General features: G+C 42.1%; 43 protein-coding genes and 6 pseudogenes. 26 read left to right on the top strand and 23 right to left on the bottom strand.

Annotated elements, in window-relative coordinates:
- Nucleotides 1-31: 31 nt before the first annotated feature.
- The 4 genes and pseudogenes from ACLFKQ_RS13150 to ACLFKQ_RS13135 all read right to left on the bottom strand — a co-directional run bounded on the left by ACLFKQ_RS13150 (nt 32) and on the right by ACLFKQ_RS13135 (nt 7628).
- A complete protein-coding gene (locus ACLFKQ_RS13150) occupies nt 32-1300 on the bottom strand; it encodes an O-antigen ligase family protein (RefSeq protein ID WP_449000232.1) in 1269 nt (422 codons plus the stop codon).
- Between the two features lie 83 nt (nt 1301-1383).
- Nucleotides 1384-2842, bottom strand: a pseudogene (tnpC, locus tag ACLFKQ_RS13145) (IS66 family transposase).
- Nucleotides 2843-3685: 843 nt separating this feature from the next.
- Nucleotides 3686-5362, bottom strand: coding sequence for an alkaline phosphatase family protein (locus ACLFKQ_RS13140; protein ID WP_449000231.1), 1677 nt, complete (start codon nt 5360-5362; stop codon nt 3686-3688).
- A gap of 52 nt (nt 5363-5414) precedes the next feature.
- Nucleotides 5415-7628 carry a GumC family protein gene (locus ACLFKQ_RS13135; RefSeq protein ID WP_449000230.1) on the bottom strand — a complete coding sequence of 738 codons (2214 nt, stop codon included), beginning with the start codon at nt 7626-7628 and terminating at the stop codon, nt 5415-5417.
- Nucleotides 7629-8183: 555 nt separating this feature from the next.
- Between ACLFKQ_RS13135 and ACLFKQ_RS13130 the strand changes: the two genes are divergently transcribed.
- Nucleotides 8184-8624 (top strand): hypothetical protein, encoded by a 441-nt coding sequence (locus ACLFKQ_RS13130; protein WP_449000229.1) that lies wholly within the window; start codon nt 8184-8186, stop codon nt 8622-8624.
- A 181-nt stretch (nt 8625-8805) separates the two neighbouring features.
- Here ACLFKQ_RS13130 and ACLFKQ_RS13125 read toward each other — a convergent pair whose 3' ends face one another.
- The 3 genes from ACLFKQ_RS13125 to ACLFKQ_RS13115 form a co-directional block, all read right to left on the bottom strand.
- Nucleotides 8806-9192, bottom strand: a complete 387-nt coding sequence (locus tag ACLFKQ_RS13125) for a hypothetical protein (RefSeq protein WP_449000228.1) — start codon at nt 9190-9192, stop codon at nt 8806-8808.
- 205 nt (nt 9193-9397) lie between these two features.
- The gene (locus ACLFKQ_RS13120) at nt 9398-10489 is read right to left on the bottom strand and encodes a class I SAM-dependent methyltransferase (RefSeq protein WP_449000227.1); all 1092 of its coding nucleotides are present in this window, start codon (nt 10487-10489) and stop codon (nt 9398-9400) included.
- Nucleotides 10490-10751: 262 nt separating this feature from the next.
- Entirely contained in the window at nt 10752-12389 is a 1638-nt protein-coding gene (locus ACLFKQ_RS13115; RefSeq protein WP_449000226.1) for a mechanosensitive ion channel family protein, read from the bottom strand.
- A 175-nt stretch (nt 12390-12564) separates the two neighbouring features.
- Here ACLFKQ_RS13115 and ACLFKQ_RS13110 point away from each other — a divergent pair, with 175 nt between their 5' ends.
- From ACLFKQ_RS13110 to ACLFKQ_RS13095, 4 genes are all read left to right on the top strand, one after another.
- A complete protein-coding gene (locus ACLFKQ_RS13110) occupies nt 12565-12906 on the top strand; it encodes a DUF6825 family protein (RefSeq protein WP_449000225.1) in 342 nt (113 codons plus the stop codon).
- A 298-nt stretch (nt 12907-13204) separates the two neighbouring features.
- Nucleotides 13205-15001 (top strand): ABC1 kinase family protein, encoded by a 1797-nt coding sequence (locus tag ACLFKQ_RS13105; protein ID WP_449000224.1) that lies wholly within the window; start codon nt 13205-13207, stop codon nt 14999-15001.
- A 45-nt stretch (nt 15002-15046) separates the two neighbouring features.
- Complete coding sequence (locus tag ACLFKQ_RS13100) at nt 15047-15772, top strand: Stp1/IreP family PP2C-type Ser/Thr phosphatase (RefSeq protein WP_449000223.1); 726 nt, start codon at nt 15047-15049, stop codon at nt 15770-15772.
- A gap of 47 nt (nt 15773-15819) precedes the next feature.
- The gene (locus ACLFKQ_RS13095; RefSeq protein ID WP_449000222.1) at nt 15820-16995 is read left to right on the top strand and encodes a M20 family metallopeptidase; all 1176 of its coding nucleotides are present in this window, start codon (nt 15820-15822) and stop codon (nt 16993-16995) included.
- Between the two features lie 28 nt (nt 16996-17023).
- Here ACLFKQ_RS13095 and ACLFKQ_RS13090 read toward each other — a convergent pair whose 3' ends face one another.
- Nucleotides 17024-17761, bottom strand: a complete 738-nt coding sequence (locus tag ACLFKQ_RS13090; RefSeq protein ID WP_449000221.1) for a succinate dehydrogenase/fumarate reductase iron-sulfur subunit — start codon at nt 17759-17761, stop codon at nt 17024-17026.
- A gap of 485 nt (nt 17762-18246) precedes the next feature.
- On the opposite strand from ACLFKQ_RS13090, the gene acs reads away from it, so the two are divergent.
- Nucleotides 18247-20214, top strand: a complete 1968-nt coding sequence (acs, locus tag ACLFKQ_RS13085; protein ID WP_449000220.1) for an acetate--CoA ligase — start codon at nt 18247-18249, stop codon at nt 20212-20214.
- A gap of 94 nt (nt 20215-20308) precedes the next feature.
- On the opposite strand, the gene ACLFKQ_RS13080 is transcribed toward acs, so the two are convergent.
- Both ACLFKQ_RS13080 and ACLFKQ_RS13075 read right to left on the bottom strand, forming a co-directional pair.
- A complete protein-coding gene (locus ACLFKQ_RS13080; RefSeq protein ID WP_449000219.1) occupies nt 20309-21349 on the bottom strand; it encodes a glycoside hydrolase family 10 protein in 1041 nt (346 codons plus the stop codon).
- Nucleotides 21350-21406: 57 nt separating this feature from the next.
- Nucleotides 21407-23617 (bottom strand): Na-K-Cl cotransporter, encoded by a 2211-nt coding sequence (locus ACLFKQ_RS13075; protein ID WP_449000218.1) that lies wholly within the window; start codon nt 23615-23617, stop codon nt 21407-21409.
- A gap of 336 nt (nt 23618-23953) precedes the next feature.
- On the opposite strand from ACLFKQ_RS13075, the gene purB reads away from it, so the two are divergent.
- From purB to ACLFKQ_RS13045, 6 genes are all read left to right on the top strand, one after another.
- Complete coding sequence (purB, locus tag ACLFKQ_RS13070) at nt 23954-25249, top strand: adenylosuccinate lyase (protein ID WP_449000217.1); 1296 nt, start codon at nt 23954-23956, stop codon at nt 25247-25249.
- Nucleotides 25250-25526: 277 nt separating this feature from the next.
- The gene (locus tag ACLFKQ_RS13065) at nt 25527-25721 is read left to right on the top strand and encodes a heavy-metal-associated domain-containing protein (RefSeq protein ID WP_449000216.1); all 195 of its coding nucleotides are present in this window, start codon (nt 25527-25529) and stop codon (nt 25719-25721) included.
- An 81-nt stretch (nt 25722-25802) separates the two neighbouring features.
- Nucleotides 25803-28085: a heavy metal translocating P-type ATPase gene (locus tag ACLFKQ_RS13060; protein WP_449000215.1), complete on the top strand. Its 2283-nt coding sequence runs from the start codon at nt 25803-25805 to the stop codon at nt 28083-28085.
- Between the two features lie 21 nt (nt 28086-28106).
- Complete coding sequence (locus ACLFKQ_RS13055) at nt 28107-28631, top strand: cupredoxin domain-containing protein (protein WP_449000214.1); 525 nt, start codon at nt 28107-28109, stop codon at nt 28629-28631.
- 75 nt (nt 28632-28706) lie between these two features.
- The gene (locus tag ACLFKQ_RS13050; RefSeq protein WP_449000213.1) at nt 28707-29327 is read left to right on the top strand and encodes a class I SAM-dependent methyltransferase; all 621 of its coding nucleotides are present in this window, start codon (nt 28707-28709) and stop codon (nt 29325-29327) included.
- A gap of 12 nt (nt 29328-29339) precedes the next feature.
- The gene (locus ACLFKQ_RS13045; protein WP_449000212.1) at nt 29340-30080 is read left to right on the top strand and encodes a Mut7-C RNAse domain-containing protein; all 741 of its coding nucleotides are present in this window, start codon (nt 29340-29342) and stop codon (nt 30078-30080) included.
- On the opposite strand, the gene ACLFKQ_RS13040 is transcribed toward ACLFKQ_RS13045, so the two are convergent.
- Nucleotides 30057-30566: a hypothetical protein gene (locus ACLFKQ_RS13040; protein WP_449000211.1), complete on the bottom strand. Its 510-nt coding sequence runs from the start codon at nt 30564-30566 to the stop codon at nt 30057-30059. The two genes, ACLFKQ_RS13045 and ACLFKQ_RS13040, sit on opposite strands and share 24 nt — an antisense overlap.
- Nucleotides 30567-30849: 283 nt before the next feature.
- Between ACLFKQ_RS13040 and ACLFKQ_RS13035 the strand changes: the two genes are divergently transcribed.
- From ACLFKQ_RS13035 to ACLFKQ_RS13010, 6 genes and pseudogenes are all read left to right on the top strand, one after another.
- Nucleotides 30850-32412, top strand: a complete 1563-nt coding sequence (locus tag ACLFKQ_RS13035; RefSeq protein WP_449000210.1) for a hydantoinase B/oxoprolinase family protein — start codon at nt 30850-30852, stop codon at nt 32410-32412.
- A gap of 98 nt (nt 32413-32510) precedes the next feature.
- Nucleotides 32511-32684, top strand: a pseudogene (locus ACLFKQ_RS13030) (DUF4277 domain-containing protein); the annotation flags it as partial.
- Nucleotides 32685-32762: 78 nt separating this feature from the next.
- Nucleotides 32763-33221: pseudogene (locus ACLFKQ_RS13025) on the top strand (helix-turn-helix domain-containing protein); the annotation flags it as partial.
- A 15-nt stretch (nt 33222-33236) separates the two neighbouring features.
- Complete coding sequence (locus ACLFKQ_RS13020) at nt 33237-33467, top strand: transposase (RefSeq protein WP_449000353.1); 231 nt, start codon at nt 33237-33239, stop codon at nt 33465-33467.
- A gap of 168 nt (nt 33468-33635) precedes the next feature.
- Nucleotides 33636-35492: an ATP-binding protein gene (locus ACLFKQ_RS13015; RefSeq protein WP_449000209.1), complete on the top strand. Its 1857-nt coding sequence runs from the start codon at nt 33636-33638 to the stop codon at nt 35490-35492.
- On the top strand, nt 35485-36141 hold the full coding sequence (locus ACLFKQ_RS13010; protein ID WP_449000208.1) for a response regulator: 657 nt from the start codon (nt 35485-35487) through the stop codon (nt 36139-36141). Before ACLFKQ_RS13015 ends, ACLFKQ_RS13010 begins: the two co-directional genes overlap by 8 nt.
- 134 nt (nt 36142-36275) lie before the next feature.
- Here the strand turns inward: ACLFKQ_RS13010 and ACLFKQ_RS13005 are convergent, their stop codons facing one another.
- Complete coding sequence (locus ACLFKQ_RS13005; RefSeq protein WP_449000207.1) at nt 36276-36803, bottom strand: hypothetical protein; 528 nt, start codon at nt 36801-36803, stop codon at nt 36276-36278.
- A 210-nt stretch (nt 36804-37013) separates the two neighbouring features.
- Nucleotides 37014-37856: pseudogene (locus ACLFKQ_RS13000) on the bottom strand (cation:proton antiporter domain-containing protein); the annotation flags it as partial.
- Nucleotides 37857-38203: 347 nt separating this feature from the next.
- On the opposite strand from ACLFKQ_RS13000, the gene ACLFKQ_RS12995 reads away from it, so the two are divergent.
- From ACLFKQ_RS12995 to ACLFKQ_RS12985, 3 genes are all read left to right on the top strand, one after another.
- On the top strand, nt 38204-38611 hold the full coding sequence (locus ACLFKQ_RS12995; protein WP_449000206.1) for an NAD-binding protein: 408 nt from the start codon (nt 38204-38206) through the stop codon (nt 38609-38611).
- A gap of 17 nt (nt 38612-38628) precedes the next feature.
- The gene (locus ACLFKQ_RS12990; RefSeq protein WP_449000205.1) at nt 38629-39288 is read left to right on the top strand and encodes an NAD-binding protein; all 660 of its coding nucleotides are present in this window, start codon (nt 38629-38631) and stop codon (nt 39286-39288) included.
- A 75-nt stretch (nt 39289-39363) separates the two neighbouring features.
- A complete protein-coding gene (locus ACLFKQ_RS12985; protein WP_449000204.1) occupies nt 39364-40866 on the top strand; it encodes a TrkH family potassium uptake protein in 1503 nt (500 codons plus the stop codon).
- A 106-nt stretch (nt 40867-40972) separates the two neighbouring features.
- On the opposite strand, the pseudogene ACLFKQ_RS12980 reads toward ACLFKQ_RS12985, so the two are convergent.
- Nucleotides 40973-41667, bottom strand: a pseudogene (locus ACLFKQ_RS12980) (IS1634 family transposase); the annotation flags it as partial.
- A gap of 98 nt (nt 41668-41765) precedes the next feature.
- Nucleotides 41766-42599 carry a 1,4-dihydroxy-2-naphthoyl-CoA synthase gene (menB, locus tag ACLFKQ_RS12975; RefSeq protein ID WP_449000203.1) on the bottom strand — a complete coding sequence of 278 codons (834 nt, stop codon included), beginning with the start codon at nt 42597-42599 and terminating at the stop codon, nt 41766-41768.
- A gap of 29 nt (nt 42600-42628) precedes the next feature.
- Here menB and ACLFKQ_RS12970 point away from each other — a divergent pair, with 29 nt between their 5' ends.
- Nucleotides 42629-42841 carry a hypothetical protein gene (locus tag ACLFKQ_RS12970; protein WP_449000202.1) on the top strand — a complete coding sequence of 71 codons (213 nt, stop codon included), beginning with the start codon at nt 42629-42631 and terminating at the stop codon, nt 42839-42841.
- Here ACLFKQ_RS12970 and ACLFKQ_RS12965 read toward each other — a convergent pair.
- The 5 genes from ACLFKQ_RS12965 to ACLFKQ_RS12945 form a co-directional block, all read right to left on the bottom strand.
- Nucleotides 42825-44972, bottom strand: a complete 2148-nt coding sequence (locus ACLFKQ_RS12965) for a polyribonucleotide nucleotidyltransferase (protein ID WP_449000201.1) — start codon at nt 44970-44972, stop codon at nt 42825-42827. The two genes, ACLFKQ_RS12970 and ACLFKQ_RS12965, sit on opposite strands and share 17 nt — an antisense overlap.
- A gap of 244 nt (nt 44973-45216) precedes the next feature.
- The gene (locus ACLFKQ_RS12960; RefSeq protein ID WP_449000200.1) at nt 45217-45696 is read right to left on the bottom strand and encodes a nitrate reductase associated protein; all 480 of its coding nucleotides are present in this window, start codon (nt 45694-45696) and stop codon (nt 45217-45219) included.
- Between the two features lie 23 nt (nt 45697-45719).
- The gene (locus ACLFKQ_RS12955) at nt 45720-48011 is read right to left on the bottom strand and encodes a molybdopterin oxidoreductase family protein (protein WP_449000199.1); all 2292 of its coding nucleotides are present in this window, start codon (nt 48009-48011) and stop codon (nt 45720-45722) included.
- 404 nt (nt 48012-48415) lie between these two features.
- The gene (locus ACLFKQ_RS12950; protein ID WP_449000198.1) at nt 48416-49978 is read right to left on the bottom strand and encodes an MFS transporter; all 1563 of its coding nucleotides are present in this window, start codon (nt 49976-49978) and stop codon (nt 48416-48418) included.
- A 425-nt stretch (nt 49979-50403) separates the two neighbouring features.
- Nucleotides 50404-51951, bottom strand: a complete 1548-nt coding sequence (locus ACLFKQ_RS12945) for a ferredoxin--nitrite reductase (protein WP_449000197.1) — start codon at nt 51949-51951, stop codon at nt 50404-50406.
- Between the two features lie 451 nt (nt 51952-52402).
- Between ACLFKQ_RS12945 and ACLFKQ_RS12940 the strand changes: the two are divergent.
- Nucleotides 52403-53278: pseudogene (locus ACLFKQ_RS12940) on the top strand (IS982 family transposase).
- On the opposite strand, the gene ACLFKQ_RS12935 reads toward ACLFKQ_RS12940, so the two are convergent.
- The gene (locus tag ACLFKQ_RS12935) at nt 53238-53432 is read right to left on the bottom strand and encodes a hypothetical protein (protein WP_449000361.1); all 195 of its coding nucleotides are present in this window, start codon (nt 53430-53432) and stop codon (nt 53238-53240) included. The pseudogene ACLFKQ_RS12940 and the gene ACLFKQ_RS12935 sit on opposite strands and share 41 nt — an antisense overlap.
- Nucleotides 53433-53437: 5 nt before the next feature.
- Nucleotides 53438-53827, bottom strand: coding sequence for an alr0857 family protein (locus tag ACLFKQ_RS12930; RefSeq protein WP_449000196.1), 390 nt, complete (start codon nt 53825-53827; stop codon nt 53438-53440).
- Nucleotides 53828-54464: 637 nt separating this feature from the next.
- Here ACLFKQ_RS12930 and ACLFKQ_RS12925 point away from each other — a divergent pair.
- Nucleotides 54465-54800, top strand: a complete 336-nt coding sequence (locus ACLFKQ_RS12925) for a hypothetical protein (protein WP_449000195.1) — start codon at nt 54465-54467, stop codon at nt 54798-54800.
- A gap of 253 nt (nt 54801-55053) precedes the next feature.
- The gene (locus ACLFKQ_RS12920) at nt 55054-55416 is read left to right on the top strand and encodes a HesB/IscA family protein (RefSeq protein WP_449000194.1); all 363 of its coding nucleotides are present in this window, start codon (nt 55054-55056) and stop codon (nt 55414-55416) included.
- Between the two features lie 225 nt (nt 55417-55641).
- Here ACLFKQ_RS12920 and wrbA read toward each other — a convergent pair whose 3' ends face one another.
- Entirely contained in the window at nt 55642-56277 is a 636-nt protein-coding gene (wrbA, locus tag ACLFKQ_RS12915) for an NAD(P)H:quinone oxidoreductase (RefSeq protein ID WP_449000193.1), read from the bottom strand.
- A 337-nt stretch (nt 56278-56614) separates the two neighbouring features.
- Between wrbA and ACLFKQ_RS12910 the strand changes: the two genes are divergently transcribed.
- Nucleotides 56615-57622: a hydroxyacid dehydrogenase gene (locus ACLFKQ_RS12910; RefSeq protein WP_449000192.1), complete on the top strand. Its 1008-nt coding sequence runs from the start codon at nt 56615-56617 to the stop codon at nt 57620-57622.
- Nucleotides 57623-57671 lie beyond the last annotated feature (49 nt).

Genomic DNA, 57671 nt, shown 5'->3' with positions numbered 1-57671 from the left:
GCGGTTGTGTTATATTCAAATGTTTTGAGTATTAGTAAATAGAGTAATTTTTTTCTCTGGCTATGATTAAGGAATAAGATATTGCTGTATAAATAGCCCAAAAAGAATTACTCATAGTAATAATAGTTCCTTCAGTAATATTAGATAGCAAAATATAGGTTAAAAATAGTAGCGGCCAAAATCCTTCTGGACTATTAGTTTTTCGTAATAAAGCTAAAGATTTAAATCCAGTACTAAACAAGCTTACTAAAAATACAGATAATCCGACAAATCCAATTGAAAGACAAATATCTAAAAATCCGTTATGAGCATAAAGTACTTCTACCGTAAGGGCTAGTTGAACATAAGCAGAAGGTCCGTTTAAACCATTCCAAAAAGCTGCAAGTCCATAGCCTAACCAAGGACGTAACTGAATTCGATCCCAGACGAGTTGCCAAATTTCAGTGCGACCAGATAAAGTTGCGTCTTTCCCAAGTGCTATAAAAAAAGAATCAGTTTCGAGAAAAGTCATAAAAAACATAAGTCCAGCAAAACCAATAAAAGTAACGGCCAAACTTGCGGAAATCATTATTTCATATTGCCAGCGAAAAATACGATAACAAAGGCAAAGCAACAACATAATTCCTAAAGTGCCCAAAGCAGTTTTCGAGTTTGACAAAATAATCAGAGCAATAATAATTATTAGTAAAAACCCAAAAATCCATGTATTTTTTCCATTTTTAAAAGCTTTTAATAAAAAAAGAACAGCTCCCGGCACCATTATTGCTCCAAATTGATTTTTGTGAGTAAATATACCTCGTAATGCTCCCTCGTGAACGCCGCCCATGATTCCATAGTGAGGTAAAGCGATCGCAAATAAAACGCTTAAAATTGTCATCAAAACAAAAGTATAAACGAGAATATCGAACTGTTCTTTAATAGTATATCGAGTTGCCAGGTAGAGCCCCAAACCAGTAGTCCCAATAGCATAAACACTAGCTTTAAAAGTTTCTGAGGGTGATACCGACCAAAAATAAGAAATACAAATAATCGCTATCAGTAATAAAATAAGCGGATTTTTGGCTACATAAAAAACGGCTCTTTTCCAACGTAATGCTAATAAAATAAAAGTAATAAAATAAATAAAAAGGGAAATGAGGGCATTAACAAATAGATCGACATCGTTAACATTAATTCCATCTCCTTCGCTAATACCGCCAGTTAAAATTAATGGTGTAATTGCTGCTGATAGATGAATTAGAGAAAAAATAGAAAAAACTAATTCAAATAATTTCAATATTTTTAGATTAATCCCTTTCATAGTAATAAATTAAAAATTTATAGAGCAACAGATGCTACCCGAACGGATTACTCAGCGAAAAATATTACTGTAAATGTAAGGATTCAGGTGCAAGCATGAGGAATAAGAGAAGGATAAGAACAATGTCCAACTGTAGCTTGTAAAGTCTGTTGAAAAAAAGTAATCACCGAACGTCCTTGCAAACGACAAGATTGAATTGCACTCAGCAGGTTGGCTGTATGTTGAAACCGTTCGATGGAACGAGAGCCACCACAAACTTTCCGCTTGGTTACAGCAGTTCTCAAACATCGTTCAGCTAGATTATTGTCGGGGGGTATCTGAGGATGTGTCAGAAAATACCACCATTGCTCCGCCTTATCACGCAGCGAACGTAGCAGTTTTCCAGCTTCATGACCAGCATTCTTGAGCCAAGTCTTAATTGCGCTAGTCACTCGCCTTCGGAAATCCTCTGCCCAATCTCGATAGTGGCTTTCCTGATGGGTCTGTCGCCAAACCCGATGTTGCTTAAATGCCTCATCAATTAGAGACAGAAAGGTGGTAGCAATTTCTTGGTTATCTACCCCTTTAGTCTTTAACAGTTTTTGAAAATGACGACGTAGATGAGCCAAACACTTTTGTTGTCCTGCTACTGAATAGCCGTTGTAGACACTAAAATCGTCGCTAATCAAAACTCCATCATAGAATACTCCTAATACAGCTTCCAATTCTCTGCGTTTTCTAGTATCGCCGGCATGAAACAGGCAGAACTCTGACCCAGCTAAAACCCAGAGCCATTCTTTGACTCCTTTAACTGAGCAGGGGGTTTCGTCACAATGTAGAGGAGGATGCTCTGAATTAATCGACTTTTTCAACCCTTCAACACTGTTGATACTCGCTTGTTGTACTCGTTCGTTCATTGGTGGCAACTAAAGTTCCCCTACTAATTTCTATTGCTCCCAGTTCCCACAACAGTTCTTGCTGTTTAGCATAGGACATATGAGCATAGTTTCCCAGCCAGGAAAGTAACCCCTGTAGTCTGACTCCCAAGTCTTGACCTGGAATCATTGTGGGAGACCGTCGAGCTGCCTCTATTGCTCCACACTTGCCGCATTGACAGTGATGACGTTGGTACTCTACGACTTGTATCGGTTTTGCCACCAACTGGGCTACCTGTTGAGTATCTACTCGTACCCCCTTAGTCTTCCATTGTTGATTTCCACAGTTGGAGCAGATGGTCGGTTTCAATACTTCGTAGCGGTCTACACGCCCAAATCCTTTTCTCGTCTTCCCTTGATGTCCTGGTTGTCCTCCTGGTTTTCTTTTTGTCTCTTTTTTGGCTTCTTCCAACCCTACTTCTGGTTTTCTCTCGCTTTTTTTCAGCAAGTCAGTTGAAGGGGGTTTCGATGAGGTTTGGCTGTCGAGGTTGAGGCTCTGTTCCAGTTGTTCTATTCTTTTTTCTAGCTTCTCAATCAGCTTTTGTTGGGTAGTCACGATTTCTGCCAGTTTCTCATTGGACAACTGGCGCAGTTCTTCGGCTTTGAAGGGGTGATTAGCTTCGCTCATTATTGGCTACTTTAATCTCTTTTTCCTTTTTGTCAACCCTGATACCTGAATCCTTACCTGTAAATGTTGGATTTTTTAAAATTAAATTGAATGTCGGTAATTGGAAACAATAATATTTAACCAGCTATTAACGATAAATAAAGCCTTTTTTCCTCGCTAAGCTGGTATTTTTGATGAATAAGTTAATAAGTTAGAATATGCTTTTTGTTCCAACATGGTAATTAGTTTAAAAACGTTATAAGGATTAATTACTATTTTTTCAGCTGTCGAGCAGTTTTGTGCTTTTAAAATATTGTACGAAACTGATATTATAATATAATAATATTTGTGTTTGTTCAAAATAAAACTAAAATAAAAAATAAATTTTTGACCAAAGCTGGGGCAATTCTGGATTATTTGCGACCGCTTCTCAATGAGCCACAAAATTTTGTGTAATCGAGTGAGACTAATATAAATATTTTGTAGGACTTATGTCCGAAAGTGAGAATTACATATTATCGTATTATACAAACACTACGCTCGTAGTATAATAAAAAACCAGCTTGTTAAAGCTAGTATTCTAAATATAGAGTAAAATATTCTGCTAACTTTAATAAATATTTGTTTGAAATTATAGTCGTCCGATTAAGTTTGTCTCAAGAAAGATTTTATAAGAGTTGTAGTAATGTATCGCTTATAATTTATAGCCTGAAATAACGACCGATATTTCAGGATTCATAGTTTAGTTAAAATTTCAATCGCCAGTTGGATTCAAAATTGTAAATAGACATTTCATCTTTACTTATATAATAGAATACACAGTTTAGACCCGAGCAAATACTTACGCCAAAAATTAACCTACGTTTAAAACGTTAATTGAGAAGCTTTAATCAAAGGCTTGCCATCCATGTATTGGGGAAGAGGTGCACCCATCAATTCTAAAATTGTCGGTGCTAAATCCACAGCTTCGCCGTCTGGCAAATTAAAACCTCGAGGAATTTTGGGACCTTTGACCATAAGAAACCCTTGGCTCTTATGACCGCCTGCTCGACAATGGGTTAAGGGACCAATACGTCCTAAATCGGGACTATCAATAACGTCAGTAATAGGTTCGCTCCATAAGACGACTAAATCCGAATCTGGCAGTTTGAGATCGCTTTGTAATGGGTTATTACGAGTTCTAGCTACAGATTTAACTACGGGTTTTCCCGTTCTACCATCTCGGAGTCGATAGAGAATTTCAATTAATTCCTTACATAGAGCATTGTATTCTGAAGAATCGACAATTCCATCTCTTTCTCTTCCTTTGAGATTAATTCGGATATGTCCGTTAGTAAATGCAGGTAGAGCAAAAGCTTTCATTTTAGCCCAAAGCTGTGAGTACCACATCGAAGGCATCCAACTCATAGTTAGTTCTGGTTCGGTAGAGAAATCCATCAAGCCATATGGTGATAAAAGTCCATGCTTTCTCCCTGTTAACAATCTTTTATGAGTCCAAGTTCTAAATAATTTTTTAATCGGATTGGGTTCGTGTATCTGACTCCATATTTCTCCTGGCCAAGAATTTCTGATGGGCTTAGTTACTATAGGTGCAGGAGGAGTACCGACTTTACCTGAAGTAAGTGCCGCTTTACCAAAACTATAACGGTAAAGGAGTTCTGGTAACACTGCCATGCTCAATAGATCGGTAAAGTTAGCAGCCATACCATGAACGGCAAAGCAGATAACGTTCGCGTCTCGTGGAGCTTCGCGTAAAATTTCACCAATTGCTCGATCTACTTTCCGATAGGTAGCAAGTAAGGGATCGGGTTTAGTGCCATTTTTACTGAGATGGTTATATAGCGGATGGTCTGGCTGGCTGTGATTGTAAAGATCGTGACCGATAGTATGAGTTTCACCAAAAACCATCAAAAATAGATCCCAGGCTTCCCGTTGCAGTAACTCACGGGCGATCGCGGAGTGCCCTTGAATGCTTTGGTCTACTGCTTGTTGGATCCACTCAACATAACTAGGTTGCCACCACAGCCCATTGTCATTATGTAAGACCGGATTTTTTCCGTATTTTTTGATAATTTTAGCAATTAATTCTGGAGGATTAGAATCGCTGACGGTATAGGGATAATGTCCTCCCCAACCCAAAATTTGTGTCCCATGAACTCGTTCGGAAAGAACTGTCACTGGTAGATCGAAAATAGCTACTTTGTAATCATCTCCCAAAGCATAAAAAGGAGGATATTCCCGATAGTCATAACCGCTGTGTACCTCGTCGCAGGCAATTTCGTAATTTTCAGGATTATAATTGACTGTGTCCCAGTACCCAGTTTTATTGGCACGACATCCCGTAGAAAATGTCACCCACAAGGGTTCTGTAGTTGAGTATTCGGTGGGAATGCCGCAGTAGTCAACGGTGTTATTTAAACGAGTGTAGGTTCCTTGTTGACAAATTTGATTGAGATTGGGTAAGTATCCTTCTGACATCCACCGCTCGATTAATCTCGGTTCTGCTGCATCTAAGCCAATAGCTATAACCGGTTGATTCATTTTGGATTATTCTCAGTTCGAATTATTATTAGCTAAGTAGTAAAATCGGGTGTTATGCAGTTACTGTTTTTGAATGACTGCTAGGCTTATCGGCAGAGCTGTCAAAATAGCGCTTACTGTATTTAGCATGATAAGAGTATCGATCGAATTCACTGGATTTAACACCGTTAATTATCATACCTAGAACTTTGTGACTGATATTGGCATTGACTAAAGTTTCTTGAGCTAGCTCGGCACTTTCGTGTTCGACTATTCCCGGACGACTGACAAACAAGATACCATCGGATAATTTGCTTAGAGTGAGTACGTCTGCAGTTACCGGTAATGGAGGAGCATCAATGACAATGGTGTCGTATTCTTGTCGAGCTTTTGCCACTAGTTCGCTCATTTCTACTGAATCTAATAGTGCTAGAGGATTAGGGGCAGTGACTCCGGCAGCTAATATATCAAGTTGCTTCATCGGTCTAGATACTAGTTCTTCAAGAGCAGTTTTATGAGCGAGCGCATCCTTGACACCCAATTTGTTACTAATGTGCCACAGATGATGTTGAGAAGATTTTCTCAGATCGGCATCAATTATTAATACGCGACGACCCAATTGAGCCATAGCGGCTGCTAAATTGGCTGCAACGGTAGATTTACCTTCTCCTGGAACGGAACTAGTCATCAAAATAACTTTTGGCTGCCGCTTGAAATTGAGAAATTTTAAGTTTGCCTGAATCATGCGGTAAATTTCACTGGCAAACGAATCCGGCTCACTGTAAACTACAATTTTATTACGGTCTGCCTGTAAAGTATCTAAAGGGATAATGCCCAAAACTTTATAGGCAAACTTTTGTTTGAGTTCGGGAATTGTCTTAAGAGTGCGATCTTGCATTTCTAAGGCAATTGCTGTCAAATTGGACAGTAACAATCCTGCCAAAACTCCCATTATCATTAGTGCCATTCTTCCAGTCGATCCCTTTTCTGGAACTCTAGCAAGTTCGATAACCTCAGCATTGCCTGTTTGTTGATTGACGAGTAACTGTAGTTCTTGCTGATTAGTTAATAATGTTTCGTAGGTTTTGCGAGCAGTTTCTACTTCTCTAAGCAACTCTTGTTCTCTCTTTTCTAATCTTGGCAATTGTTTTGCTCGATCTAAGTAAGCTTGTTGATAGTCGTATAGAGAAGAAAGTTGGGTTTGTAAACTAAGCTCTTCTATCTTTAAGTTGATGAATTTTTCTAGCTGGTTATCTTTTAATTCGCCACCTTGCAATAAACCCTCAGAAACTTGACTTCCTACATACCGATTGATTAACTGCTCTAGCTGTTGCCGTAGATAGCCTTTTTTCTCTAATAGGCTCTCAATGGTAGGATGATTGTCTTTAAACCGCTGGCGTTCTTGAGCTAGTTGAGTTTCAGTAGTGGTCAACTGTTGGAGAATACTTTGAACTGCGGGAGTACTTCCTAATTGATTAGCAGCGATCGCCTGTTTCAAGTTCAAGCCTAGTTGGCTTTGTAAACTAGAAGCCTGAGCTTGCGTACCCTGTAGCTGAGCTCCAATTGTAGAAATTTGGCGATTGAGAGTACCGAGATCGCTCACCAAATTTCTTTTTTCTTCTTGGAGATCGATGACTTGATTTTTTTCGTAAAATTTTTGCAAACTCGACTCGACGTTTTTAAGTTTGGTTTCAACTTTCGGTATTTGATTATTGATAAAGCTATCGGCATTAACTGTATCGGTTTGATTGCTACGAATTTGCTCTTGAATGTAGGTATCCATCAAAGTATTGACAACTTTAGCAGCTTTATAAGAATCGGGATGCCTGTAAGAAATAGATATTACGTCAGTTCCGTCAACAATGCTTACATCTAAGTCTCGTTTTAAAGCTTCGGGTTTGAGAGGCTGTCCTTCTTCATCCTCTAGTTTGAGCTGGTCGATAGTCTGTTGTAATACTGGCTCAGAAATAATTCTCAATTCTTCAGTACTTAAAGGTGTCTGATTATTTAATAAAGAATTTAATTTCTGCGTTCCCGCTTCTAAACCCGTCAGGGTATCTATAGGATTTTGCTTAAATAATATTTTTCCTTCAGCACTATAGGTTTCTTCTAAGAGAGTACTGAGAAATGCTGTCGCTCCTACTGTTAGTAGAAATGCCCCTAAGGCTGGTAACCAACGTCTTCTAAGTTTTAGTAAATATCTTTCTAGATTAATGTCAAGTGCTTCTCTCTGTTCTCTATTGTCAAGAAGAGCGTATGAAGGTTTATCTGTTCGTATATTAGTCATAATATGTATGTATTCTAAAACCCAACTTTGAATTAATTTGCTCTTACTACGCTTTTAAAAATTTTCCTAGTATTTTCTGGTATAGATTCTTTATAAGCGATAAAACGGTGAGTTATATTAAAGTTTTGGTAAAGTATGGCAATAAAAGGGTAAAAATGTCAAAAAGCCATCGATAACCAGTCATTATTGTCTAGAGGACAGAAAGTAGCTAATTATAATTTTAATACTATAATTGTCGATGAATTATCGAAAGTGAAGCTCGAATTTATCATAAAAATATTTCAGGTAGCTTTTTTTAAGAAAAACCCACGATCTCTGGGATTTTAACTCTAACTAAAAATGAGCAAATAAAATTGCTTAGTATGCTTATTTAATAACGTTATCTTATTAATAAAAAAAGTTGATTACAATAATTACTTATGACTGTCTGCTAACTGGAACAACCAATGAAGCATAAGTGGTTGCTATTTTATATAATATAGTGAGTTTATATATATAAAAAAATAAATTTATTGTATTTTTACCTAATTTTTTTAATTTTTGAGCTTATCTTTCATGAAACTCCCTAAAGCCAAAATTGCAAACACCATTTTTATAACTTTGATTATGCTCATTATAGGAATCAAGAATGGCGATAGTTTTTCAGCACAAAACCAAACCAAATTAGACAATAAAATTCAAAAAACTATTAGAGGTCAATCGGGTGGTACTATTGATAGTAAAGGTTGTGGTTTTATTGCAAATACGCCAAATTACACCTTGAGCATAGCTCAACGAGTCGATTATATGCGGCTTAAAGTGCAAGCTTCAGGAGGACAACCAACGCTTTTAGTATTAGGACCAAAACCTGGAGATCGTTTTTGTATTTTAGGTGAAGCATCAGGATTACAGCCAGAAATTTCTGGAGTCTGGGAAGCAGGTAGATATCAAATTTATGTAGGAGACCGTCTCGGAGAAAATTACCAATTTACTCTAGATATTTCTACTGAAAACTAAATAACTAAAGCTCGGCTTAAGAGATTTTAAAAAATGATTTTGCGCAACAACAATATTTTCAACCAAAGGAACGATAAGTGTTCCAGCTTCCACCTGACTTTTAGGAAACAAATTGTTTCTTTCAGACATAACGAATCAAATTTTGTTGGACGCTCAGGTTAAATAATTAAAAACTTAGAAATTAATTATTTTCTTCTATCTGTTGGGCAGAAATTTCTACTGCCTTGACGTCAATAGTACCTGGGGGTGTAATACGGCTAAAATGGTCTGATTTTACCTGCAAGGCTTCACCGCAACTAGGACATCTAAACTCTGTATTTTTAAATCCAGTAAATTCATAGCTACAGACAGGACATCGATCCTGAACTAGTTTGCGCTTAAGCCACCATCGAAACCCCCAAAAAGCAAGTACTGGTGAGACTAGTAAAAAAGTCAAGAAAATTAAAAATCCATTGACAACCCAGCCCAAACCTACCGAAGCTAATAGAAAAGCAATCAAAATTAAGCTTAACCAGCAACCGAGACCTGAAGTATTGTACTGAAATATTTGATTGAAGCGATCGTTCACGGCTGAAAAATACTCTCTACTATAAAATTGTCCAATTTTTTAGCAATCTTAGCAATCTGTAAATTCTATTTTAACGCGATGCGATCGACTATCTACTTTACCTAGATTTATATCTAATAAAAATTAATAGCTAGAGCCTGTATCAGCAGGCTCTAAGTTCCAAATAACCAATCAATCAGTTGCCATAAATTTTGATATTTTCTCCTCAAGATGCGACGGGTTTACGAGCTATCCAATACTTACTGACAAAATGATTTGTAACGCGAATATTGATAAACCCTGCTCGTTCTAAACGCTTTTGTAGATTGTCCGTGGTGTAGTGTTTGTAATATGGTTCGTGGAAAAGGACAGGGAAATTATCCATCATCACTTGAAAATCTGGAGAATCTGTTGCCTGCATAGAATCACAAATAATCAATGTTCCTCCAGGCTGAATTACGCGAAACGCCTCATTAATAACTCGTTGACGAGCATTGCTTGGCAATTCATGAAATAGGAAAACAGAGGTAACAGTATGAAAGTAATTGTCTAAATAAGGTAATTCTTCAGCATTAGCTCTTAGCAATTGTGGCAGTTCTCCAGGGATTTCCGAGAGTAGCTGGTTGGCTTTTCTCAAGTAGGCAGGAGACAGGTCAACTCCAAAAAGCGCTGTTTTAGGTAAAGCTCCGCGAATCATTCTGAGAGTACGACCGGTACCACAAGCAATATTGAGAATTCTAAGTTGTTGTGGTGAACCGCCAAAATCAGTTAAACTTTCTTTTAAAGGAGAAATAATTCGGCGTCGCATAGCATCAGCCGAGCCGTTAAATAAAATTTCCACCTGGAGATCGTAAAGATTGGCTGATAAATCGCTAAGATAGCCGTCAGTTTGATAGTGAAAATTCTGTAGGTAGTAAGAAGGATATCCTTCTCGATCTATTTCGGCATCGAATTTTTGATATTCTCTATTTCGTAGCCGTTCCCAAATTTTGAACATATCTAACCATACTTCAGGATAGTAACGGAAAAAATCCGACCAAGGATTATCGAACAGCACACTGGTAGGATATATTCCTTGCTGAGCTTCTTGCCAGTCAATTTCTTCTAGTTTATTCAGTCTTTGCTGCAGCTTTTCTAGAACTTGAGGAGAAAGAGGTTGGACTGTATTCAGTCGTTCGGGAACAAAAGTATTAGTCAGGCGATCGCTCACTAGTTTATGAACCAAGCCAAAGACTTTTTTGCTTTCCTGAAAACCTCGATACGCTACTTTGGTTATAGAATTGGGAATAAATTGGTCGATGTTGGGAGTTGATTGCATAAATGTCGGCTGGGTCTAATTTGTAGATAAAATGATTATTCACGGTTAACTTTTTATAAGTAGCTAACCAAAGATAATAAAGTTTTGTTGTGTTTTGTAAATATATGCCTTAAGTATAATCAACTAGAACTTATGGGTGTTAGTTGTTTTAAAATTAAGTTTTTTAAGAAATTAGGGATTAACTGTCAGTCTACCAAAAAATTTTGACGGTTAAACTTGTACAATACGGCATCATCGTTTGATTATGAGCTCTCGAGCTGTATCAAATACTGTTATTATTATCATCAGCTTCGGCATGTTCCAACCAAATTTGACGTTGTGGTATTGGTAAAGAAATACCAGCCTGTTGAAAAGCATTATGAATTCGACGGCGAAACTCGCGGGCTACTTCCCACTGCATGAAAGGATGGGTTTTAATCCAGACGCGAATGACCGCTCCGCGTTCGCCAAAATCATCGACTCCTAGTACTTCAGGAACTTCTAAAATTTTAGTTTGCCAATCTCGATCTTCAAACATTTCTAATGCCACTTTGGTAACTAACTTTAAAGAAAGATCGATATTAGTTTGATAGGCAACTGGTATATTAATATCGGCTCTCGACCATTGACTCGATAAATTGGCAACGGTTTTAATTTCGCTATTGGGAATGGTAATTAATCTACCTTCTGGATCTCTTAGCTGAGTAATTCGCAGATTGAGGTTTTCGACTTGACCGCCAAAATCGCTGATACTGACAATATCGCCGACAGCATACTGATCTTCCAAAATAATAAAAAAGCCATTTAAAGCATCTTTGATTAGGTTTTGAGAAGCAAAAGAAAGTGCTAAACCTAAAATACCCGCACCAGCAAGTAAAGGAGTAACATCGATACCAACGATTGTAATAGCGACTACAATGCCCAAAATTACCCAGAAAGCAGTTATAATTCCTCCGACTAGGCGAGCAATGGTATTAATCCGCAACTGCATACGCTGACGAACATCGCGATTCATCACGTAGTTCTCAGTAAAGCTACGGTTAAACTTGGCAATTAGAGCATAACTCAGTCGAATCGAGACATAGGTTAAGAATCCAACAATCAGAATTCTTAAAGGAATGCGTAACAAGGTGATTGTCCACAATTGAGCCGAGCGAGTGTAGGGAAATAAACCCAAAATTAGCAAAATTCCACCCAGCCAAATTGCTATTTGAAGACATTGAAGCAAACGATGCTGGATTTCTCGTAGATTTAGTTTTTGTTTTTGATTGAGGCGAATCGATAGAGGGGAAAACAAAGAATACGGTTGAGAGGTTAGTTTTTTTTTGGCTTTTTTAGATCTTTTTTCTTGGTTGAATACAGCTAAGCCACTAAGTAAAGTTATAATTGCAATTCCCAGTGCGAGTTTGGCTCTCTCAATTAAAAACGACTTTTGTCTTTCTTGTTTGGCACGTTCGAGTCCAATTTGAATGCGTTCCTCAATTTGCGTGGCTAATTGCTCTACCGATATACCTCTCGCTTCAGCATCTCGATTATACACTGATACTATAGGAATTTGCCGTTCGCCGACGGCTACATTAATAATCTGGTGGTTGTTTTTGGTTTGAGAGGTAACTCTCAAACTGGCATCATCGTTCTCAGAGTAAACTCGGCTAATTTTTCGTAGTTGCTGTTCGGAATATTGAATGCGTCGAGATAATTGTGACATATTGGCATGACGATCGAAAATTTCAAAGATACAGCGTCCATCGAGGCGCACGCATCCCGAAATTAATACACTATCTTGATTTTGCAGCGACCTTATAGTTTGCCAGTTAATTTGCGGCAGAAACAGACGTTGCGATCGCCCCGGTACAGTCAAAACTAAATTGAGTGCGATCGCAATTATAATTACTCTAGTTAAAAAGCGAATTTTTACCATAACGACCGATTAAAAATTTATTCAATTGCGATCTTTAGGCTTGTCAGCTTAAAAATTCCCAAGTTTACTGTAATAATATATAGGTAAAAACTGAAACATCTTTATTAAAGCATTCGCTATTCTACATAAAGAAGCGATCTATTTCCAAATATATATATTTGAGCAACCTAATCTTATGAGCAATTCGGTCACTAATGCCTTTTTTTTTGGTAGAGCTTTAGCAGAAGTTCTCGGTGAAAAATTAGAAGATTCTTTTACTAATGCTATGAGCGAACTCGGCAAGTTTGATGCCGAACAACGAGAAAATCTCAGACAATTTGTTGAAGAAGTGGAATTGCGCGCGGAAAACATTGCCAAAAATGCGCCTAGCACTACCACAGCAAGAACCGGTCATTCTTCTGCATCCAACTACTCAAATAGCAATGTTTATTCGGGAGATTTACAAGCGATGCTCGACCGACTGAGAGCAGAAATTGCTAGCGTGAGAGCAGAGTTAAAACAATATCGCGAGCTGTAGCTCGAGAGATATCGCGCGGCTTCTACTACCAATTGATAATCAATATTTATAAAATTTGGCTTAATCCACTAAGTCGCTAGCATGTGAATTACTCAGAGAGCGACTCGCTACTTCTCGCTACTTTTAAGATAAAGCGAGGGGTCATAAAGCGGCGAGGAAGCCTAGCCCTAAGATTCCTTGCCTACTCTAACTCTTAGTAAAACATTAGTTTGTAAAGTAGCTAGGCAAATTTTAAGCCTCAGTTAATCTCGTTTGATTCGACCGTAGTCTTACAGTTAAATTTCTGTTAAATAACCCCGTGTCATCTGTCTCTTCCAATCAAAATTCAATAGCTCGCGATAAGAGCAAGAACGCTCGTTCTCTGACTAAGATAGAAGCTGCCCAAACTACAGCTCATCAGAATCGTCAACTTAAGCCGATTGTTGCCGCTCCAAAATCCTATCGCTGGAATAAACCCAAATACTCTCGGACTCGCCGTCGGATAGATATTTGGATTTTTGTTCTGTCTTTTTTATTTAGACTTTGGCGCAGTAATCAAAAATGGACTTATGTAGGTGGCTTTTCTCCTGAAAAACTCTCAGCTAGAAGAAAAGCTCAGGCAAGTTGGATTCGAGAGAGTTTTTTGCAATTAGGTCCTACTTTTATCAAAGTCGGTCAGCTTTTTTCCACTCGTGCCGATTTATTTCCTATTGAATATGTAGAGGAACTTTCCAAATTACAAGACCGAGTTCCAGCTTTTTCCTACGAACAAGTCACCGAAATTGTCGAAGCAGGATTTGGTAAACCAATTGTCAAATTATTTTTATACTTCGAGCCTATTCCTCTAGCGGCGGCTAGTTTGGGTCAGGTGCACAAAGCAAAATTGCATAGTGGGGCAGAAGTAGTAGTAAAAGTACAAAGACCGGGTTTAAAACAGCTATTTACTGTAGATTTAGCAATATTAAAGCAGATTACTCGTTATTTTCAAAATCACCCCGAGTGGGGCAAAGGCAGAGATTGGCTGGGAATTTATGAAGAGTGCTGTCGCATTCTTTGGGAAGAAACCGATTATTTAAATGAAGGACGCAATGCCGATACTTTTCGCCGTAACTTTCGCGAAGTAGAATGGGTCAAAGTTCCTCGGGTTTACTGGCGATATACCTCACCCAAAGTTTTGACCTTAGAATATCTCCCGGGAATAAAAATCAGTCATTACGAAGCGATTGAAGCAGCTGGTTTAGATCGAAAAATACTGGCAAGATTGGGTGCGAAAGCTTATTTGCAGCAACTACTTCACAGTGGTTTTTTTCACGCAGATCCCCACCCCGGCAATATCGCGGTCAATCCAGAAGGAGCCTTGATCTTTTATGATTTTGGCATGATGGGTCAGATTAAAAACAATATTCGCGAAAAGCTAATCGATATCTTGCTTGGAATCGCTCAGAAAAATGCTGATTTAGTAGTCAAATCTTTAATCGAAGTTGGTGCATTAGTTCCTACTGGCGATATGACCTCCGTGCGACGCTCTATTCAGTTCATGCTGGATAATTTTATGGACAAGCCCTTTGAGGAACAATCTGTAGAAGCAATCAGTGAAGATCTCTACGAAATTGCCTACGGACAGCCCTTTCGCTTTCCAGCGACCTTTACCTTTGTAATGCGAGCATTTTCTACCCTCGAAGGAGTAGGTAAAGGTTTAGATCCCAAATTTAACTTTATGGAAGTAGCTCAACCTTATGCGATGCAGCTTATGACTAACACCAACGGCAATGGCAAAACTATCTTTGATGAATTAGGTAAACAAGCGGCTCAAGTAGGCAGTACGGCTTTAGGACTACCTAGAAGAATTGAAGATACAATAGATAAATTAGAACGAGGAGACTTACGAGTTCGCGTTCGCTCTTTAGAATCAGAACGGGTATTGCGCCGCTTGGGTGCGGTTCAATTGTGTACGAACTATGCTTTATTGTTTAGTGCTTTAATCGTGTCGGCAACTTTACTTTTAATCGGTGGATATCAAATAATTGCCGCAATCGTTGCTATATTGGCAACAATACCTGGCTGGTCATGGCTACGATTATTAAAGCGACTCGATCGCATCGATCGCATGTTTTAAAAAAAAGTTAATTTTTATTGTTTTGTGTTTATTGACTAACTGTTTATGAAACGTCATTTCATCGGTCTTACTGATACAGGGGTTGTACGAACGGTCAACCAAGATAACTACTTTATAGACGACCAGTTAGGGCGTTTTTGTATCGTAGCAGATGGTATGGGAGGGCACGCTGGCGGACAAGAAGCGAGCAGAATTGCTACTGAGGAAATTAAAATTTTTCTCGAGGCTAATTGGGATTCTACAATGGCAGCTGAGATATTGCTCAAAGAAGCTGTAGAAAAAGCCAATCAAAGTATCTTGGCAGATCAGCAGCATCATCCCGAAAGACGAGATATGGGCACTACAGTTGTCGTGCTTATATTTCGCGACGATCGAGCTTGGTGCGCTCATGTAGGTGATTCCCGCCTCTATCGTTGGCGCAACTCGGCTATAGAACAAATTACGGAAGATCATACTTGGGTTGGTTTGGCACTAAAAGCTGGGCAAATAGATAAGGAACAGGCAAAATTTCATCCCTGGCGACACGTTTTATCTCAGTGTTTGGGACGTCAAGATTTACATCGCATCGATATTCAACAACTGGATATCGAGCCTGGCGATCGCCTGTTAATCTGTAGCGACGGACTTACCGAAGAAGTTTCCGATGATAAAATCGAAAGCTTATTGGCTGAAAAAACTAGTTGTGAAGAAGCAGGAAAAGAATTGATCGCCGCCGCTAAACTAGCGGGAGGTTCGGACAACATCACCGTAATTATTGTCGCTCAAGAATAGATCTTATTATTACTGCGATCGCCTTACAATCAATTGATTATTTTTAAATGCTCTCTGAAATCAAAAATCTTGCCGAAGCCTTTGCCCCGAGATTATTAGAAATTCGCCGTCACATTCACGCTCATCCAGAGTTAAGCGGACAAGAGCATCAAACTGCCGCTTATATTGCTGGAGTTTTATCTTCCTGCGGACTTCAAGTTAGAGAAGCAGTAGGCAAGACAGGAGTGATCGGAGAGTTGGCAGGCAAAGGGGAGGATAGCCGAACTCTAGCGGTCCGTACTGATATGGATGCCTTACCGATAGAAGAACTCACAGAGTTAGAATTTGCTTCTCGCAACCCTGGAATTATGCACGCCTGCGGACATGATGTGCATGCTACTTTAGGATTGGGAACGGCAATGGTTTTGTCGCAACTGTCAGAACCACTCCCCGGCAATATGCGATTTTTATTTCAACCAGCAGAAGAAACTGCCACGGGAGCACAATGGATGGTGGCAGAGGGGGCAATGGAAGGGGTAGATGGGATCTATGGCGTTCATGTCTTTCCCTCGATTCAAGCTCGCCATGTAGGAATTCGCTACGGTGCTTTAACCTCTGCCGCTGACGATCTTGAAATTATCGTCAGAGGAGAATCCGGACATGGAGCGCGTCCCCATCAAGCAGTCGATTCAATTTGGATAGCCGCTCAAATAATTACTACTTTACAACAAGCAATTAGCAGAACTCAAAATCCTATACATCCGATAGTATTAACTTTTGGCAAAATTGAAGGAGGCAGTGCCCCTAATATTATTGCCGATCGCGTTAGAATGGTGGGTACGGTGCGATCGCTTCATCCAGAAAGCCATGCTAATTTACCTCAGTGGATTGAAAATATCGCCACTCATATTTGCGCTACCTATAGGGCACGATGCGAAGTGAACTACAGTCGGGGCGTACCCTCCGTGCAAAATGACGGCACTCTAACTCAGATTCTAGAAACAGCTAGTTTAGAAGCTTGGGGAGAAGAATGCGTAAAAATTCTTCCCGAACCTTCTTTGGGTGCTGAAGATTTTTCGGTGTATCTGACCAAAGCTCCAGGCTGTATGTTTCGCTTGGGAGTAGGGCATCGAGATCGCTATAACTATCCCTTGCACCATCCTAAATTTGAAATCGATGAAGCAGCTATTGTTACGGGCGTGGTAACTTTAGCCTACACGGCCTGTAAATATTGGCAACAATAAATAGAGTATTACACCCGATTTTGTTTGACTAAAATTGAGCTTTAATGTATTCTCTACGCATCGCCGCGATCGCCTCAATCGAAATACCTTTAGGACATACCGCTTCGCATTCGCCGTGATTGGAACAATCCCCAAACCCCTCTAACGCCATCTGTTCGCTCATGTTTAGCACTCTTCGCCGGCGTTCGGGATGTCCTTGAGGCAGTAATGCCAAGTGAAAGATTTTGGCGGCAGTAAATAAAGATGCCGAAGCATTGGGACAGGCAGCGACGCAGGCACCACAGCCAATACAGGTAGCATAGTCAAAAGCGCGATCGCTGTTTGGTTTGGCTACGGGAAGGGAATTAGCATCGGGTGCTGCACCCGTGTTAACGGAAATATAGCCTCCTGCCGCTATAATGCGATCGAAAGCAGAGCGATCGACTACTAAATCTTTAACAACGGGAAAAGCTTTTGCTCTCCAGGGTTCTACAGTAATCGTATCGCCATCTTGAAAAGACCGCATATGTAATTGACACACGGCAGTAAGATGCTGTTTGCCGTGAGCGATACCATCAATCATTAATCCACAAGAACCGCAAATACCCTCGCGACAGTCGCTATCAAATTCTATAGGTTCTTGGTTATTGACAATTAGCCGTTCGTTTAAAACATCCAGCATTTCTAGAAAAGACATTTCTGGATAAACGTTGTCGAGGGTATATCCGACAAACTTACCTTTACTGTCAGGGTTTGTCTGTCGCCAAATTTTTAAATTAATTTTCATAACTTAAATAAATTAAGAATCGCTATTAATGTCGTACGTCTACTAGAGATGTAGAAATAGAGTTTAGCAATAATTTGTCAAACTTAATATTTGAGGTCGGTAATTGAAGAACGAGGGAATCTTCAAGCGATCTTACTCGCGCTACAAAGATTTTTACTATAGCGATTAAAGTAACGACCTATCCTCTTTCTAGGATAACAATTACGTATTGCACCCACTTTAAAAGCTTGCAGTAGTTTTCTTCTTGGGTAGATCGACACAGGAGGCAGAAAGCAGAAGAAAAAGTTTATCGATCGTGTGTTGAAACAACGATCGAGTAAATTGGCTTTTGTTAGTGGTAATTAGTCCTTCCAAAGTTCTTTCGTACGTATCATTCTAGGTTGCTATAGATTGTAGATTTTACAATTTTATAAGCTATAGCTATTGCGGTGGAAAAGAGGTAATAGTATGACAAGATTGATTTTAACGGTAATTTCAAAGCAATTATGTCAGAGACAACCATAGAATCAGTTTTACAGGAAGAACGCCTGTTCGAGCCTGCTAAGGAATTTTCAGAAGCGGCTCGAATTAAAAGCATGGAAGAATATCGTCAACTATACGATAAAGCAGCCGCAGATCCTGCCGCATTTTGGGAAGAATTAGCCACAACCGAACTACATTGGTTTCAAAAGTGGGATCGAGTTTTGAACTGGCAACCCCCTTTTGCCAAGTGGTTTGTTAATGGCAAAATTAATATTTCTTACAACTGTTTGGATAGACATCTTACTACTTGGCGCAAAAATAAAGCTGCATTAATTTGGGAAGGAGAACCAGGAGACTCGCGCACTCTAACTTATGCTCAACTGCATCGTGAAGTCTGTCAGATGGCGAATGCGATTGAGAAATTAGGCATAAAAAAAGGCGATCGCGTGGGAATATATATGCCGATGATTCCCGAAGCGGCGATCGCGATGTTAGCTTGTGCCAGAATTGGCGCGCCTCATAGCGTAGTGTTTGGCGGTTTTAGTAGTGAAGCTCTAAAAGCTCGCTTACAAGATGCCGAAGCTAAGTTAGTCATTACTGCTGATGGTGGATTTCGCAAAGATAAAATCGTACCTTTAAAAAATGCAGTAGATGAAGCTCTGGCAAATAATGGCGTTTCCAGCGTCAAAAACGTTTTGGTAATACGACGTACTAAACAAAATGTAAATATGCAGACAGATAGAGACCACTGGTGGCACGAACTTCAAGCCACAGTTTCTGCCGACCGACCTGCCGAACCAATGGACAGCGAAGATCTATTGTTTATTCTCTACACTAGCGGTACGACAGGCAAGCCGAAAGGAGTCGTGCACACTACGGGCGGCTACAATCTATATACTCACATAACTACCAAATGGACTTTCGATCTCAAAGAAACCGATGTCTACTGGTGTACTGCTGATGTAGGCTGGATTACAGGACACAGCTACATTGTTTACGGTCCTCTCTCCAATGGTGCCACGAGCGTAATGTATGAAGGCGCGCCTCGTGCCTCTAATCCTGGTTGTCTTTGGGATATCGTGGAAAAATATGGTGTCACTATCTTTTACACTGCACCTACTGCAATTCGTGCCTTTATTAAGATGGGAGACGAACACCCCAACTCTCGGGATCTTTCTTCGCTCCGCATTTTAGGTACTGTAGGGGAACCAATCAATCCTAAAGCCTGGATGTGGTATCGTCAGGTAATAGGTGGCGATCGCTGTCCGATTGTCGATACTTGGTGGCAAACGGAAACGGGAGGCTTTATGCTGACTCCTTTACCTGGTGCGACTCCTACTAAACCTGGTTCTGCCACTTTTCCTTTCCCTGGTATTATTGCTGATGTAGTGGATTTAGAAGGCAATCCCGTAGGCGAGAACGAAGGCGGTTATTTGGTAGTCAAATATCCCTGGCCTAGTATGATGCGAACTGTCTACAGAGATGATGCTCGCTTTCGTCGCACTTATTGGGAGCACATACCGCCTCAAGACGATACTTATTTCTATTTTGCAGGAGATGGAGCGAGAAAAGACGAAGACGGTTACTTTTGGGTTATGGGTCGCGTCGATGACGTGATGAACGTTTCTGGTCATCGTTTAGGTACGATGGAAGTAGAATCGGCGTTAGTATCCCATCCTGCCGTAGCCGAAGCTGCTGTCGTCTCTCGTCCCGATGAAGTTAAAGGGGAAGAGGTTTATGCTTTTGTTACTCTAGAAAATGTCTATCAACCGAGTGATGAACTCAAAGCCGAACTCAAACAACATGTCGTTAAAGAAATTGGCGCGATCGCTCGTCCGGGGGAAATACGCTTTACCGATTCCCTACCTAAAACCCGTTCTGGTAAGATTATTCGCCGTTTTTTACGCAACTTAGCTGCCGGTGAAGAAGTAGTGGGCGATATTTCTACTATGGAAGATTTAAGTGTTTTAGATAAATTACGACAGGGTTAATTGCAGTTTATTTGAGGATGGGTGTAACGCTCATCCTGAATAAACCTGAATAAATTAGAAATTAGCCAAACTACCCCATTGGGACTGCTCAGTTCTAGCCAAACAAATTTTTATACTTCAGCAATCCTTGGTAGTGAAAAAATATCGTACCGCTAAAATTGTTGTGGCGATTGAGTCGAATACATCTACCGAGATCGCTACGATTTAATTCTTTGCCATTGGCAGTAAAAGCAATTCCCGGAGCAAATTTAGTTAATAAATCAGGGTCGACAGCTTTGATGATTTTTTTGACTTCCCGATAGTAGCTGTGGTAGCTAGAGCGATAGATTTGTGGATGAATTAGATCGACAATGCCTTTTTCTAGCCAAGTTTGACTATCCTGTAACAAATTTTGCCAACAAAAAGGATAGACAGCGGGAGCTAGAGAGACGATCGCCTGTGGTTTGGTTTGTTTGACCTGTAGGTATAACTTGGCTAGAAAATCTGTCAGTAGATTAGCTCGCCACTGTAGCCACTGTTGCTGCTTGGGGTTAGAAGGTGGAGATTTTCCAGTTTCGTGGTGATAGCGCTCTGCAGTTTCTCGATCGTATCCTGCGGCTACGGGAAGGGCGGGAAAGCGATCGCAACCTTGAATACCTGCTACATCGTATCGCTCTAACACTTCTAAAACCAATTGCAACATAAATTGCTGTACTTCTGGATGCAAACCATTCATCCAGGTAAGGTTACCGTGTCTGACAGTCCCACCATCTGGCGTGATCGCTCTCCAATGGGGCTGTTGGTGCAAAATATGACCGCCGCTGAGTAAATGGGAAGCCGCAAAACCGTATTCCAACCAGGGAATTACCGCAATATTATACCGAGCCGCGGCAATAATTATTTCGGCGAGGGGATCGCGCTGTTGCCGTTGGTAAACCGGATCGAGAATGGGGAAGTTATGTTCGCTCATTACCTGGGAGGGAAATAAAGTGTAACCGCGATTCCAAACTACGGGAAAGACAAAGTTAAAACCCTCTCTGGCTAAAAACTCCATCGCCGCGAAGATATTTTCCGGCGACTCTAAAACTTGGCTATGGGGATAATTGGCAATCCAAATGCCGCGTATTTCGGTTCTCGATTCGGATGCTAGTTGCATCTTACAGTTATCCCTCTCTGGTTATCTGGAGCAGAAATAAAATAATAGTGCGATTGCCTAATCTTCTGTCAGCACCGCTTGATAGGAATAGTCAGAAGCTGCCAAAACAAAAATGGTCGAAGGAAGACCATCGGTCCATGACAACAGACGCTCGTAGTCTTTCACGAAATCTGTACTTGGTTCGGGTAAACCGAGAAAAATTAGATCTGCCCGCTGTGATGATTCGCGGAGAATCTCTGGAAAAGGACGCTCGTCGCCAGTAATTACTTTAACTTCAAGTCCCAAACGTAGGTCTTCAATTAAACTTTGCACATTGGCTTGAGCTGCTCTAGCTGCTGCTTCATCGCTCACTACCAGCTTCAGATTTACTTCTGCTCCACGCCAATGTATATCAGAACTGAGTAAATAAGCTAGTAGCAACATCAAACTGCCATTATTATTTAAACCACCCCACCACAGATCGATCTGGCGGCGCGAACCAAAACCCCGCTCGCGGTCGTCGTGAAGGATAATAGCGTTACGCTTGGCTTGATGAATTTGAGCGATTAATTTGCAGTACGAATCTCGTACTTCCAAATTAGAACTAGCACCGAGCAGAAAGGTATTGGGAATTAACGGTCCAATACCATAGGATTCTAGTAACTGCATACCACCTTCAAACATATTGGGTGCAGTGACCATACGGACTAAAGCCTGTACGCCCTGTTTGTCTAGATATTCGCGAACGGTTGCTTCCATTTCTGCCTGCTGCCGAACATTCCGAGAACCACTGGGTAAAACACTAGAAACCGTAATTAATCCTCGGTTTTGAGTTAAGGCGTTGGCAAATTCAATCAAATTCCAGCGTTTGGTAAGTGCCCCAGACAAAATCAAGATATTGGGTCGCCAGTTTTTATAATCTTGTTCGGGATGGACGTGAAAAATCCCGGTTCTCAGTAGACTCATCCAGATCCCTCTACGGGAATCGCCCCAAGTAGTTTCCAAACCCCGTCTCTGTAACCACAAGTAAATAATTAGTACGACAATGGCGGCTACTATGGTTGCTATGGGGTTGATGAGAAACATCACCGCTAAACAGCCGATCGCCCCCAGTAAGGAGAGACTCCAATGAACTCTAAATGCGGGACGAAAAGAAGGACTTTGCAAAAAACCTTCAACTCCTGCGGCGATATTCAACACCAAGTAGGTCGTGAGAAAAAACATACTCAGTACGGGAGCGATCAGTTCTAGTTCTCCCACACAGACAGCAGCAATAACTACTGCTAAAGTCAAAATCGTCCCCAAACGGGGTTCGTCATCATTGCCGCTTCCCCTTCCCAACCAATTCAACCAACTAGGTAAGACTCTGTCTCTAGCTAGGGCTTGAGCGACACGGGGGGCGCCTAAGAGACTGCCAATAGCACTAGAAAGGGTAGCCCCCCAAACTCCCAAGAGAATTGCAGGTCCCCAAAAAGCTATCTCCCGCATAACTAAAGAGTCTTCGATTAAAGTAGAAGCGTCGGCGCGACTGGCTAGCAAGAAGGGAAGTCCCATGTAAACTATGTAACCCACTCCGACAGCACCTAGAGTACCCGTAGGAATCGAACGGATCGGATCGCGCAAATCTCCAGACATATTAACCCCTGCCATGATTCCAGTTACGGCAGGAAAGAACACCGCAAATACACTCCAAAAAGATTCCCCGGAAGCTGCTCCCCACATCTCGATCTCGGTCGGCTCTAAGGACTTGCCAAAAATTAGCGAGATTAGAGATAGCACGATCGCTGCCATGATAAAATACTGGGCGCGGATGGCTAATTTAGCCGAGGTAAGGGCTAAAATGGCTACCAGCACCGTGACTATTAATGCCACATAAAGCTGACTGAGACTGGGAAAAGTTCTCACTACGCTTTCGGCAAAACCGATGGTGTATAGTGCGACTGATAATGCCTGAGCGAAGTACAAAGGAATTCCTACCGCTCCCCCAGTTTCGATCCCCAAAGAGCGACTGATCATGTAATAGGCACCCCCAACCCGAACGACACGATCTGTAGCGATTGCGGAAATAGATAGAGCCGTCAGTAAGGTAATAATAGTAGAAAGAGTAACTATAACTAACGTTCCCAACAAGCCAACGTTGCCCACTACCCAGCCCAAGCGTAAATACATAATTACGCCGAGAATGGTCAAAATTGAGGGAGTAAAAACACCACCAAAAGCTCCCAACCCGGAACTTCGAGCCGGAATAGTCCGATCGGCTTTTGACTCTGACGACGACGAAGTTTTCATAATTTCAGTTCAAATATAAAAGTAGGAGATAAAAGACAAATTCGAGAGCTATTTCAGCTTTTCCGACTCTTAACTTAATTAACCCTACAATTGATTTCTATTGATTTACAATCTACCAAAGAGTGAAAATGTTATGCGATCGGCGATAAATTACAGCCGTTTTCTCTTGGGTAGACCAAATTTTGGTATTAGGCAGTAGGTAGAAGGTAGCGGGGAAGCGCAAAGCAATAAGCCAACGAGACAAATTGCCGATTCCCCAGATATAGACATAGTAGTAAAATAAACTGTTGTATTCTGCTAAACAGACTGCAAGTGTACGCCCTATTTGGTTAACTAATGATCGAACGCTATACCCTACCCGAAATGGGTGAAATCTGGACTGATGCTTACAAATTGAACACCTGGCTCAGAGTAGAAATAGCAGTCTGCGAGGCACAGGCAGAACTAGGCTACATTCCCCAACAAGCGGTGGAGGAAATTAAAGCCAAAGCCGACTTCGATCCGCAACGAGTATTAGAAATAGAAACAGAAGTTCGTCACGATGTCATCGCTTTTTTAACCAACGTCAATGAATATGTAGGTGATGCCGGCAGATATATTCATTTGGGGTTGACTAGTTCTGACGTTTTAGATACGGGATTGGCTTTACAAATGGTTGCCAGTCTGAACTTAATTTTAGAGAAATTAGAAGAATTAATTCAGGCAATTCGCTATCAGGCGCAACAGCATCGATACACAGTAATGGTAGGACGATCGCACGGCATTCACGCCGAACCAATTACCTTTGGGTTTAAGCTGGCGGGTTGGTTGGCAGAAGCATTACGCAATCGCGATCGCCTGGTAAAATTGAGTCGCGAGATTGCGGTAGGCAAAATTTCGGGGGCGGTAGGAACTTACGCTAATGTCGATCCGCAAGTAGAGGCGATCGCCTGTCAAAAATTAGATCTAGAACCCGATACGGCTTCCACTCAGGTGATTTCCCGCGATCGCCATGCCGAATTCGTGCAGCAGTTGGCTTTACTATCTGCCTCCATCGAACGCTTTGCCGTCGAAATTCGCAATCTCCAGCGCACTGATGTTTTAGAAGTAGAAGAATACTTTTCTAAACAGCAAAAAGGTTCTTCGGCAATGCCCCACAAACGCAATCCCATTCGTTCGGAAAGATTGACGGGAATGGCAAGAATTATTCGTGGTAATGTAGTGGCAGCTTTGGAAAATGTAGCTTTGTGGCACGAACGCGATATCTCCCACAGTTCTGTCGAACGGGTAATTCTGCCCGATAGCTGTATTTTGACTCACTTTATGCTCAGAGAAATCACTAACCTGGTGAAAAACCTCTTGGTTTATCCTGAAAACATGAAACGCAACATGAATGTTTATGGCGGGGTGATTTTTTCTCAAAGAGTATTATTAGCTTTAGTAGAAAAAGGGATGAATCGAGAAGCAGCTTATCGCGTCGTACAGGGTTGTGCTCATACCGCTTGGAATCAACCAGAGGGTAACTTTCGGGCTCTAATCGAACGGGATGAAACCGTAAAACAAATGCTATCTAATGAGGAGATTGATGCTTGTTTCGATCCTCAAACTCATCTCCAACACTTAGATGAAATTTATCAGCGTCTGGGAATTTAAATCTAGCGATTAATTGACCAGAATTGCAGTGTTATTGCAGTGTTTGAAAAACAAAGCGTCCGGCTATTCTTATTAAGAAAATTAAGTACCGAGAGTAATTATTTCACCTGCCCCCTGCCTTCTGCCTCTTACAACCACGGAGTATATATTTTTTCAGGCGATCTATCTATCCGAGTGTCCATCAATTTTAATTAATTTCTACTTGTTGCTTGACTCTAAAGCTAACTATAGAGTTTAAGCTAATTTTAGAACTATACAAGCAAAGCGAATAAACAAGATGACCATACAATTAAAAGTCCCCAATATGGCTTGTGATGCTTGTGGTAAAACCATTACTGAAGCAATTCACTCGGTAGATCCCAATGCTTCAGTTGAAGCCGATCCTAAATCCAAACAGGTAACAGTAGAAACTCAAGTATCCGAATCATCCGTGAGAGAAGCGATCGCTGCTGCTGGCTATCCTGCTGCTTAGAACATTGAACATTAAACATTTATCAGTAAGTTTAATTAGCAAAATGACAAATGCTGAATAAAACTCTGTTTCTGACAAATTATGAGTACAGCTACCAATTTAGAAAAAATTAATCTCAAACTTAGGGGAATGAGTTGTGCTTCCTGCGCTAGCAGCATTGAAGAAGCCATTAGCAACGTACCAGGAGTAGCTCAGTGTAACGTCAACTTCGGTGCAGAACAGGCTGCAATTGAATACAATCCCCGTAGAACCAGCATTAAAACTATTCAGGATGCAGTAGAGGAAGCGGGTTACTCGTCTTATTCCCTTCAAGAACAAGAAATGATTACGGGAGAGGATGATGCTGAAAAAGCTGCACGAATAGCCGAGTCTCGCGATTTACTGCGTAAAGTAATTGTGGGTGGAATCATTAGCCTGATTTTAGTTATTGGTTCTCTGCCAATGATGACAGGGTTAGAAATACCTTTGATTCCTGCATGGTTGCATAACCCCTGGTTGCAATTGATTCTGACCATTCCCGTACAGTTTTGGTGTGGTTATGGTTTTTATATCCATGCTTGGAAAGCCTTTAAGCGTCATGCTGCCACAATGGATACCTTAATTGCATTAGGTACGAGTGCAGCCTTCTTTTATTCTGTATTTGCCACTGTCTTCCCTAATTTCTTTCTCAACCAAGACTTAATGCCAGAAGTGTACTACGAAATCGCAGCCGTAGTGGTGACGATGATTTTACTGGGAGAGTGGTTTGAGAATCGCGCCAAAGAACAAACCTCAGAAGCAATTCGGCAATTGATGGGGTTACAAGCCAGGGATGCTAGGGTGATTCGCAACGGGCAAGAAGTAGATGTTCCAATCAGCGAAGTACAGATTAATGACATTATATTGGTTCGTCCTGGTGAAAAGATTCCCGTAGATGGAGAGATTATTAGTGGGAGTTCCACTATCGATGAAGCGATGGTCACGGGAGAAAGCATACCGGTGAAAAAACAGCCAGGGGATGAAGTGATTGGCGCGACAATTAATAAGACAGGCAGTTTTAAATTTCGGGCTACCAGAGTTGGTGCAGATACGGTATTGGCGCAGATAGTTAAGTTAGTTCGAGATGCTCAAGGCTCAAAAGCACCTATTCAAAGACTGGCAGATAAAGTAACAGGTTGGTTTGTTCCCGCAGTAATTGCGATCGCTATTAGCACTTTTGTCCTTTGGTTTGTCATGATGGGAAATGTTTCTCTAGCAATGATTACTACTGTGGGAGTGTTAATTATTGCCTGTCCCTGTGCATTAGGTTTGGCTACTCCTACTTCTGTGATGGTAGGTACTGGTCAAGGTGCAGAAAACGGTATTTTAATTAAAGGTGCGGAAAGTTTAGAACTAGCACACAAGCTACAAACCATCGTCCTAGATAAAACTGGTACGATTACCCAAGGAAAACCTACTGTAACTAATTTCCAGGCAGTTCGAGGTATTAGCGATCGTGCAGAACTAAAATTACTCCGTCTAGTCGCAGCAGTGGAACGTAATTCCGAACATCCTCTTGCTGAAGCTGTGGTTAGATACGCCGAGTCACAAGATGTCGAACTAGCAGAAGCTTATGACTTTGAAGCAGTAGCAGGAAGTGGCGTACAGGGCTTAGTTTCAGATCGCCTAATCCAAATCGGTACGCAACGCTGGATGTCTGAGTTGGGAATTAAAACCGATATTCTACAGCAGCAAAAGGACACCTGGGAGGCAGAAGCTAAAACCGTAGTGCTAATTGCCGTAGATGGGAAACTAGAAGGCATTATGGGCATTGCAGATGCGATAAAACCCGATTCTATTTCAGCAGTCAGGGCGTTACGCAAGCTGGATTTAGAAGTAGTCATGCTGACGGGAGATAATCCAAAAACCGCCCAAGCGATCGCCCGTCTGGTAGGTATCGTCAGAGTAGAAGCCGAAGTACGTCCCGATCGAAAAGCTGCTAAGGTAAGAGAATTACAGCAGGAAGGAAAGATTGTCGCAATGGTAGGAGACGGAATCAATGATGCCCCCGCCTTAGCACAGGCAGATGTGGGAATCGCGATCGGTACGGGAACGGATGTGGCGATCGCAGCTAGCGATATTACGCTGATTTCAGGAGAGTTACACGGCATTGTGACAGCTATCGAGTTGAGTAAAGCAACTATTAATAATATCCGTCAAAATCTTTTCTTTGCTTTTATTTATAACGTTCTCGGTATTCCCATAGCAGCAGGTATTTTGTTTCCTTTCTTCGGCTGGTTGCTCAATCCTATTATTGGCGGGATAGCAATGGCATTTAGTTCGGTTTCGGTGATAACTAATGCCCTAAGATTGCGTAATTTTAGTCCTTCTCATCCCAGAACTTAATCAAGGAGGAAACGATCGCTCATGTTTAATAAAAGTAAAATGGTCGGTAGTTTAACAGGATTAGGATTTTTCTTAGCTTTAACTCCCAATATTGGATTAGCAGAAATGGAAATGCCCGCTTCGGCGGAGAAACAAATTAGCCAGTTTCAGAAGATCGAACAACCTTGGAGTTTAAAGCTTGCTGTAGCATTGGGTGGCTTAGGTTTAATTGGCGCGGAACTTTGGTGGTTTATGTTTAGCAAAACCAAATTCCAAAAAGCCCAGGTCAAAAAAGGCATTCAAGAGGTAGATATTGTCGTCGATGGAGGTTATACTCCCGACAGAATAAAAGTAAGTGCTGGCGAACCCGTTCAGCTAAATTTCCTGCGTAAAGATCCTAGTAGCTGTTTGGAGCGGGTATTAATACCCGATTTTAATAAAACGTTAAATTTAACCTTAGACAAAACTACTTCTGTCGAGATAGTTCCACAAAAACCAGGAGAATACATTTTTACCTGCGGTATGAATATGTATCGAGGGACAATTAAAGCAGAAGACTCGGTTTGAAAATTTTTTGTGGCTGTAAATTCAATGAGTATAGATTTCGGATAATCTAAAGCGATCGCCCACCCTGCAAAATTAATGACTAAAAATTTTTACCAACAAAAAGAAAATTTCTTTAATCTTTGGGCACCTTTCTACGATCGCTTATTTACTACCGTTTTCTATCGAGCGATTCATCAACGGCTACTAGAGTATGTAGAGTTAAAGGAACATGCTTCTGTGCTTGACTTGGGATGCGGTACTGGTCGTCTGCTCGATCGCTTAGCTGCTCAGTTTCCTACTATGAGGGGAATCGGATTAGACCTTTCTCCGTCAATGCTTACAGAGGCAAGAGCGCGGAATCAATACCGTAAGAGATTAATTTTTGTAGGCGGTAGGGCAGAATCTCTTTCCTTTGCCGACAAACAGTTTGATGCCGTCTTCTGTACGATGAGCTTTCTTCATTACCCCCATCCCCAGCAAGTTTGTCGTCAAGTCAGTCGGGTTCTCGCGCCAGGTGGTCGCTTTTACTTAGTCGATGCTTATCGAGGTGAAAATGATTTTTCGAGTTCGATTCCCTGGATAGGTGAAATGAGATTGTACAGTCAGCAGCAACGAGAACGACTGGGAACAGAGGCTGGTTTGTTTACCCTGGCTCATCATCATCTACTGCCTGGAATTTTGCTGACGATTTTTTCGACTCAAACAGAGCAGTCGTAGCCAGAATTGCTGATGAGAAACAACCACGCCTATTTTCGATTTTACGCTTCACTTAATGATTTTTTGCCTTCCTCTAGAAAACAGCAAGGCTTTATTTATCTGGTTCGAGGTAATCCCTCGATCAAAGATACCATTGAAGCTTTAGGGGTTCCTCACCCAGAAGTTGAATTAATCCTCGCCAATGGTCGGTCGGTTGATTTTTCCTATTCCCTTCAAAATGGCGATCGCTTTAGCGTCTACCCTCACTTTACCAGCCTGTCACTGGGTTCGCTTCAACTACTCCGTCCCTATTTGTGGCTGGCTCGTTTTGTCGTGGATGTTCACTTGGGTAAGTTAGCTAGCTATCTAAGGCTTTTGGGTTTTGATACTTGGTATCGTTATGACTGTAATGACGAAGAACTAGCGGCTATTGCTGATTCCGAGCAGCGAATTTTACTCACCAGAGATCGGGGATTGCTCAAGCGGCGGATAGTAACTTATGGTTATTGGGTGAGAGCGATCGAGCCGGTTCAACAGAGCCGAGAAGTCTTAGAGCGTTTTGCTCTCTGGGATAAAATTAGACCTTTTCAACGCTGTTTGCGGTGTAATGGCAAGCTAGTTTCTGTTGAGTTAGATGAGGTGTCGGCTCGCTTACCTGCTAAAACGCGAATGTATTATAATGAGTTCTATCGCTGTCAACAATGTCAACAAATCTATTGGCAAGGTTCCCATTATTCTGACTTGCAACAATTAGTCGAACAAATTAGCAATTAAATCGCTCCTCCATAATCTGTTTTCAATCGCTTGGAAATTGTTTCGGTATTGCTTATTAGTGGCGATCGCTTCTGTGGCAGTTACTGTTGACCAACGGTCAGAGCAGGCTGCGCGTTGCGGAGCAAGTCCGTTGCGTAGCTTCTCGCCTCGCGAGTAGGACTCACTTGTTTTTGCAGTAATCTCTGACTTATCGACTTTGGCTTTAGTTGGTTGAATGCGCCATCGTAATTTTAATAACATCCAATTGCCGATTACTACTACCAACATAATGCCACCAGCGATCGCTGCTCGATGAGACAAAAATTCTGGTTGCCGCTCTCGTTTTGCTCTCATTAGCGCCTGTTGCAAAATTTGGCTTAGCTGTTCTGCCCAAGAAAAAGTATTAATGTCGCGCAGTTTGGCATCGAGTTCGGTTACGGTAAGAAGATATTGACCGTTAATCTCGATCGTAGGCGAGCCATTAAGGGTAACTACCTCTACTTGCAAATCTTGGTTACTACTTTGAAAATAAGTATTAGTAATTTGGGTTAAGTTATTCTCAATTTTTGCTACTCTTTCTGGTAAAAACTCTTCTAAAGCAGTAACTTGAAATAAACGACGACCGTCTAGCCAAATTCATTCAGTAGCTGGTAGTTGCGTAAAGTTAGTTAACCGTGACAGATGAGAAAAAAACTTAGATGTATCTTTAAGCGCTTCCGATGCAGATCTTGACTTGGGATCGCCCAGATAAGTAGAATTTTGAGCGATTAATGGATACGTAACTGCTATTATGTCTGCACTAACCCAACCAGATCCCGTCCGCTTAGAAATATTTAAAAACCTCTATCAGTTTATTGCCGAGCAAATGGGAATCGTGCTACAAAACACCGCAGCTTCGGTAAATATTAAAGAAAGACTGGATTTTTCCTGTGCTATTTTTGATACCTCTGGTTCTCTAGTTGCTAATGCACCTCATATTCCCGTTCATCTAGGTTCGATGAGTGCTAGCGTTAGCAGTTTAATTAAGGCTGTGGGAAGTGCAATTCCCCCAGGAAACGTTTATTTGGCTAACAATCCCTATAATGGGGGAACTCATCTGCCAGATGTAACCGCCATTACGCCGGTTTTTTTGGAAGGAGCAAAAACACCAGTATTCTATCTGGCATCTCGCGGACATCAAGCCGATCTTGGTGGGATTACTCCAGGCTCGATGCCTCCCTACAGCACCAATATTGAAGAGGAAGGCATTTTATTCGATAATTTTTTGCTAGTCGAGCGCGGTAATTTCAGAGAAACTGCCGTAAGAGAAGTACTAGAAAATCATCCCTATCCAGCCAGAAATAGCGATCGCAACATAGCCGATTTTAAAGCCCAAATTGCCGCCAATAATCGCGGCGCCAACGAATTGGGAAAAATGGTGGCTAACTATGGACTGAAAACAGTTACAGCCTATATGCAATTCGTGCGGGATAATGCCAAAGCAGCGGTTAAACGAGCGATCGAGGTACTCCGCGATGGCGAGTTTGTCTATGAGATGGATAGTGGGGCAAAAATTCAGGTTACAGTAACGATTCATCGGAGCGATCGCCGTGCCACAATTGATTTTACTGGCACCTCTAGCCAACTCAACAGTAATTTTAATGCTCCCCGCGCCGTTACCCAAGCGGCAGTTTTATACGTATTTCGGACTTTGGTCGATGACGATATTCCCCTCAATGGAGGATGTCTAGAACCACTAGAAATTATCATTCCTCATGGCTGTATGCTCAATCCTACCTATCCAGCTGCTGTAGTAGCGGGTAATGTGGAGACTTCACAAACTATCGTCGATGCTTTGTATGGAGCCTTAGGAGTTATGGCTGCTTCTCAGGGAACGATGAACAATTTTACTTTTGGCAACGATCGATATCAGTACTACGAAACGATTTGCGGTGGTTCGGGTGCAGGGGCAGATTTCGATGGTACCGATGCCGTACAAACTCACATGACTAATTCTTTACTTACCGATCCTGAAGTATTAGAATCTCGCTATCCCGTGCTCTTAGAAAGTTTTAGGTTGCGTCACGATAGTGGGGGCAAAGGTGAGTACGTGGGGGGAAATGGCGTAGTTAGAAAAATTCGTTTCTTAGAACCAATGACGGCAGGAATACTTTCTAGTCACCGCAAAGTACCTCCTTTTGGATTAAAAGGTGGCGAAGCTGGAAAAGTCGGTAAAAACCATATTCAAAGATTAGACCGAACTAAAGAAGAATTAAACGGCACTGCTACAGCTAAAATGCAGCCAGGGGATGTGTTTGTTATCGAAACCCCCGGCGGCGGTGGATATGGAAGGAGCGACGGCGAACGGCATTAAGTTAAGTCGGCAAGAACAAATCGTATTATGCTACTAAATAAAAACACAGTTCAAACGTTAACCGAGGTCTAGCTCGCGCATTTGCGATTTCGATGAAACCTACATTCCGCTTTGAGAAATTCTTTGAGGGCAAGGCTACCGAACACCTTCTAGGAGAAGGCATTCAACCGAAACATCTCAATGATGACCGATTGGGGAGAGTCCTCGACCAACTCTTTGCAGCAGGAGTGACCCCTCTATTCATCAAAGTAGCACTCTCGGCAGCAACCAAGTGTTGAATCAGAAGCAACACTGAAAAAGTTATTGAGCCAACAGAAAAGTAAAGTGCCAAAACGGTAGAAAGAGTTCAAGTTCTCTACTGGCTCAAAACGAAGCAAGCAAACAGTGTAGGACATCTAGCAGCAATGTTAGGTCGGCATCCTACCACTGTCTCTATGTGGCTGAGTAAATATCGTAGAGGAGGTCTTAAAGCTCTCCTGACCATTGTTTCTAGTCCAGGAAGACCTGCTTCGATTCCTCCATTCGCGATCGCTCTTCTCAAACAGGAGCTATCTGACCCAGAAGGATTTTCCAGTTATGGAGAAATTCAAACTTGGTTAGAAACAGTTTGTGATGTCAAAGTATCTTATAAAGTAGTTCATGAGACAGTTGGTTATCGATTGAAAGCCAAATTAAAAGTGCCTCGTCCCGTTAATATCAAACAAAAAAAAGGAGCGATCGAGAACTTCAAAAAAAAATTGGCTCAAATGATAATACATCACCTGGAACAACATCAAGATAGTGTAGGTATATATGAACAAATTCGTTAATCTTTTGAGTTAGATATTCCTGAAAATATAATTCTACTTTTTCAACCTCCCTATAGTCCACAAGTTAATCCAATTGAAAGATTCTGGAAACATCTCAAAAAAGACCTGAAGTGGGGTCTATTTGAAGATTTGGATGCCTTGAGAAATACTGTTCAAAAGATTCTCCCAAAACTGAGTCGAAAACTCATCAGTTCATTGACGGGATGGAAATTTATTGTCGATGCTGTATGCATAGCAGGCATTTAGTGAATTGGTATTATTAGGTAGGCTTCAAACAAGCAGAAAGTAGAAAACTTCTTGCCAAACTCAACCGCAGTGCATCTCGTTCGACTGAAAGCTGCTCTAAAATAAGACTACTTTAGCAACAGTCTAACGAGGCGTTTTTTATAAACGCCCCAATACAGTGCGATCGCCATGAAGCTTAAAAGAAAAATTCTGCTGGGTTATGGTTTGGCTTTAAGTTTGGTTATTTTAGTCGGTGTTTGGGGCATAGCCAACTTACGGCGGTTGGGAAAAGCTAGCGAAGCAATTTTGCAAGAAAACTACCGCAGTATTCTCGCTGCAAGAAACACAATCGATGCTTTAGAAAGGCAAGATAGCGCGGTTCTGTTGTATTTATTAGAAAACCAAATTCAGGGCAGACAACAGTTTCGCCAAAACGAAATCGAATTTCTCAAATGGTTGGGGCAAGCCGAGGGTAATATTACCATTCCAGGAGAAGCAGCAATTTTAGAGCGCATCGAACGGCAGTATGAAGAGTATTTAGAAGCATTTGCCCTACTTCAGCAGCAGAGCAATCCTACTACCGAAGATTACTACAATACTATAGTACCAATTTTTGAGAACGTTAAAGAAGCCTGTATCGAACTGCGCCTAATCAATCAAGAAACCATGGAAGCGGCTTCGGAAGAGGCGCAAGAAATATCGGAGCAGGCAATTTGGTCGATGGTTGCTGCTGGTACGACAGCGGCTGGATTTGGCTTGGCTTTCAGTTTGTTACTGACTAGTCGCATCGTTAACCCGCTAACGGCAATGACTCGCGCTACTAGTAAAATTGCGGCGGGAGAATACGACATCGCCCTCAAAGTTAAATCTCAGGATGAATTAGGAATCTTGGCGCGAGAAATCAACTTTATGAGCCAAAAGCTTAAGGCATTCCACGATCTTAATGTCGGTAAAGTAATTACCGAAAAAAAACGCAGTGAAGCGATCGTGCAAAGTATTGCCGATGGAATTATCGTGGTTGATGGCGAATTAGATATTATCGCCATCAATCCCATTGCTGCCGATATTGCCAACGTAAAATCGCTGATGGCTACAGGCAATCACTTCTTAGACGTATTTAGCGATCGCACTCTTTACAAACATCTCAAAGAAGCCGCTCAAACTGGCAAGTCTCCCGAATTAGAAGATAAAGACGATATTCTTACCGTCGAACGGGGCGAACATACCCTTTACTACCGCTTTGCGATCGCTCCCGTCATCAGCGATGCCGATAACGTCATCGGCGCGATTCTGCTACTGCAAAACGTCACCAAGCTCAAAGAATTAGACAACCTCAAAAGCGAATTTGTAGCGACGGCTTCCCACGAATTACGCACGCCGCTAACGGGAATGTCAATGAGTCTTAACTTACTCAGCGAAACTACCGCAGATAAACTCTCAGAATCCGAAACCGAACTTTTAGAGACGGCTGTAGAAGATGTCGAACGGTTGCGCGATTTGGTTAACGACTTGCTCGATCTTTCCAAAATCGAGTCGGGCAAAATCGAACTGGAATATATACCCGTTACGGTTAACCTTTTGCTAGATAAAGCGATCGGTGCTTTAAAAATCCAGGCAGAACAAAAAAGCATCGAGATAAGCAAACAAGCTCCATCGTCAGATATCAAAGTTAAAGCCGATGCCAACAAAATTATTTGGGTGTTGACTAATTTAATCGCCAATGCCTTACGATATAGTGAATCGGGAGGAAAGATAGCTATCGGAGCGACAGCTAGAAGTAGCTGGGTCGAAATATTTGTTGCCGACGAAGGTGCGGGAATACCCTTAGAATATCAAAGCAAAATCTTTGACAAATTTGTCCAGGTAGAAACCGATCGCGATGTCGGGGGAAGTGGGTTGGGATTGGCTATCTGTAAAGAAATCGTTCGCGCTCATGGCGGCAGAATTTGGGTCGATTCTACCGTAGGCGAAGGTAGCACCTTTACTTTTACTGTTCCCACGAACAGCAGTCTATCAAATTCATCAGGAAAACAAATAAATGTCTAAAGCCAAAATCTTAGTAGTCGATGACGACAAAAACATCAGACGTACCGTTACCATGTCCTTAGAGTCTCTAGATTATGCGGTTCAGACCGCTTTTGATGGTAAAGATGCCATGCTGCAACTTACGGGAGACAAATACGATTTAATTGTTACCGATTTAAAGATGCCTGGAATGGACGGTTTAAAGCTCCTTCAAGAAGCGATCTCCAAATATCCTCAGATCAAAATTGTTTTGATCTCCGCTCACGGCACGGTAGACAATGCGGTTGAGGCAATGAAGCTAGGCGCGGTAGATTTTCTGCAAAAGCCGTTTACTCCCAAAGAGTTGCGAAATATGGTCTATAGCGTTTTAGAAGGCAATTCGGCAGAAGAAAACCAGTCGGAATACGAAGCTTGTTTGCAATCTTCCAAGCAACTAGCCAGACAGCGAGACTTCGATAGCGCGATCGCTCAAGCCAAAAAAGCGATCGGCTGCGATCCCGCTCTTCCCGAAGCTTTTAATTTTTTGGGACAGCTACAGGAAACTCTAGGGGACTTTGCCAGCGCGATTAAAAACTACCGCGTCGCCCTCAGCTTAGATCCTACAAACAAACAGGCGCAAGAAAATCTCGCCAGAGCTACTAGTAACGGTGCCGAGCGACCCAGTTTGTAAAGGAGTAGGGAGTAGCGAGTGAGCGGAGGAGCAAGGGAGCAGAAAAGATTGGGAGACAAGGGGACTGGGAGACGCGAGGACGGGCAGAGTAATAAGTAGCCTTCTGCCCTCTGTCTTCAAGGGCAAAGTCCCGTTCAATCGGGAAAATGAATCACCAGTACCGAGGTGTTTGCTTGGGAGCGGGCGACTGCTTCGGCTAGTCTTCCGACTGCGGAGCGGCTATGAGTTTTTTGGTTGGAGGTGTTGGTTGCCAAAATCACTAAATCGTTGCGATGGATTTTACCACAGACTTGTCTGACGAAATTGCCTTGCAACTGGGCGATAAAGACATCTCTACTCAGTTCTCCTAGCTGGGCTGTTAATAGTTGAGCTTGCTTTTTACTGATAATTACCGCAACCTGCAAACCAGCTTTTAATTCGGTGGCTAACACTTTAGCCATATTGATTACCGATTCAAATTCGGGAGATAGAGCCTGTTTTTTGGTAACGGCGAGGAAAACCCTAGCGGTATTGGCAATCGGTTTGGCAAAACGAGCGATTAACACGGGAACTATAGCTTTAATCGCCACGTTATCGATGACGCTACCAAAAAAAAATTTTTCCTGATAGGTAGAAAAACCTTTCCAACCGCAGATAATTAACCTGAGTTCAGGATAAGCCAAAAGCCTTGTGAGAAAAGAATTTAAAGAATCCGATTTTTCTTGAAATTTTTGGATAAGGCTTCATTATAAATCTCTTAAAAGCTTATAGCTTATATCTAGGGCGCACTTGCGCCGAGTCCTTTTATTTGTATTTAGAAAAAGGACTGGCTGCGGTAGCAGCCTGCTTACAGCTACCTCAACCAATTAATGCTCTTAACCCGAACTGACGTTAATTATACTGGCGTTACGCTCGATCGCCGTTCGGACGATGCCTCGTTCTACGGCATCATCCACTCTGCCGATAGGTTCTACCGCCGCATTAGCACTGTGAGCCAATTCTTCTGCTGCCTCTAGCAACCTTATCTGTTGGCTTCTAGCTTCTGAGGTAACAGGCGCGGTGCGATCGCAAAGTACGTGCAGTGGTAGTAAAGTACCGTTTACTGCTTTGGAGAGAATTAGGGCAAGCTCTAACAGATTATTTTCGTTGCTAGGGTTGGCGACGGGAACTAAAACTCGTCGTGCCAATAGACAAGCCGTATCGGTCTGACCGTTATCGCTGACTGAGGGCGAAACATTGCTTCCCCACTTTTCGGTAATCCAAGGGGAAGCAATACAGGTAAACAAGATCATCGCTACGATGCCGTTAACTGTAGTGCGATCGATTAGTTCGATTTCATAGGCAACCGTAGCCGCAGCGAGGGTAGAAGCTGCCTGAGCGATCGCCAAACCGAACATCACCATAATCCCTGGAAATTTTAAGCCCAGCCACTTGCCAAACCCCCAGGCGGCAAAAAACTTAGCAATCAATTCAGCGATAATCATTACCCCTGCAATTAGTAAAGATTTCGGTTCGCGAATTAAAATTAAGGGGTCGATCAGCATCCCCACCGAAATTAGAAAAAATGGCACGAATAAAGTATTGCCGATAAACTGAATAGGATTCATCAACGGACTTAATTGAGGGATTAGAGAGGTAAGCGCAATTCCCGCTAAAAATGCGCCGATAATTGGTTCGACTTGAATTAAATTGGCAGCGAAAGAGACGACAAACAAAGTAGCCAGTACGAAGATAAACATAGAGGCGCGACTAACATGATTACCAAAATCGAGAGAAAAACCGCTACGGGGTCGTTTATGGGGCTGAAGGTAAAAGATAGGGCAACGAGGGTCATAATTCTGGTAAAGTTATTTCTAACTTACTTATAGCAGCGTTTTTCTCAAAAATTGCTGCTCCAACTTAGAATCTGAGGCGATCGCGCCCAAGAAAAATAGTTTTATTGCCAACAAGCTTCATTTAGCTAATAGCTTTTTCTGAATTTTGTGGTAATTTCCATACATTTTTCTATCAGACTGAACTATCTAGGCAGTAAACTATTTAAAATTACTGATATTCATAGCAATATTTAAAAGTCAATGTTCTCATGTCATCCAAATACATTGTCATTGTCGGTTGTGGTCGCCTCGGTTCGATTTTGGCTTGTCGTTTGAGTGCTGGTGGTAACAGCGTAGTTGTCATCGATTCACACGAAAGCTCTTTTCAAAATTTGACCAGCGAATTTAGCGGCTTTCAAATCGCTGGCGACGCTTCAGAACTATCAGTTTTACGTAGTGCTAAAGCTGACAAAGCTGACTATCTGTTAGCCGTTACCGATAAAGACAATATCAATTTAATGGTGGCGCAAATCGCCAAACAAGTGTTTCAAATCTCTATCGTCTTAGCCAGAGTGTTCGATCCTGCCAGAGAGGGCATCTATCGCGAATTTGGCATTGCTACTATCAGTCCGACTAAGCTTTCTGCCGATGCTTTTATTGCCAATCTTCCTAATTAAATTCCAAAGCTTCAAACATGAGAATTATTCTAATTGGCGGCAGCAAACTAGCATATTTTTTAGCCAAGCAGTTTGCTGAAAAAAATTATCAGACGACGATTATCAATTCAGATTTGTCCGAAGCTACAGCATTATCACGCACCCTCAAAGCAACGGTAATCCACGGCGAAGGCAGCAACCCCCATACCCTGTCAGAAGCAGGTGCCTATCAAGCTGATGTAGTTTTATCTCTGACTACTAAAGATGAGGACAACCTAATTGCTTGTCAAATAGCTCAAAAAGAGTACGGAGTACCGCGTACAATCGCTTTAGTCAACGACCCCGAAAACCAGCCAATTTTTGAAAAACTAGGCATTACCATTGCCTTTTCTGCTACTCAAATTATTGCAAGCTTAATCGAACAGCAAACGGGTACGGAAGAGATTAGAAACTTACTCCCAATAGCAGAGGGTAAAGTCAACGTTACTGAGATTGCCCTACAAACAGACAACTCAATCTTGGGTAAAACTATCGATGAAATTGAGTTACCCAAGGGAACCCTAATCGCCTGCATTCTCAGACAGGGAAAGGTCATCGTTCCCAGTGGCGACGATCGCCTCAACGCTAAAGACCGTTTGGTAGTTGTCGGACAGCCTGAAAATTACGGTCAGCTACTAAGAATTTTAGGTGCAGAGTAGAACCGCTACGCGGAAGTAGCGAATAGCCAATAGCAAATATTCATTTCAGTTATCTAACACAGGAGCGATCGTAAATTGTCAGTTACAGTTGAAAGAACTCGCCGCTACAGTAGTTTTCTCGGACAAAGATATCGAGCCATCATCGGCTATACGGGTTTGGTTTGGGCGATCGCGGGAGGAGTAATTCTCGCGCCCCTGCTGGCACTGTTTTTCTATCCCGACGAACTTAATCTCGCTTGGGGTTTTGCCCTGCCTGGAGCGATTCTAGCGGTAGTTGGGTTGGTGTTGTGGCGATGGTTGGCACCGAAACAGACTGTTAGCCTGACTTTGCAAGAAGGCTCGGTAATTGTGGTCTTGGGTTGGCTCGTAGCGATCGCGGTGGGGACGATCCCGTTTTTTATCATTCAGGGGCTAAATATTACTCAAGCGGCATTTGAATCCACTAGTGGCTGGACGACGACTGGTTTATCGGTAGTGGATGTAACTCAAGCATCGAGGCTAATTTTACTCTACCGCAGCACCATCGAACTGGCGGGCGGTGGGGGGTTGGCGATTGTAACCCTCAGCGCGATCTCAGGGCTGGCAGGAGCGGGGTTGACCTCCGCCGAAGGCAGAAGCGAGCAGCTTGCACCCAACGTCAGGCGATCGGCGAAACTGGTTTTGAGTATCTATTCAGGCTATGTAGTCGTCGGTATCATTGCCTTATGGCTGGCGGGAATGGGCTGGTTCGATGCGGTAAACCATTCCTTTGCGGCTCTTTCAACTGGCGGTTTTTCTACTCGCACCAATTCTATTGGCTACTGGGATTCACCCATCGTTGAAGCCGTTACCATCGTGCTAATGATACTCGGAACGCTCAATTTTTTAACTAGCTATCTATTACTGACGGGAAGATTCAAGGCGGTATTGCGTAACGGTGAGGTTAGGTTACAGGCTCTAGTTATTCCCTTATGCGCTCTAATTATCTTTTTTGGTATTGCTGTCAGACTCTATCCTACTCTGGGCAAAGCAATTCGGGTGTCTATCTTTGAAGTCATTACCGCACTTTCGACGACTGGTTTTTCCACTGTCGGCTATGGCGACTGGAGTAGTTTGGGCTGGACGATTTTGATTGCCTTGATGCTAATTGGCGGCGGTACGGGAGCAACGGCAGGGGGAGTCAAACAGTTTCGCATCTATGCACTCTATCGGGGACTGTTGTGGGAAGTCAAACGGATGCTGCAGCCTGAAAATACTATCACCGAACCGAGCTATTGGCAGAGCGATCGCCGCCGCTTTTTTGGCAATAGTCAACTACTAACTATTGCTTTGTTCGTGTTTTTATATATGCTGTTTTTTGCTGTTGGAGTTATCGTTACCGCCGCTTACGGCTATTCGCTGCCCGAAAGCTTATTTGAATATGCCAGCAGTTTGGGTACTGTGGGGTTATCTGTGGGCGTAACTGCTGCTGATGCCCCCGTAGGCTTACTCTGGGTACAAATTGTCGGAATGTTTCTCGGACGTTTGGAATTTTTTACCGTTTTTATCGGCATTATTCGACTGTTTAAAGATGTGCCGTCGATGGTTTCTAGTAAATAAAGTTAACAGCAGCGATCGCGAACTATTACCGATATTGCTTGTGCCAAAGCCAAGGTAATATCAAGTACGGATGAATAGCTGTAGCCCACATTCCGCAGGTCGATCGGACCAATAAATAATATTTTTGGCAGGGGACACCGAGAAACTGAAGAATCCCTTGATGCTCGTGGGTCAAGTTGACAATCTGCTGCACTCCATCAAAGCGGCTACTCGTTCAGGAGTCTTGAGAAAGACGCTACTGGTAAAGAACATCGGGTCCTTGAGAAAACGGAAGCCTCTCTCGGTCCCTTGTTGACCTTTATACTCACAGAGCATCTCCTCTTCGTTAAGTGTCTGAGACTCGAGAATATTGGTGGCTAGAACGAACCGTCCAGCTCTTCTGCGGGCTAGAGCGACTACCTCTGACTTGAGAGTCACAGTTCCTTAAAGACGATAGTGATAGCCATCAGGGGCTTGACCTTTTCGCGGTCTTCCCGCCTGAGTGTAGTAAGGCTGTGACACAACTTCTATCTGGTCTAGTTGATGATAGCGCAGCCCTTGGTTTAACTGTGCGGCAGCAGCCAAAGCATCAGAAACGCAAGCGAAGTCTTGTTTCCCTAACTGCTTCAGTTGCTTTCGGGCTGACTCGAGATGCTGTTGGATTTTTTCTTCGAGGTGTTTGAGGTCGGCTTCTTTTCTAGCTTCACTTTCGACGCTCCGCCATCGTTGCTTGATGCCACCATAAGTGCTACAAACACAAGCACATCGGTATCCCGTTAGTTGAGCCCGATCGAAGGCTTCCTCGGACAATTGTTCCATCAATAAAAGGATAAATGACGACCTTCGTAAGTTAGCTCGATCTGTGCCGTCCAACTTAGCTCTAGATGTGTCTCAAACTCAGGCGCTATTGCCGTAGCGAATTACGGCAGCCAGGGATACTGACGAAAGTTAGGAGGTCGCTTTTCGAGAAATGCCTGTTTGCCCTCTGCTCCTTCTTCAGTCATGTAGTAAAGTAAAGTAGCATTACCAGCTAGTTCTTGTAATCCCGCTTGTCCGTCGCAGTCAGCGTTAAAAGCGGCTTTGAGACAGCGAATTGCGATCGGACTTTTATTAAGAATTTCCTGTGCCCATTTGATGCCTTCAGCTTCTAGTTGCTCGATGGGAACGACGCAGTTAACTAAGCCCATTTCTAAAGCTTCAGTAGCATTGTATTGACGACAGAGAAACCAAATTTCTCGCGCTTTTTTTTGTCCTACATGACGAGCGAGATAACTAGCTCCAAAACCACCGTCAAAACTACCCACTTTTGGACCAGTTTGTCCGAAAATTGCATTATCTGCTGCTATGGTTAAATCGCAGATGACGTGGAGTACGTGACCGCCACCGATAGCATATCCCGCAACTAAAGCGATAGTTACTTTAGGTAGAGAGCGAATCAGTCGCTGTAAATCTAAAACATTCAACCGAGGTACGCCTCGATTGTCTAAATAACCAGCTTCGCCTCTAACGCTTTGGTCGCCACCAGAACAAAAAGCATATTTTCCGTCGGTGTGTGGTCCCGCACCCGTAAGCAAAACTACCCCAATTTGATTGTCCTCGCGAACATCACAAAAAGCATCGTACATTTCAAATACGGTTTGAGGACGAAAAGCATTGCGCTTGTGGGGTCGATTCATGGTAATTTTGGCGATGCCATTCCACTTATGATACAAAATATCCTCATATGTTTTGACAACTTGCCATTCGATGTTCATATAATTACGACCACAAATTATTTTGATGGATGGTATTAAAAATATTAAAAATTAAGCAGACCAGAGACAATAGAAACTGGAATCATGGAGTGGAAGGAATTAACGAAGATAGAGGAAAAGTCGGACTTACATCCTCATCGTCTCTATCTTCCACATCTACACTTACCGATCGCTACACTCTATTTCTTCTACTCCCAGAAGAGCGAGCTCAAAAAAGAGACGGTATTAGACCGAGGCTCTAGCAGCAGCGGCTTCTTCAGGATGAATGCCCAATCTGGTCAAGTTGAGACGATTTTTTTGGTCGAAACCGCGTATTTTAACCACAATTTCGTCGCCCACGGCTACCTCATCTTCAACCTTGCCCACTCTTCCTTCTGCTAGTTGGGAAATATGGATCATACCTTCTTTTCCGGGCAAAATTTCCACAAAAGCACCAATATCGATAATTCTGGTGACTTTACCGACGTAAACATCTCCTTCGGTCAGTTTGCGTGTGATATTGAAGATCGTTTTTCTAGCTTTTTCAGCTTTTTCGGCTTCAACTGCGGCAATAACTACCGTACCGTCATCCTCAATATCAATTTTGGCTCCTGTTTGTTCGGTAATGGCTTTGATGGTTTTACCCGAAGGTCCGATTACCATGCCAATTAAATCGGGATCGATCTTCATGGTTAACAAGCGGGGTGCATAGGGAGATAGTTCCGTGCGTGGCGAGGCGATCGCTTTTAACATTTCTTCTAAAATGTGTATTCGAGCTGGTTGTGCTTGTTCGATCGCTTTGGCAATGGTTGCTAATGATAGACCGGTAACTTTCATATCCATTTGCAGGGCGGTAATTCCCGCATCCGTACCTGCAACTTTAAAGTCCATGTCCCCTAAAAAGTCTTCGATGCCCTGAATGTCGGTTAAAATTCTGACTTCCTCACCTTCTCGGATCAAGCCCATCGCCGCTCCGCTAACGGGTTTGCTAATTGGCACTCCCGCATCCATTAAAGCGAGCGTTGAGCCACAAACCGAACCCATTGAGGTCGAACCATTAGAGGATAAAACCTCCGAAACTACCCGCAAGACATAAGGAAAATCTTCTTGAGCTGGCAACACTGGCATTAGAGCACGTTCTGCCAAAGCTCCGTGACCGATTTCTCTCCGTCCCGGCGATCGCATCGGCTTGGTTTCTCCTACCGAATAGGGAGGAAAATTATAGTGATGGAGATAGCGTTTTTCATCTTGAGGATGAAGATCGTCGCCAACATCCTGGGCATCTCCTGAAGTTCCTAGAGTAGTTACGGATAGAACCTGAGTCAATCCCCTTTGGAACAGCCCGCTACCATGAACTCGGTGGGGTAGTAGCCCTACTTTACAGTTAATCGGTCTAACTTGGTCTAGTTTGCGCCCGTCAACTCTCACACCTTCTTCGAGAATTTGAGCGCGCATCAGCTTTTTAGTTAGAGCTTTAAAAGATTTAGCTACCGCTTTGGGATCTTCGGCGATTGCTAAGACAATTTCGTCATCTTCTGGCAATTCTGCGATCGCTGCTTCAATTTTAGTTTGTTTAATTGCTTCTAAGGCTTCATCGCGACCGTTTTTATCGAGGTCGTATTGGGAGAGAACCTGTTCGATCTCTTCAGTAGCGCGCTCGCGAATAAATTCATCCAAGTTTTTTGGTTCTTCGGGAGGCTCAGAAGTAACAATTTCAATCCCTAAATCCCCGATCAACTCTTTTTGAGCCTGAATTAATTCTTGTACGGCTTCGTAACCAAACTCGATCGCCTCAATAATATCTTGTTCTGGTAGCTGGTTCGCTCCTGCTTCTACCATTACTACCCCATCGGGACTACCAGCCACGACTAAATCGAGGTCTCCTTGTTTGATTTCTTTGTACGTGGGGTTAATAATAAAGTCATCCCCAACTAAACCGACTCTCACCGCTGCCATCGGACCGAAAAAGGAAATTTCTGCCAGCAATACTGCCACTGAAGCTCCCGTTACTGCCAATACATCTGGCGGTACGTCTTCATCCATCGATAGCGTCGTGGCTACGATTTGAATATCGTCTCGCAACCAGCTAGGCAATAGGGGACGCAAGGGGCGATCGATCAAGCGGCTGGTCAGGGTGGCTTTTTCTGGGGGTCTTCCTTCCCGTCTCAAGTAGCCACCGGGAATACGTCCTGCGGCATACTGTCTTTCTTCATAATCTACGATCAGGGGTAAAAAATCGATTCCTTCTCTTCCTTGAGCTCTAGTTGCAGTTACTAAAACTGCAGTATCTCCCGACTGTATGAGCACCGAGCCGCCTGCTTGTGGAGCGAGCAGACCTACTTTGAGCCTAATATCCCTCGCATCAAAGGATATCGACTTATCGAATTCTTGCATTAAGTTTACTGTTCCTTATTCTCTCACTTTCTTTTTCTGTGGCGATCCTAACATTATCTGAATTTGAATATCTTGTTTATAGGTAAACTCATTGTAGACCTAATTGACGTGAGATTTCGGGTTGAATATTAACAGTTAATTGACGAGCGAGTATCCAACCGGCGAGCGAGCGAGCAAGAGTATGTTACGCTCCATTGAGCGATCGCGCTTTATTATAAAATTTATAGCGTTTTATGTGCACGATTTAAATTAGTTTAAATTCTTTGAGGGCAGGTAAAAAATTCTTGTTTTCGTGACTGGGGCGACTGAGCTTAATTAAGGCAAAGCGTTGTAAGGGAGTTAATTTTTGCCATTGCTGTAGTGCTAGCTCGAGGTTAAATTCTCGGGCTTTAGTCACAACTTCCTTCGGAATAGCCGCAGCGTTCAGCCAGGGAGGATGGGGTGAAATTGATAATTCTCCTGCGGGTTTGCCTGTCTTTTCAGTCACTAGAGTTTGCAACCATTGGCGATAACCCTGGGCTTCGGCTGCTGTCTCACAGGGCATTTGTACTAGCGCTTGACGCTCGTCCCCGTTGAGTAAATTCCAGTGATGGAGTTTGAGTTTGACACCAGAGGTATCTAGTTTCATTCTGACCACCATAGGGATACAGCGTAGCGACTCGATAAAATCGGCTTCAAATTTAAAATGGGGCTGACTGGAGATAGAGAAAGAGGAATTAGTCACGATTGATGTTAATTAGCTAGCGGTTAAACAGATACAGATTCTTTTTCTGTAAATGAAGTTTGAGAGATGGTTTGCCGGTCATCGGCGCTTGCCAGTTCCTCGGAATCTATTAGAGCTAAATTGACCGCACAAGCTTTTAGTTCTGGTTGGAGAGAAATCGGACAAGCTTCGGGATGAGTTAGGCTATTGGCTTCTGCCGAATCTGCCCATAAAACTCCCCAGTGCATGGGAACGAACACCGTTCCTGGAGCGATCGCTTTGGTGATTTTAGCAGTAAATCGAGCTTTACCGCGGCGCGATCGCACTTCTACCAACACTTCATTTTCAATCCCATATTTTTGCGCATCTTTGGGGTGAATTTCGATAAAAGGCTGGGGTTGCATTTTATTGATTTTGTCAATTCGTCCCGTACGAGTCATCGTATGCCAGTGTTCGTAGAGACGACCGACAGTTAATACCAAGGGATAGGTTTCGTCTATCGGCTCCGCTAATCCTTGGGAATGAAAGGCAGCGAATTTAGCCCGTTTGTCGGCAGTATGAAATTCTCGATTAGTATAAAGTCGTTTGGATTCTCGAGCCTCATCTCGCTCTCGTTTATCTTGAAACAGAGAAGATAGCAATCCCCGCTCTCTATCTGCTACTGTCTCGGTTTCGCCGTCCCGATTATCGGGATAAGGCCATTGAACCGGACTGGTTGCCAATCTCTGATGACTCAAACCACTTTGGTCGCAGGGGCGGTTTTTAGTCAACCTGACGAACTCTTGATAGACGGCTGCGGCATTGGCAAAGTCAAACTCTCTGACATAACCCAAGCGACGACCCACTTCAGCAAAAATTTCCCAGTCCGCTTTGCTCACTCCAGGACGCTGGCGAAATTGAGGACACAAAGTAACTACTCGTTCGGAATTGGTCATAGTTCCCGTCTTTTCGCCCCACTGCGCCGCAGGTAACACTACGTGGGCATAGGCTGCGGTTTCAGTGGGATAGTAGCAATCTTGATAAATAGTAAAGGGCGATCTTAACAGCGCTTTTTTGGTTCTGACTAAATCGGGCATACTTACTGCAGGATTAGTGGCTGCAATCCACAATAATCCTACTTCTTCTGTTTCTAGACCAGTAATCATACTCCAGGCATCTTTACCGGGAACGGGAGAAATACTCCCTGCAGGAAGTTGCCACAAACGTTCTACTTCGTCACGATGTTGTGGATTTTTCACCACCCGATAACCTGGAAGAAGATGAGCTAGTCCTCCGGCTTCTCTGCCTCCCATAGCATTGGGTTGTCCGGTCAGAGAGAATGGTCCTGCTCCTGGTTTGCCGATGTTACCCGTCATGAGGTGTAAATTGATAATGGTGCGGACTGTTGCCGTACCCTGAGTAGATTGATTTACTCCCATCGACCACATTGACAGCACTCTTTCTGACTCTGCCCAGTAGCGGGCTACTTCTTCTAGGCGATCGATTCGGATACCGCAACGGGGTGCTACTAATTCGGGGGGATAATCTTGAACTATTTGCACGTATTGGCTGAAGTTCTGAGTACATTCGTCGATGAACAGAGTGTCTAATTCGCCCCAGCGCAGTAAGAGATGAGCGATGCCGTTTAACAAATCGATGTCTGTGCCCGGTTTAATTGCTAAATGTAAGTCTGCTGCTTTAGCGGTTTTGGTCTGACGGGGATCGACTACAATCATTTTTACCTTACGGTTTTTTTTGTGATGGAGTCGCAAGCGATTGAAAACGATGGGATGGCAATCGGCAGTATTAGTACCGATTAAAAAGGCACAATCGGTTAAATCGATATCGTCATAACAACAGGGGGGTCCGTCAGAGCCAAAGCTTTGAATATATCCCGCTACGGCAGAAGACATACAAAGACGAGAATTAGCATCAAAGTTGTTAGTTCCCAGACAGCCTTTAAGTAATTTTTGGGCGACGTAATAGTCTTCAGTTTGAAACTGTCCCGACCCATACATACAAATGGCATCCACGCCTCTAGTGGCTCGAACTTCTTTAATGCGAGCCACGATTTTTTCTAGTGCTTCATCCCAACTGACGCGATGAAAGGGTTTATCTAACGAATCTCGGATTAGGGGATATTTGAGTCGTTCTTTATCAAGAGATTCGGCAACCGTACCTCCTTTGACACAAATTTTGCCTTTACTAGATGGATGAGAGCGATCGCCCCTAACCTGCCACAGGGGATTTCCCTGACTGTCTCGATTAATCGATTTTCCTGGCTGGGCTGGAGGTAGTACTTCTAAGCCACAGCCAACCCCGCAATAAGGACATAAGGTTTTGGTTGGTTCGGTCACGTCGCTTTTCTCCCAATTGAGTGTTTTTTCTATTTATTAAAAAATTTATTTTTTTAACTAGATATTTTTATTTTTATTATTTATAGCTAAATTTGGCGAGGGATTACTGTTAAAAATTCTACTTTTCAGCTCGATCGCAGATTAAACTTATTTATTGTTTCAATAAATAAAAATTTAAAGGTCAAAAGTCAAAGAAATTGCAATCGCTCTGACTTTCGACCATAGGTTTTAAGTTGGCTTTAACTTAAATCGATAATTGCCAGCTAATTAGAACTCAAAGAAGAGCTGAAAAGTGGTCTCTGCTAAATTTATCCTAGTTTTCACTCCTAGCTCTTCAAGTCGAACGGCAACATTAGTAGAGGATGTTGCTGCGATTATTGGGAACGCTAGTAGCCAACTAGACTTTAGATCTTGATTTCTGTTTCCATTCGAGAACGCGGAAGTTCCTCTTCATCAGCATGATGTTCGGCAAACGAACCTTGAGGTTCTTTAAGAACTACAAAACAGAGAGCTGCAACGATTAAAGCTGCTGTTCCCATAATTTGGAAAAAGAGCCGGTTTGATGCGGCGATAACTGCTGCCGATGGTTCGGCACCGCCACCTAACCAGGTAGGCAACAAACTAAATATCGTTAGGTATGCCACTGCACCAACGTTACCATAAGCACCGACATTACCAGCGATCTGTCCCGTCACGCGACGCTTAATTAAAGGTACGATCGCAAAAGTAGAACCTTCACCAGCCTGCACGAAGAACGAACAAGCCATGGTCAAGATTACCGCTGCGGGAATAAACCAAGTACTATTAACCGTGCCTAAGAGCAGGTAGCCAATCCCCATACAACCGGTAAGCACCCCCATAGTTAGTTTGCGACTGCCTAATTTATCTGAAATTAGACCACCACCGGGACGAGCCACCAGGTTCATAAAGGCATAGCTAGAAGCAATCATTCCTGCTTGAGCGGGAGTCAGAGAAAAAGTGCCTTCAAAGAAATCGGGAAGCATCGAGACTACAGCCAATTCCGAACCAAAGTTAACAATGTAGGTAAGTTCGAGCATTGCTACTTGAGAGAAATTATAGCGGTCTTTAGGGGGATAGCGTTTGGTACCGTTTAATAATTCTCGGTTAACGTTCCAGCAGTTATATGCCTGAAAGGCATATAGACCGAGCAAACATAGCCAAACGATAAACATGGTACTGGTGCCGTACAATCCCACTTTGGTCAAACGCCAAGCCAGCACCATTAAAATACCGGTTAGAGGTACATTCATTAACATTAAAAACCAAAAGTCTTTTTTGGTAGTTACTTCAAGTCCTCTAGTCTTTTTGGGTCGTTTGTAAACTTTACCTGGAGGGGTATCTTCTGCGTTAAAGAAGTAGAAAACACCATAGGCAGCCGCTACGATGCCGGTTAGAGCGATCGCCCCACGCCAATTAATTACTGCTTCGTTGGTTACGGGATTGACTGCACCAAAAGAAAACCATGCACCTACTGTAGCTAGAGTGAAAGCGGAAAATGCCGAGCCAAAGTTCCCCCAACCGCCGTAAATACCTTCTGCCAAACCAATTTCTTTAGGTGGAAACCACTCAGCTACCATGCGAATGCCAATCACAAATCCAGCACCGACAATACCCATTAACAAGCGAGCGATTACCAATTGGCTAAAGTCTTGAGCTGCAGCAAACAACAAACAGGGAATTGCTGCATAAATCAATAAAGCTGAATAGGTAAGTCTCGGACCATATCTGTCTAAAACCATCCCGATAATAATACGCGCGGGAACTGTCAGGGCAACATTACAAATAGCCAGGGTTCTAATTTGGCTTACTTCTAAGCCTAGATCGGCTGCGATCGTGGTTGCCAAGGGAGCTAAGTTAAACCAGACGACAAAAGACAAAAAGAATGCAAACCAGGTCATATGTAGAATCTTATACCTACCCCGGAATTGCCACATTTCACCGAGCATTTTTCACCTTCCTTTCTTTAAGTTCTAAATTTACAGCGAGTAAAATTTATTTAAGTAAACTCAAGCCTCAAAAAAACTTTTTTTCTTAAGTTGCTTTAGAGGTAAGAGCTAATAAATTTTTAAATCAGAGAACTTATTTGGCTCTACAAAAACTATTGATTTTATGCGAAACAAATGTGAATTTCTCTGCTGGTATAGATTCACATTGTTGTTAGGGTTCTTTCGTATATTTCGCTACTAAAGTTTGGTAAAACCACTATAATTATGATTTTTTTGCATATAATAATTGCAATAAAAGTATTTTTAGTTTTTGAGACTGTTTGGCGATCGCCACAAAAAAAGACCAGAGAATTCAATCTCCAGTCCCGAATGAAGTCATATAAAAATTGCCTCAAGTTACTTATGTCGGAATAAACCAACTCAAACTATACCGATTGATCCTGCTTGGGTTTAGCACCAAATTGGCTAATCAAAATTTCCTTTAACACTGGTTTGAGTTCATCACAGGCAATCCCTTTGCGAACACAACTTCCCAGTTTGGCATCTTTACCTACTTTGCCACCCATGTACAAATCTACCCCTTCAACCGTTTGTCCATCTTTCCGGACTTTAGTACCCATTAAGCCAATATCGGCTACTTGGGGTTGTCCGCAGGAATTAGGGCATCCAGTCCAGTGAATTCTAACCTTATCGGGTACTTCTAATTCGCCGTCCAATTCTCTTGCTAGAGCTAGTGCTCGCTGTTTGGTTTCTACCAGAGCAAAATTACAAAAACGCGCTCCCGTACAAGAAACTAGCGATCTTTCTAAAGGTGGTGGTTCGAGAGTAAATTTTTGCAGTAGGGATTCGGCTAAAAAAGCATCGAGATTTTCGTCGGGGATATGGGGAATTAGAAAATTTTGTTCTACAGTGAGGCGAATTTCTCCACTACCATAAACTTCAGCCAACCGCGCTATATCGAATAAATCTGATGCTTGTAATCTGCCAGCAGGTACGTGCATTCCTACGTAGTTCAAACCAGGTTGCTTTTGAGGAAATACACCCAAACGATCTCGCTTATCCCAGTCGATTAAATCTTCTTCAGTTGCAGTTGCCAATGGCTTGCCAAACTCAGCCTCTACTAGAGAACGAAATTCATCTAAACCTATTTCTTCAATTAACCACATCATTCGCGATTTCTGACGATTGGCACGGCTACCGCGATCGCGATATACGGTTAAAATAGCACGAGATAATTCTACCACATCATCGTTTACTCCAACCCAAGCGTTGAGAGGAATAGCTGCTTCGCAGCGTTTGGCAGAGAAAAAGCCACCGACTAAAACGTTAAAACCCAACTCACCTTCTCGATAGGCGGGAACGAAAGCGATATCGTTAATTTCGGCGTGTACGGAATTATCTCTACCTCCTTCGATAGCAATGTTAAATTTACGGGGTAGATTGGTAAACTCATAGTTTCCCTTACCATTATTGGTAATCATGTCCTGGGTTTTTTGCACTAGTTCGCGAGTATCGATCGGTTCTTCGGGATCGATCCCTGCCATAGGCGAACCGGTAAGGTTGCGGACATTATCCATTCCCGATTGAATGCTAGTCAGTCCTAACGCTTCAAAACGTTTGAAAATATCTGGGATATCTTCTAAACGAATACCTCTTAACTGGATATTTTGTCTGGTGGTAATATCGGCACTGCTATCTTCTCCATAACGCTGCACGATTTCACCGTAGGCTTTCATTTGTTCGCTGGTAACTATACCATTAGGAGTACGCATCCGCAGCATGAATTTACCTGGGGTTACGGGACGATAGAAAACTCCCAACCACTTCAGACGGTGTTCAAGATCGGTTTTATCGATCGCTTGCCAACCGAGTTCGGCAAATTTGGTTAATTCATCTTTAACTGCTAATCCATCTTTTTCGGCTTTGAATTTCTCGAATTTATTTAGTTTGGTTGGTTTGGCAGTTCCTACCATCGGTTATTTCTCCTTATCTAATCTTGGCTGTTGACGCTAAACACTCGTTCCTTCTGGTTTTTGACGAGCAAATAACCCACGATTAATGTCTTGGCAATTTAAATCTAAAAAATGTTTATCTAGCGAGAGGACAAAACTCAGTCAACTCGTTATTGTTTATTTAATTTGGGATAGAGCCAGAGTTTTTGTATATCTTGCTACCAAAATTTAGAAAAAGTAAATTATTCTGCCGCTGGATATGCGCTTATCGCATTAAGTTTATGCAATAAATTTTTAAGTCAACCGAGTCCTATGTCAGTTATCTCGATCTCGGGAACTATCAGCAGTAGAAGAGAACAACTATCATTACTTTTTACCTTTGACTTACTGAGCTAGATTAACCTGAGTTCGGGATAAGAAAAAGGACAGATAGTAAGCTGAAGATAACCTAATTTTCAGCCAATCTGCCCTTATGTTTAGTCTAGACTCTCTATTCTGTGATGTAGATGATTTTTGTCTCGGTTTTGAAGCGCAATGGCAAAGTAAACTACTACATCATGGAGTAATTAAGCGATTTAGAACCAAAAGCCTCTGTTTAAGCGAAATTATGACAATTTTAATCGCTTTTCATCAGAATCATTCTCGAAATTTTAAGCATTTCTATCTCGAGCGTCTCAAAAAATACTGGCATTCAGCTTTCCCCAAGCTTCCTAGTTATCAAAGATTCGCCCTTATGGATTCCTTCAACTTTAATTCCTTGATGTGTCTATCTTCAACATTGTTATGTTAGCTGTACAGGAATTGGTTTTATTGACTCAACGAGTCTCAAAGTTGGTCACAACCGTCGAATTAAACGCCACAAAGTCTTTGATAGCCGCTCGTGGTAAAATCTCTGTCGATTGGTTTGTTGGCTTTAAGCTTCATCTGGTAGTCAATGAATTTGGTCAACTATTGAATGTCAATCTTACTCCTGGAAACGTCGATGACCGTCGCCCAGTTCCGAAACTGCTTCAAGGTCTTTTTGGCAAAATTTTTGCCGACCGAGGTTATGTCTCTCAAAAGCTGGCTACTCAATTGCTCGAAGAGTTCGACATTCAATTCTTTGCTAAACCACCGTCGCAATATGAACAATAAGCTAATGCCTCTTCATGACAAGCTGTTATCTCGTCAGCGATCGATTATTGAAACTATTAATGACCAACTGAAAAATATCTCACAGATTGAACACTCTGGCCATCGAGCGCCTGTTAACTTCTGCGTAAATCTTCTCTGCGGATTGATTGCTTATTGCCATCAACCCAAAAAACCTAGTCTTCGCCTAGACTGGCTTTTACCTCAATCTGCTTAACCCGAACTGAGGTTACTGTAGAATGTACTTGGGGTACGACCAGAGCAATTGCCAGACCGACATTAGCACCAATATGAATTGCGAATACAATTAAGCCCACGAAGATAGACAAACAGATAACATATATCTGAAAAATTGAAATTTTAGCCGTCAATAGTATTATTCACCAAGTACCGAAACTCCAATTTGAGATTCTTGCCAAATCTGATACAGACAACTTTCAATGTAACCGCCTAAGGCACAAACCAATATTCCTTCTTGGCTATTTTCGTTACTTGCTATCCAGATACCTTTCAAACCAACTTCGATAAACTCTCGGTCGCAAACCGTAATGTGAACAATTTTCTCTGTTTCAGTTTGTAACTCTCGAAGAAGATCGAGAGTAAATGAGTTGTTAGGAAGCAATATAGATCCAGTCGCTTCTTGTTTGACATAAATGCTAGCATTAGCCCGAAAATAAACTAAATATCTGATATTTAGCCATTCAGACAAAGATAGATTTAAGTAATCTAAATAGCAGCCGTTTTCTGTATATGTAGTCTTTAGCATCTTAACCCTATTTATTAATTTAATTTGAAAATGAATTAGTTTTCTGCTGTCGTCAAACAAAAAAAATTTAGTCTCTAGTTACAATGTTCTCTATTTCTTAGGTGTTGGCATTGATATTCATCACTTATAGAGATTTTTCGAGCGAAATAAATGACCGAAATCCTAGCTAAGGGCGATGACCACGATTTAGCTTGGTTCCTATCGACTCTGCATTTTCAATTAATCAATGCTTAGTAACGCTCTCTATCTCTAGTTATAAATTTTTAGTTGAGGTTCTCAATGTTTCAACATTAAGTTAAACTTGTCTACTAAGTATTTTCACTCCAAATTCTGCTTTTTTTTATGATTTGATCGTGAAGAATATGCAGTTTTTGTGTTTAATGTGTAAAGAAGACTGAGTTATTTAAGTTTTAAGCGTGATTGAGCGGCTATAATGGTTTGCTGCTACTAAATCTGTTCCTTGGAAAGAACACTCAAATGTAACTGTTTATAACACTTGATTAATACATCATAGTATATCTAATTTGTAAAGAAGTATTACAATTTCTGCCTAATAGCTTTAAATAGTGTTCAAAATTCACTTTTGTATAATACAATGTATAGCACGCTATATGTCTAGTATTTTAGAGGAAAAAAAATGCGAACCCTAACTCGCACATCTACAACCGAAATGGAAGTTACCAGCATTCGATTAGAGCGCAGTCTTAAAGATAAGCTTAAAGAATTATCTGGTAATCAAGGTTATCAAGCATTAATTCGAGATATTCTGTGGAACTACGTTCATCAGAAATCTGGTGACTATCGCCCCCAATTTGCTCGTTCTGATATTCGCGCTACTATCGATGCCACCGCCAGAAAGGATGAAAGTTGTGCCCTCACAGGGAAACTAATTCAAGAAAACGAACCTATGTTGCTAGGATTTACCATTTACGGAGATTTAGTTCCCTTAAGTGTAGATAGCGTGACTGAATAACTCTCATTCAAGCTCGTACCGCCCGGAAGTTGAATCGGGCGGATACTAATGGTTTGGTTTTAGAAAAGAGCCGAGCTAGCTCTTAAGTAACAAATAAATAGGTCGTTTTATTTTGTTACTTTACTTAAAAATTTCGGTTTACCAACGATTTTTTTTTGACTCGCTATCATTAAAAAAGCAGGCACTAATATCTTTTGGTATGTTGCCTCGATTTTAAAAACTGTTGTAATCGTAAGCTCCAGCAAAAATATACATGGTAGAAGCAACTAAGACCCCTTCCAAAGGCATTCAATTGACCGATAACGCCCTCAAGCATATCAAAATGCTCCAAGAACAACAGGGTAGTAAAGAACTTTACTTGCGAGTAGGAGTTCGCCAAGGAGGTTGTTCGGGAATGTCTTATATGATGGATTTTGAAGAATCAGGTAAGATTCGCGATAACGACGAAGTGTTTGATTATGAAGACGGATTTAAAATCGTCTGCGATCCTAAAAGTATTTTGTATCTCTATGGTTTGGTTCTCGACTACAGCAATGCAATGATTGGCGGTGGCTTTCAGTTTACTAATCCCAATGCCGCTCAAACCTGCGGTTGTGGAAAGTCTTTTGGAGTATAAGACTGATATACAAGAGCACGATAAACAAATTGAGGCAAGCTGCATTTCTTAACTTGCCTCAATTTTTGCGATTATTGAGAAGTTTTAAGCACGGAAACTCGATGTCGTTTAGACATTTCTTGATGAATTATCCCGTGTAGCTTCAACTTGCATCGGCAAATTATTAATGCATCCAATTAAAACTTTAAGTGTTGACACACCTCATCCCAAATTTCTCATTTAGTGTTATTTTTGAAGTTTTAGCGCAACTTCAGATACTCGTTTGCCTAACGCTTTGGCAATTTCTAAGTCCTCTGGTTTGGGCTGCAATTCTCCTTGACCCCCAGCGATTGTCGTCGGTCCATAGGGAGTTCCGCCTCGTGCCTCTGTATGAATCATGCCCCTAACAGAATAGGGGACCCCCATAACGAGCATACCTAAGTGCAGCAGAGGAACCATCATAGTCAATAGGGTAGTTTCTTGTCCGCCGTGAGTACTTGCAGTTGAAGTGAATACACCGGCGGGCTTGCCTTCCATCTCACCATTGAGCCAAAGCTTGGTCATTGAATCAAACAACTGCTTGATTTGAGCAGCCATATTGCCAAAGCGAGTCGGACTTCCAAAAATTACACCGTTAGCAGCGCGTAAATCATCAAGAGAACAGACAGGGATATCTTGCTGCTGTTCCCAAATTTGCTGAGCAGCATCGTTAGCTTCGATTGCCTTCTGTTTGACTATTTCAAATTCTTCCACGCGGCGAAACATGACTTCTACGTTGGAAACAGATTCTGCTCCTTCTGCCACAGCCTTTGCTAGTTGCAAGGTGTGACCGTATAAGGAGTAATAAACAACTAAGATTTTTACAGAGTTTTCGACTGCCATGTTAATTAAATGGAAGAATTTTGTACGTTTTCTAACATATTTGACTATGGAAAACGGCTCTTCCTTCTCAAGATAGAAGATTCTCTGCGATCGACTTGGTTAAGTTTGAAGAGAAAATAGTCAAGAGAATTTCTATTAGCTAGGTAGATTGGCTTTTCCGTGGAATGCAACAGCTAATAAGGCTATGTACTCAGCCAAGCGATCTCATCTCCAATCAGTCATTACCCAGTATATATAGATGTTAAAAAAATTTTTTCGACCTACAAACTAACTTGGTTTTCAATTATCCGTTAAGTAAATTAGTTCAACTATTTAGATCCATAACTAGGTAAACACCATGAAAATCGTAATTTTTAATGTCGAACCCTGGGAACGCCAAACATTCGATCGCTTGAGTGGCGAACACGAAATAGAATATGTCGATTATCCTTTGACCGCTAATAATGCCAGTCAGTATGGTGGTGCAGAAATTATTTCTACTTTTATTTACTCCGATCTTCACACTCCAGTACTAGAACAACTACCAAATCTCAGACTAATTGCTACGCGCTCGACTGGTTTCGATCACATTGACAGCGATTACTGTCAAGAACATGATATCAAAGTGTGTAATGTTCCTACTTACGGTGAAAATACCGTTGCCGAACACATATTCGGACTGTTGCTTGCCATTAGTCACAGGTTGATTGAAGCTACCGAACGCACTCGCAAGGGGGATTTTTCTCTTCAAGGACTACAGGGATTCGATCTGCGGGGTAAAACTTTGGGAGTTATCGGTACGGGTAATATTGGTTTGTGCGTTATCGAAATTGCCAATGGCTTTCGGATGAAAACAGTTGCTTTTGACATCAAACCTAAAGAAGATTTAGCCAATAAACTGGGCTTTCACTATGCACCTTTAGAAGAAGTGTTGGCAACTGCCGATATTATTACCCTACATCTTCCCGCCAATCCCAAAACCGAAAATTTTATTTCTACCGAACAGTTCGAGCAGATGAAAGACGGAGTAGTATTAATTAATACTTCTCGGGGAACTATCGTCGATACTCGCGCTTTGCTAAGGGCTCTAGCAGAAGAAAAGGTAGCAGCAGCAGGTCTAGATGTATTGCCTGAAGAGCCGACGATGCGAGAAGAAGCAGAGTTATTGCGCTCGGTATATAGTAAGCGGCATAACTTAGATACTTTACTCGCCGACCACGTACTGCTACGCCTGCGCAATGTAATTATCACGCCCCACAGTGCTTTTAATACTCGCGAGGCAGTCCAACGCATCGCCGATACCACCGTGGCAAATATTCACGGTTTTATTAAAGGTCAACCGCAAGCAGTTGTAGTTGGCAATTAACCCTCTTCTGTCACTCTCCGAAAATAAAAAATAGTAGAAACGTAGTTTA

It is taken from the genome of Myxosarcina sp. GI1(2024) (genome assembly GCF_053543375.1).
This window is presented reverse-complemented; position numbering and strand designations above follow the sequence as displayed.

What these genes read in the sequence shown, in the direction of transcription:
- ACLFKQ_RS13150 (WP_449000232.1), bottom strand. Translation starts at nt 1,300, where the DNA reads ATGAAAGGGATTAATCTAAAAATATTGAAATTATTTGAATTAGTTTTT.
- ACLFKQ_RS13140 (WP_449000231.1), bottom strand. Translation starts at nt 5,362, where the DNA reads ATGAATCAACCGGTTATAGCTATTGGCTTAGATGCAGCAGAACCGAGA.
- ACLFKQ_RS13135 (WP_449000230.1), bottom strand. Translation starts at nt 7,628, where the DNA reads ATGACTAATATACGAACAGATAAACCTTCATACGCTCTTCTTGACAAT.
- ACLFKQ_RS13130 (WP_449000229.1), top strand. Translation starts at nt 8,184, where the DNA reads ATGAAACTCCCTAAAGCCAAAATTGCAAACACCATTTTTATAACTTTG.
- ACLFKQ_RS13120 (WP_449000227.1), bottom strand. Translation starts at nt 10,489, where the DNA reads ATGCAATCAACTCCCAACATCGACCAATTTATTCCCAATTCTATAACC.
- ACLFKQ_RS13115 (WP_449000226.1), bottom strand. Translation starts at nt 12,389, where the DNA reads ATGGTAAAAATTCGCTTTTTAACTAGAGTAATTATAATTGCGATCGCA.
- ACLFKQ_RS13110 (WP_449000225.1), top strand. Translation starts at nt 12,565, where the DNA reads ATGAGCAATTCGGTCACTAATGCCTTTTTTTTTGGTAGAGCTTTAGCA.
- ACLFKQ_RS13100 (WP_449000223.1), top strand. Translation starts at nt 15,047, where the DNA reads ATGAAACGTCATTTCATCGGTCTTACTGATACAGGGGTTGTACGAACG.
- ACLFKQ_RS13095 (WP_449000222.1), top strand. Translation starts at nt 15,820, where the DNA reads ATGCTCTCTGAAATCAAAAATCTTGCCGAAGCCTTTGCCCCGAGATTA.
- ACLFKQ_RS13090 (WP_449000221.1), bottom strand. Translation starts at nt 17,761, where the DNA reads ATGAAAATTAATTTAAAAATTTGGCGACAGACAAACCCTGACAGTAAA.
- acs (WP_449000220.1), top strand. Translation starts at nt 18,247, where the DNA reads ATGTCAGAGACAACCATAGAATCAGTTTTACAGGAAGAACGCCTGTTC.
- ACLFKQ_RS13080 (WP_449000219.1), bottom strand. Translation starts at nt 21,349, where the DNA reads ATGCAACTAGCATCCGAATCGAGAACCGAAATACGCGGCATTTGGATT.
- ACLFKQ_RS13075 (WP_449000218.1), bottom strand. Translation starts at nt 23,617, where the DNA reads ATGAAAACTTCGTCGTCGTCAGAGTCAAAAGCCGATCGGACTATTCCG.
- purB (WP_449000217.1), top strand. Translation starts at nt 23,954, where the DNA reads ATGATCGAACGCTATACCCTACCCGAAATGGGTGAAATCTGGACTGAT.
- ACLFKQ_RS13065 (WP_449000216.1), top strand. Translation starts at nt 25,527, where the DNA reads ATGACCATACAATTAAAAGTCCCCAATATGGCTTGTGATGCTTGTGGT.
- ACLFKQ_RS13060 (WP_449000215.1), top strand. Translation starts at nt 25,803, where the DNA reads ATGAGTACAGCTACCAATTTAGAAAAAATTAATCTCAAACTTAGGGGA.
- ACLFKQ_RS13055 (WP_449000214.1), top strand. Translation starts at nt 28,107, where the DNA reads ATGTTTAATAAAAGTAAAATGGTCGGTAGTTTAACAGGATTAGGATTT.
- ACLFKQ_RS13050 (WP_449000213.1), top strand. Translation starts at nt 28,707, where the DNA reads ATGACTAAAAATTTTTACCAACAAAAAGAAAATTTCTTTAATCTTTGG.
- ACLFKQ_RS13045 (WP_449000212.1), top strand. Translation starts at nt 29,340, where the DNA reads ATGAGAAACAACCACGCCTATTTTCGATTTTACGCTTCACTTAATGAT.
- ACLFKQ_RS13035 (WP_449000210.1), top strand. Translation starts at nt 30,850, where the DNA reads ATGTCTGCACTAACCCAACCAGATCCCGTCCGCTTAGAAATATTTAAA.
- ACLFKQ_RS13015 (WP_449000209.1), top strand. Translation starts at nt 33,636, where the DNA reads ATGAAGCTTAAAAGAAAAATTCTGCTGGGTTATGGTTTGGCTTTAAGT.
- ACLFKQ_RS13010 (WP_449000208.1), top strand. Translation starts at nt 35,485, where the DNA reads ATGTCTAAAGCCAAAATCTTAGTAGTCGATGACGACAAAAACATCAGA.
- ACLFKQ_RS12995 (WP_449000206.1), top strand. Translation starts at nt 38,204, where the DNA reads ATGTCATCCAAATACATTGTCATTGTCGGTTGTGGTCGCCTCGGTTCG.
- ACLFKQ_RS12990 (WP_449000205.1), top strand. Translation starts at nt 38,629, where the DNA reads ATGAGAATTATTCTAATTGGCGGCAGCAAACTAGCATATTTTTTAGCC.
- menB (WP_449000203.1), bottom strand. Translation starts at nt 42,599, where the DNA reads ATGAACATCGAATGGCAAGTTGTCAAAACATATGAGGATATTTTGTAT.
- ACLFKQ_RS12970 (WP_449000202.1), top strand. Translation starts at nt 42,629, where the DNA reads ATGGTATTAAAAATATTAAAAATTAAGCAGACCAGAGACAATAGAAAC.
- ACLFKQ_RS12965 (WP_449000201.1), bottom strand. Translation starts at nt 44,972, where the DNA reads ATGCAAGAATTCGATAAGTCGATATCCTTTGATGCGAGGGATATTAGG.
- ACLFKQ_RS12950 (WP_449000198.1), bottom strand. Translation starts at nt 49,978, where the DNA reads ATGCTCGGTGAAATGTGGCAATTCCGGGGTAGGTATAAGATTCTACAT.
- ACLFKQ_RS12945 (WP_449000197.1), bottom strand. Translation starts at nt 51,951, where the DNA reads ATGGTAGGAACTGCCAAACCAACCAAACTAAATAAATTCGAGAAATTC.
- ACLFKQ_RS12930 (WP_449000196.1), bottom strand. Translation starts at nt 53,827, where the DNA reads ATGCTAAAGACTACATATACAGAAAACGGCTGCTATTTAGATTACTTA.
- ACLFKQ_RS12925 (WP_449000195.1), top strand. Translation starts at nt 54,465, where the DNA reads ATGCGAACCCTAACTCGCACATCTACAACCGAAATGGAAGTTACCAGC.
- ACLFKQ_RS12920 (WP_449000194.1), top strand. Translation starts at nt 55,054, where the DNA reads ATGGTAGAAGCAACTAAGACCCCTTCCAAAGGCATTCAATTGACCGAT.
- wrbA (WP_449000193.1), bottom strand. Translation starts at nt 56,277, where the DNA reads ATGGCAGTCGAAAACTCTGTAAAAATCTTAGTTGTTTATTACTCCTTA.
- ACLFKQ_RS12910 (WP_449000192.1), top strand. Translation starts at nt 56,615, where the DNA reads ATGAAAATCGTAATTTTTAATGTCGAACCCTGGGAACGCCAAACATTC.